The 45,867-nt window shown below is 68.0% G+C and carries 57 protein-coding genes (1 of these 57 running past the window's edge); 42 read left to right on the top strand and 15 right to left on the bottom strand.

Going from position 1 to position 45,867, the window contains the following annotated elements; translation table 11 throughout:
• The 12 genes from ACYVF3_RS00860 to ACYVF3_RS00805 form a co-directional block, all read left to right on the top strand.
• The coding region (locus tag ACYVF3_RS00860; RefSeq protein WP_461152365.1) for a hypothetical protein at positions 1-282 on the top strand (282 nt) is incomplete at its 5' end.
• A 549-nt stretch (positions 283-831) separates the two neighbouring features.
• Complete coding sequence (locus ACYVF3_RS00855; protein WP_461152364.1) at positions 832-1,263, top strand: hypothetical protein; 432 nt, start codon at positions 832-834, stop codon at positions 1,261-1,263.
• Positions 1,263-1,772 carry a hypothetical protein gene (locus tag ACYVF3_RS00850; protein ID WP_461152363.1) on the top strand — a complete coding sequence of 170 codons (510 nt, stop codon included), beginning with the start codon at positions 1,263-1,265 and terminating at the stop codon, positions 1,770-1,772. Before ACYVF3_RS00855 ends, ACYVF3_RS00850 begins: the two co-directional genes overlap by 1 nt.
• Positions 1,772-3,547, top strand: a complete 1,776-nt coding sequence (locus ACYVF3_RS00845; RefSeq protein ID WP_461152362.1) for a DNA cytosine methyltransferase — start codon at positions 1,772-1,774, stop codon at positions 3,545-3,547. Before ACYVF3_RS00850 ends, ACYVF3_RS00845 begins: the two co-directional genes overlap by 1 nt.
• Positions 3,547-3,816 (top strand): hypothetical protein, encoded by a 270-nt coding sequence (locus ACYVF3_RS00840; RefSeq protein ID WP_461152361.1) that lies wholly within the window; start codon positions 3,547-3,549, stop codon positions 3,814-3,816. The genes ACYVF3_RS00845 and ACYVF3_RS00840 overlap by 1 nt, the downstream gene beginning before the upstream one ends.
• Entirely contained in the window at positions 3,813-4,226 is a 414-nt protein-coding gene (locus tag ACYVF3_RS00835) for a hypothetical protein (protein WP_461152360.1), read from the top strand. The genes ACYVF3_RS00840 and ACYVF3_RS00835 overlap by 4 nt, the downstream gene beginning before the upstream one ends.
• The gene (locus ACYVF3_RS00830; protein ID WP_461152359.1) at positions 4,223-4,483 is read left to right on the top strand and encodes a WhiB family transcriptional regulator; all 261 of its coding nucleotides are present in this window, start codon (positions 4,223-4,225) and stop codon (positions 4,481-4,483) included. The genes ACYVF3_RS00835 and ACYVF3_RS00830 overlap by 4 nt, the downstream gene beginning before the upstream one ends.
• A gap of 29 nt (positions 4,484-4,512) precedes the next feature.
• Entirely contained in the window at positions 4,513-4,953 is a 441-nt protein-coding gene (locus ACYVF3_RS00825; RefSeq protein ID WP_461152358.1) for a hypothetical protein, read from the top strand.
• Positions 4,946-5,170 (top strand): hypothetical protein, encoded by a 225-nt coding sequence (locus ACYVF3_RS00820; protein WP_461152357.1) that lies wholly within the window; start codon positions 4,946-4,948, stop codon positions 5,168-5,170. Before ACYVF3_RS00825 ends, ACYVF3_RS00820 begins: the two co-directional genes overlap by 8 nt.
• 1,054 nt (positions 5,171-6,224) lie before the next feature.
• The gene (locus ACYVF3_RS00815; RefSeq protein ID WP_461152356.1) at positions 6,225-6,563 is read left to right on the top strand and encodes an HNH endonuclease; all 339 of its coding nucleotides are present in this window, start codon (positions 6,225-6,227) and stop codon (positions 6,561-6,563) included.
• Positions 6,564-6,599: 36 nt separating this feature from the next.
• Positions 6,600-6,869 (top strand): hypothetical protein, encoded by a 270-nt coding sequence (locus tag ACYVF3_RS00810; RefSeq protein ID WP_461152355.1) that lies wholly within the window; start codon positions 6,600-6,602, stop codon positions 6,867-6,869.
• 148 nt (positions 6,870-7,017) lie between these two features.
• Complete coding sequence (locus ACYVF3_RS00805) at positions 7,018-7,365, top strand: hypothetical protein (RefSeq protein ID WP_461152354.1); 348 nt, start codon at positions 7,018-7,020, stop codon at positions 7,363-7,365.
• Positions 7,366-7,437: 72 nt separating this feature from the next.
• Here ACYVF3_RS00805 and ACYVF3_RS00800 read toward each other — a convergent pair whose 3' ends face one another.
• Positions 7,438-7,908, bottom strand: a complete 471-nt coding sequence (locus tag ACYVF3_RS00800; RefSeq protein WP_461152353.1) for a hypothetical protein — start codon at positions 7,906-7,908, stop codon at positions 7,438-7,440.
• Positions 7,905-8,102: a type II toxin-antitoxin system HicA family toxin gene (locus ACYVF3_RS00795; RefSeq protein ID WP_461152615.1), complete on the bottom strand. Its 198-nt coding sequence runs from the start codon at positions 8,100-8,102 to the stop codon at positions 7,905-7,907. Before ACYVF3_RS00795 ends, ACYVF3_RS00800 begins: the two co-directional genes overlap by 4 nt.
• 148 nt (positions 8,103-8,250) lie before the next feature.
• Between ACYVF3_RS00795 and ACYVF3_RS00790 the strand changes: the two genes are divergently transcribed.
• Positions 8,251-8,550 carry a hypothetical protein gene (locus tag ACYVF3_RS00790; RefSeq protein WP_461152352.1) on the top strand — a complete coding sequence of 100 codons (300 nt, stop codon included), beginning with the start codon at positions 8,251-8,253 and terminating at the stop codon, positions 8,548-8,550.
• Between the two features lie 661 nt (positions 8,551-9,211).
• Here ACYVF3_RS00790 and ACYVF3_RS00785 read toward each other — a convergent pair.
• On the bottom strand, positions 9,212-10,717 hold the full coding sequence (locus tag ACYVF3_RS00785) for an exonuclease domain-containing protein (protein WP_461152351.1): 1,506 nt from the start codon (positions 10,715-10,717) through the stop codon (positions 9,212-9,214).
• Positions 10,718-10,989: 272 nt separating this feature from the next.
• Positions 10,990-11,826 carry a metal-dependent hydrolase gene (locus tag ACYVF3_RS00780; protein ID WP_461152350.1) on the bottom strand — a complete coding sequence of 279 codons (837 nt, stop codon included), beginning with the start codon at positions 11,824-11,826 and terminating at the stop codon, positions 10,990-10,992.
• On the opposite strand from ACYVF3_RS00780, the gene ACYVF3_RS00775 reads away from it, so the two are divergent.
• Positions 11,825-12,139: a hypothetical protein gene (locus ACYVF3_RS00775; RefSeq protein ID WP_461152349.1), complete on the top strand. Its 315-nt coding sequence runs from the start codon at positions 11,825-11,827 to the stop codon at positions 12,137-12,139. The two genes, ACYVF3_RS00780 and ACYVF3_RS00775, sit on opposite strands and share 2 nt — an antisense overlap.
• A 1-nt stretch (position 12,140) precedes the next feature.
• On the opposite strand, the gene ACYVF3_RS00770 is transcribed toward ACYVF3_RS00775, so the two are convergent.
• From ACYVF3_RS00770 to ACYVF3_RS00735, 8 genes are all read right to left on the bottom strand, one after another.
• Positions 12,141-13,970, bottom strand: a complete 1,830-nt coding sequence (locus ACYVF3_RS00770; RefSeq protein WP_461152348.1) for a hypothetical protein — start codon at positions 13,968-13,970, stop codon at positions 12,141-12,143.
• A complete protein-coding gene (locus tag ACYVF3_RS00765) occupies positions 13,967-14,164 on the bottom strand; it encodes a hypothetical protein (protein ID WP_461152347.1) in 198 nt (65 codons plus the stop codon). Before ACYVF3_RS00765 ends, ACYVF3_RS00770 begins: the two co-directional genes overlap by 4 nt.
• An 83-nt stretch (positions 14,165-14,247) precedes the next feature.
• The gene (locus ACYVF3_RS00760; protein WP_461152346.1) at positions 14,248-15,672 is read right to left on the bottom strand and encodes a hypothetical protein; all 1,425 of its coding nucleotides are present in this window, start codon (positions 15,670-15,672) and stop codon (positions 14,248-14,250) included.
• Between the two features lie 4 nt (positions 15,673-15,676).
• Positions 15,677-16,096, bottom strand: coding sequence for a hypothetical protein (locus ACYVF3_RS00755; protein ID WP_461152345.1), 420 nt, complete (start codon positions 16,094-16,096; stop codon positions 15,677-15,679).
• A 19-nt stretch (positions 16,097-16,115) separates the two neighbouring features.
• Positions 16,116-16,649 carry a hypothetical protein gene (locus ACYVF3_RS00750; protein ID WP_461152344.1) on the bottom strand — a complete coding sequence of 178 codons (534 nt, stop codon included), beginning with the start codon at positions 16,647-16,649 and terminating at the stop codon, positions 16,116-16,118.
• Complete coding sequence (locus ACYVF3_RS00745; RefSeq protein ID WP_461152343.1) at positions 16,649-17,074, bottom strand: hypothetical protein; 426 nt, start codon at positions 17,072-17,074, stop codon at positions 16,649-16,651. The genes ACYVF3_RS00750 and ACYVF3_RS00745 overlap by 1 nt, the downstream gene beginning before the upstream one ends.
• Entirely contained in the window at positions 17,074-18,345 is a 1,272-nt protein-coding gene (locus ACYVF3_RS00740; protein WP_461152342.1) for a DUF2637 domain-containing protein, read from the bottom strand. Before ACYVF3_RS00740 ends, ACYVF3_RS00745 begins: the two co-directional genes overlap by 1 nt.
• Positions 18,346-18,383: 38 nt before the next feature.
• The gene (locus ACYVF3_RS00735; protein WP_461152341.1) at positions 18,384-18,692 is read right to left on the bottom strand and encodes a hypothetical protein; all 309 of its coding nucleotides are present in this window, start codon (positions 18,690-18,692) and stop codon (positions 18,384-18,386) included.
• 125 nt (positions 18,693-18,817) lie between these two features.
• Between ACYVF3_RS00735 and ACYVF3_RS00730 the strand changes: the two genes are divergently transcribed.
• The 8 genes from ACYVF3_RS00730 to ACYVF3_RS00695 are packed head-to-tail and all read left to right on the top strand — an operon-like array spanning position 18,818 to position 24,936.
• Positions 18,818-19,372 carry a hypothetical protein gene (locus ACYVF3_RS00730; protein WP_461152340.1) on the top strand — a complete coding sequence of 185 codons (555 nt, stop codon included), beginning with the start codon at positions 18,818-18,820 and terminating at the stop codon, positions 19,370-19,372.
• Positions 19,365-19,727: a hypothetical protein gene (locus tag ACYVF3_RS00725; protein ID WP_461152339.1), complete on the top strand. Its 363-nt coding sequence runs from the start codon at positions 19,365-19,367 to the stop codon at positions 19,725-19,727. Before ACYVF3_RS00730 ends, ACYVF3_RS00725 begins: the two co-directional genes overlap by 8 nt.
• Before the next feature lie 8 nt (positions 19,728-19,735).
• Complete coding sequence (locus ACYVF3_RS00720; RefSeq protein ID WP_461152338.1) at positions 19,736-20,494, top strand: hypothetical protein; 759 nt, start codon at positions 19,736-19,738, stop codon at positions 20,492-20,494.
• Positions 20,491-20,772 carry a hypothetical protein gene (locus ACYVF3_RS00715; protein WP_461152337.1) on the top strand — a complete coding sequence of 94 codons (282 nt, stop codon included), beginning with the start codon at positions 20,491-20,493 and terminating at the stop codon, positions 20,770-20,772. Before ACYVF3_RS00720 ends, ACYVF3_RS00715 begins: the two co-directional genes overlap by 4 nt.
• Entirely contained in the window at positions 20,762-21,739 is a 978-nt protein-coding gene (locus ACYVF3_RS00710) for a phage terminase large subunit family protein (protein WP_461152336.1), read from the top strand. Before ACYVF3_RS00715 ends, ACYVF3_RS00710 begins: the two co-directional genes overlap by 11 nt.
• 8 nt (positions 21,740-21,747) lie before the next feature.
• Positions 21,748-23,334 carry a hypothetical protein gene (locus ACYVF3_RS00705; RefSeq protein WP_461152335.1) on the top strand — a complete coding sequence of 529 codons (1,587 nt, stop codon included), beginning with the start codon at positions 21,748-21,750 and terminating at the stop codon, positions 23,332-23,334.
• Complete coding sequence (locus ACYVF3_RS00700; RefSeq protein WP_461152334.1) at positions 23,331-24,011, top strand: hypothetical protein; 681 nt, start codon at positions 23,331-23,333, stop codon at positions 24,009-24,011. Before ACYVF3_RS00705 ends, ACYVF3_RS00700 begins: the two co-directional genes overlap by 4 nt.
• Positions 24,012-24,027: 16 nt before the next feature.
• Positions 24,028-24,936 carry a hypothetical protein gene (locus ACYVF3_RS00695; RefSeq protein ID WP_461152333.1) on the top strand — a complete coding sequence of 303 codons (909 nt, stop codon included), beginning with the start codon at positions 24,028-24,030 and terminating at the stop codon, positions 24,934-24,936.
• 134 nt (positions 24,937-25,070) lie between these two features.
• On the opposite strand, the gene ACYVF3_RS00690 is transcribed toward ACYVF3_RS00695, so the two are convergent.
• Both ACYVF3_RS00690 and ACYVF3_RS00685 read right to left on the bottom strand, forming a co-directional pair.
• Positions 25,071-25,493, bottom strand: coding sequence for a helix-turn-helix domain-containing protein (locus ACYVF3_RS00690; protein ID WP_461152332.1), 423 nt, complete (start codon positions 25,491-25,493; stop codon positions 25,071-25,073).
• Positions 25,490-25,744, bottom strand: coding sequence for a hypothetical protein (locus tag ACYVF3_RS00685; protein WP_461152331.1), 255 nt, complete (start codon positions 25,742-25,744; stop codon positions 25,490-25,492). Before ACYVF3_RS00685 ends, ACYVF3_RS00690 begins: the two co-directional genes overlap by 4 nt.
• A gap of 203 nt (positions 25,745-25,947) precedes the next feature.
• On the opposite strand from ACYVF3_RS00685, the gene ACYVF3_RS00680 reads away from it, so the two are divergent.
• From ACYVF3_RS00680 to ACYVF3_RS00650, 7 genes are all read left to right on the top strand, one after another.
• The gene (locus ACYVF3_RS00680; RefSeq protein WP_461152330.1) at positions 25,948-26,670 is read left to right on the top strand and encodes a hypothetical protein; all 723 of its coding nucleotides are present in this window, start codon (positions 25,948-25,950) and stop codon (positions 26,668-26,670) included.
• Between the two features lie 18 nt (positions 26,671-26,688).
• Positions 26,689-27,081 carry a hypothetical protein gene (locus ACYVF3_RS00675; protein WP_461152329.1) on the top strand — a complete coding sequence of 131 codons (393 nt, stop codon included), beginning with the start codon at positions 26,689-26,691 and terminating at the stop codon, positions 27,079-27,081.
• 12 nt (positions 27,082-27,093) lie between these two features.
• Positions 27,094-28,200 carry a major capsid protein gene (locus ACYVF3_RS00670; protein WP_461152328.1) on the top strand — a complete coding sequence of 369 codons (1,107 nt, stop codon included), beginning with the start codon at positions 27,094-27,096 and terminating at the stop codon, positions 28,198-28,200.
• A 58-nt stretch (positions 28,201-28,258) separates the two neighbouring features.
• Entirely contained in the window at positions 28,259-28,648 is a 390-nt protein-coding gene (locus ACYVF3_RS00665) for a hypothetical protein (protein ID WP_461152327.1), read from the top strand.
• A 4-nt stretch (positions 28,649-28,652) separates the two neighbouring features.
• On the top strand, positions 28,653-29,018 hold the full coding sequence (locus tag ACYVF3_RS00660) for a hypothetical protein (protein WP_461152326.1): 366 nt from the start codon (positions 28,653-28,655) through the stop codon (positions 29,016-29,018).
• Positions 29,015-29,527, top strand: a complete 513-nt coding sequence (locus ACYVF3_RS00655) for a hypothetical protein (RefSeq protein ID WP_461152325.1) — start codon at positions 29,015-29,017, stop codon at positions 29,525-29,527. Before ACYVF3_RS00660 ends, ACYVF3_RS00655 begins: the two co-directional genes overlap by 4 nt.
• Positions 29,528-29,727: 200 nt before the next feature.
• A complete protein-coding gene (locus ACYVF3_RS00650) occupies positions 29,728-30,828 on the top strand; it encodes a glycosyltransferase family 4 protein (RefSeq protein ID WP_461152324.1) in 1,101 nt (366 codons plus the stop codon).
• 185 nt (positions 30,829-31,013) lie between these two features.
• On the opposite strand, the gene ACYVF3_RS00645 is transcribed toward ACYVF3_RS00650, so the two are convergent.
• Positions 31,014-31,778 carry a PASTA domain-containing protein gene (locus tag ACYVF3_RS00645; RefSeq protein ID WP_461152323.1) on the bottom strand — a complete coding sequence of 255 codons (765 nt, stop codon included), beginning with the start codon at positions 31,776-31,778 and terminating at the stop codon, positions 31,014-31,016.
• Positions 31,779-32,090: 312 nt separating this feature from the next.
• Between ACYVF3_RS00645 and ACYVF3_RS00640 the strand changes: the two genes are divergently transcribed.
• The 13 genes from ACYVF3_RS00640 to ACYVF3_RS00580 all read left to right on the top strand — a co-directional run.
• A complete protein-coding gene (locus ACYVF3_RS00640; RefSeq protein WP_461152322.1) occupies positions 32,091-32,714 on the top strand; it encodes a hypothetical protein in 624 nt (207 codons plus the stop codon).
• A complete protein-coding gene (locus tag ACYVF3_RS00635) occupies positions 32,714-33,190 on the top strand; it encodes a hypothetical protein (protein WP_461152321.1) in 477 nt (158 codons plus the stop codon). The genes ACYVF3_RS00640 and ACYVF3_RS00635 overlap by 1 nt, the downstream gene beginning before the upstream one ends.
• 101 nt (positions 33,191-33,291) lie before the next feature.
• Complete coding sequence (locus tag ACYVF3_RS00630) at positions 33,292-33,582, top strand: hypothetical protein (protein ID WP_461152320.1); 291 nt, start codon at positions 33,292-33,294, stop codon at positions 33,580-33,582.
• A complete protein-coding gene (locus tag ACYVF3_RS00625) occupies positions 33,575-37,018 on the top strand; it encodes a hypothetical protein (RefSeq protein ID WP_461152319.1) in 3,444 nt (1,147 codons plus the stop codon). Before ACYVF3_RS00630 ends, ACYVF3_RS00625 begins: the two co-directional genes overlap by 8 nt.
• Positions 37,018-37,842 (top strand): hypothetical protein, encoded by an 825-nt coding sequence (locus ACYVF3_RS00620; RefSeq protein ID WP_461152318.1) that lies wholly within the window; start codon positions 37,018-37,020, stop codon positions 37,840-37,842. The genes ACYVF3_RS00625 and ACYVF3_RS00620 overlap by 1 nt, the downstream gene beginning before the upstream one ends.
• The gene (locus tag ACYVF3_RS00615) at positions 37,839-42,005 is read left to right on the top strand and encodes a phage tail protein (RefSeq protein ID WP_461152317.1); all 4,167 of its coding nucleotides are present in this window, start codon (positions 37,839-37,841) and stop codon (positions 42,003-42,005) included. Before ACYVF3_RS00620 ends, ACYVF3_RS00615 begins: the two co-directional genes overlap by 4 nt.
• Positions 42,006-42,237: 232 nt before the next feature.
• Entirely contained in the window at positions 42,238-42,438 is a 201-nt protein-coding gene (locus ACYVF3_RS00610; RefSeq protein WP_461152316.1) for a hypothetical protein, read from the top strand.
• A gap of 739 nt (positions 42,439-43,177) precedes the next feature.
• Entirely contained in the window at positions 43,178-43,756 is a 579-nt protein-coding gene (locus ACYVF3_RS00605) for an HNH endonuclease signature motif containing protein (RefSeq protein ID WP_461152315.1), read from the top strand.
• A gap of 54 nt (positions 43,757-43,810) precedes the next feature.
• Positions 43,811-44,266, top strand: a complete 456-nt coding sequence (locus tag ACYVF3_RS00600) for a hypothetical protein (protein ID WP_461152314.1) — start codon at positions 43,811-43,813, stop codon at positions 44,264-44,266.
• A complete protein-coding gene (locus ACYVF3_RS00595) occupies positions 44,251-44,520 on the top strand; it encodes a hypothetical protein (protein WP_461152313.1) in 270 nt (89 codons plus the stop codon). The genes ACYVF3_RS00600 and ACYVF3_RS00595 overlap by 16 nt, the downstream gene beginning before the upstream one ends.
• Positions 44,521-44,533: 13 nt before the next feature.
• Entirely contained in the window at positions 44,534-45,538 is a 1,005-nt protein-coding gene (locus ACYVF3_RS00590) for an N-acetylmuramoyl-L-alanine amidase (RefSeq protein ID WP_461152312.1), read from the top strand.
• Positions 45,535-45,744, top strand: coding sequence for a hypothetical protein (locus ACYVF3_RS00585; protein WP_461152311.1), 210 nt, complete (start codon positions 45,535-45,537; stop codon positions 45,742-45,744). Before ACYVF3_RS00590 ends, ACYVF3_RS00585 begins: the two co-directional genes overlap by 4 nt.
• Before the next feature lie 2 nt (positions 45,745-45,746).
• Positions 45,747-45,867, top strand: the 5' end (the start) of a protein-coding gene (locus ACYVF3_RS00580) for a hypothetical protein (protein WP_461152310.1). Its footprint extends 458 nt past the window's final position; the window shows 121 of its 579 coding nt (coding positions 1-121); it begins with the start codon at positions 45,747-45,749; its stop codon lies off the right edge, out of view.

The raw sequence follows: 45,867 nt of genomic DNA, 5'->3' as shown, positions 1-45,867 counted from the left end.
GAATCCGAATTCGAGCGCTACGCCCACGCCCGACTGCTGGTCATCGACGACCTCGGTGCGGCCAAGGGCAGCGAGTGGAACGAGGAAGTGAACTACCGGCTGATCAACTACCGGTACGACCACGAACTGCCCACCCTGATCACCACCAACCTGATCGGCGACACCCTCGTACCCGTCCTCGGCGACCGAGTCGCCTCCCGCCTGTACGCCATGTCACCGAAACCCGCTTTCCTCGCCGGAACCGACCGGCGCCGGAGCCGACTGCAGGCGGTGAGCCAGTGAACCGCGAAGACTGGGGCGAACCGCCGTCGGCGAGCTACCCACACGCAACCGTCGGGCGAGCCCGTCAAGTGCACATCGACCGCGTCACGGACTGGATCAGCGACCGCCTGGACGCCCACCAGGCGAGCCGGAACACGCACGAGGACCGCAAGCAGGCGTTCGGGATCGCATGCCCCTACTGCGGCGCGCACCGCCAGAAACCGTGCTGGCAGACGTGGAGAGGCACGCCGCTAGCGAGCGGGAAGGTCATGACCGAGCCCCACCCGCATCGGATCGCCGCGTCCCACCCAGCGACCGCAGGTTCCGTGGAATCACTTCCCCACTCCGCCTAGAAACTGGGCAGTAGTGGGTATAAACTACCTCTCACTTGCTCCATGCTTCTTTGTCACCAGCACAAACACGCAAAGAGGTCTCTGGGGCGGTCGCTGCCCACTGGGCACCACCCACTGGGGCAAACACCTACGGCCCACCCCAAAAACCGCCACACGGCCCACACAGCCCCCGCAAACACGCACCGACGCGAACTCAACAACCCAGAAGGACACCACCGTGAACCTCACCGCCGCACTCACCGCACTAGCCGGCCACTACGCCAACCACCCCGAACTCCCCGGCTGGCACTCCATCGACAACAACCTCGATGACACGATCCGGGTGCACATCGCCCTCGGGATCAACGAACGCCGCCCCGCCTCCCGCGCCCTCATCGACTGGGCGAACACCCTCATCAACCCGACCGCGCACCTCAAACGCTTCATCGCCGGGTGGGCCGGAGAAACCCACGACCAGATCCACGTGCACGGCCACTACTCCGACGGGCAAGCGATCAACGTGCACCACACCGTCACCGGCTTCGGCGACTACATCGGTGCCCCCGCGATCACCACCGTCGGCGAGACCGTCGACATCCCCATCGACCTCGACCAGCTCCGCGCCTTCGCCAACGAGCGTCGCGACATCGAGTTCGAGGTGGCCGCGTGATGACTGACTTCGACCACTACCGCGAAGCCGAACGGCTGCTCCGCCGCGCCGATGCAGCATCGCCGAGCGATGACACCAGCCCGACGATCGCCCGCGCCCAGGTGCACGCCACCCTTTCGCTCGCCGAGACCAACACCAAGGCGACCACGACGGCCGCGCAGCCGAGATCCCTGCCCGATTGGCAGATCGAGCTGGTGACCGGATTGCGGGCACTGGTGGAGATGTTCGAGGCCAACCCGCAGATCATTGAGACCAACCGGTACACGTTCCGAAGCATCAACGTGCCGCTCAACACCTCCGCCGATCCCCGTGCGGACCTGCAGGCGACGGTGACCGCCGCACTCGCCCACGGCGCGACCCCCGAACGGTTCGACTCGGGCGAGTACGTCGGCGTCAAGTTGAGCTGGGGCAGCCAGGTGAAGCTGTACCTCTACGACCGGCCCGAGAAGCTGGGTGACGTCGCCTCACTCCTGCCCGGTGGCACGGACGTCGAGGCGGTGGATGCGTGATGCCCACCTGCCGCAAGGGCCGCACCACGACCCGCACCGCCGAACACCGGCCCGCTGTGAAGCCGCGCCGATTCCGGCACGACGACCTCGTTGCCGTCGACCTGTTCTCCGGGTTCGGCGGGCTCACCCAGGGAATCAAGGATGCCGGGTTCACGACGATCATGGCCGCGAACCACAACACCTACAAGGTCGAGGTTCACGAGGCGAACCACTCCTACGCCGAGCACTGGATCGCCAACCTCGTCGACCCCGACGCCGCGGACTACCACTCGGCCCGGGACCTACCCGAAGCCGATCTGCTCGTCGCCGGAGTGTCCTGCGTGAACCACTCGCAGGCCAACACCCAGCGCGCCTACGCGCAGGGCCTGTCGCTGTTCGACCTCGATGATCCCGAGTTCGAGGAGCGAGTCACCCGCAGCGAGCGGGACCGGGCGACGGCGAACTGCGTCCTGCACTACGCCCAGAAGAACCACCCCCGGATGATCCTGGTCGAGTGCACCACCGAGCTCACCTCATGGGGCCCGTCGCTGCCCGGCCGCCCGAAGGTCGGCGACGGTTCGAGCTACCGGTGGTGGCTCAAGCGGTTCAAGCCGCTCGGCTACAAGCACAAGGTGCTGTACCTGAACGCCCAGTTCTTCGGCGTCCCACAGTCCCGCGACCGGCTGTTCATCGTGTTCTGGGACAAGGCGATCCCGGACCCCGACCTGGAGCACCGGCCCGAAACCTGGTGCGGGTCCTGCGACCAGACCGTCGAGGCCGTGTGGTCGTGGCGCACCGGCATCCCCGCAACCGGTTCGGTGCGCTACGGCCGCCAGTACGACTACCGGTGCCCGCGCTGCCGGAACGAGGTTGTCCCGCCGATGACCCCGTCGCTGCTCGCGCTCGACCTGAGCAACCTCGGGACCCGCATCGGCGACCGGCCACTGAAGGAGTTCAAGGACCCGAAGACCGGCGGAACCGTGCGGTTGCCGCTCGCGCCGGCCACCCTGGCGCGTGCCGAGCGCTGCCGCCAGAAGTTCGCGCAGTTCCCCGCGCTGCTGATGCCCGCGAAGGCCAACCACGGCACCGAACGACACCCGTTCCAGCCGCTGGCCACGCAGACCTCGCAGCAGGAAACCGCGCTGCTCACCACCGGCTCGGTGTTCGCGGCGCACCGGCACAACGGCGATGGCAAGCACATCAGCCGACCGATGGACACCGTCACCTCGACGCACGAGCTCGCCGTGATGCTCGCGGTCAACAACTACCAGGGGGTTCCGCGCTCGGCGGCCGAGCCGCTGCCGACGCAGGCGGGTTCGGAGACGCTGAGCCTGCTCACCGCGGCCGGTGTCGTGCCGTTCCGGCAGAACACCATCCCCGCGGTCCACGCCGAGCCGATGTCCACCGTCACCTCCGACCAGATCCCAGGCCTACTCACCGCCCAGGTGCCACAGCCCCAGGCTGGTCAGTCGGGGGCGGTGAACTCCGCCGCTGCAGGGCAAGGCCAGCTGTTCACCGGTTGGCACAAGCAGGACAACGGCATGCTCGTCGCCGAGTGGTCGCAAGCCCTCGCGGACGTGCCGCTGGAGGACTGCCACTTTCGGATGCTCGGACCCGATGAGGTCGGTGTGGGCTGCGGTTTCGACGCCGGGCTCGGCGGCCGGAAGGGCAGCTTCATCGTCTGGGGCTCGGCTCGCAATCAGGTCGACGGGTACGGCAACGCGGTTCCGCCGGCGATGGGCACCTGGATCGGCCGCCGGATGCGCGCCGTGCTCCACGCCGAGGCGGCTGCGTGATGGCCGAGCCGAAGAACCGCCATGACGAGGGCTGCGAGGTGTGGACCGGCGACGGCTCCTGCACCTGCCACTTCGTCGTCGGCGATCGGGTGCGTGTTCGCGATCGCTCCGACTCGGGTCGGTACCGCGGCAAGAGCGGCGAGGTACTGGAGATCTGGGCCTCCTGGTCCGAGTACCGGGCGATCGTCGCTCTCGGCGAGCTCACCGACACCGACATGCCAGAACGCATCTTTTCGCAGAACGACCTGGAGAAGGACGAGACGGTATGACCAGCCCCCGCAAGCGCTCCCGCCGCTCCGCGAAATCCGCCGGCGCCCGCTTCGAACGCAGCATCGCCGACTACCTCGCCGAACACATCGACGACCGCATCGACCGCCGCCCCAAGACCGGAGCAAAGGACCGCGGCGACATCGGCGGAATCCGCCTCTCCCCCGCCCTTCGCGGCGGCCGGATCGTCGCCGAGTGCAAGGACACCACCCGCACCGAACTCGGTGCCTGGTCGGCCGAGGCCGAAACCGAACGCGGCAACGACGACGCCATCGCCGGGCTCGTCGTCCACAAGCGCCACGGCGTCGCCGATCCCAGCCAGCAGTGGGTGACCTGCACCCTCGCCGACCTGGTCGCTCTACTCACCGGCCAACGCCCGCAGACCGACGATCCCGAGGAGATGAGCGCATGACCACCACAGACACCAGCACCCGGCCCGCCTGCAGCGATGCCCCCGACCCCGATGCGTTCTTCCCCCGCAACGGCGAAGTCCACGGCCAGAAACCACCAGCACGCGCCCTGCACCTCACCCGCACCTACTGCGCGTTCTGCCCTATCCGGCCGGCTTGCGAACTCGAAGGCGACACCGCCAAGCGGCCCGGCTTGTGGGGCGGGTACTGGCGGCGGAAGTCGCACACCTACGGCTACGTGAAAACCCTCGCCGTCTGACCTACCAGCCCGCTACGGAAGGCCCCAGCATGTCCGACACCGCACAGACCGCGCTTGGGAACCCGAACACGTTCCACGAGTACGACGACGACGGCACCGCCCACGACCCGATGGTGGTCTGGGACCTGTCGATCGGCTGCACAGCGACGGTCGGTTTCCAGGGTGATCACCTGGTCGTGCTCGTGAGCACCTCGGATCAGGACAAGCGGGCCGGCATCACCCGCCGTGCCGTGACCCGCCAGCAGGTCGCCGACTACGCCTGCCAGCTGCTTACGCTCGTCGGGGATTCGCTGCCGATGGCCGGCGCCGAGCACACCAAGCACGACATCAAGCGTGTTGCTCGGGCCCTGATGCGGGTGCAGCACTCCGGATGCCTCGTGTGGGAAGAGGAGTCGGACGAACTGCGTGGGCACCTCATGGACCAGGCCCGCGCCGCCATCGCAGCGCTGAAAGGTGGCGGCGATGCCTAACCTCGACGCCCAGATTCGGGCCTGGTTCATGGACAACGACCGCGACGACGATGAGTCGGCCCGGAACCTCGCTAAGACGTGCGACGCCCTCAGCACCGTGCTGGACCTGTGTTTCACCATGGACGGACAGGTGACAGGGGAAGGCGACGCCGAGCACCCCGTCGCGAAGCTGGTCCGCGAGCGGATCGCCAGCAAGTTGGGGGTGCCCGATGCTTGACCTTGCCGAGCTCGAAACCCCGGTCTGTGACTGCGGTCAGCCCTGCGAACCCGATCAAGACGCCTGCTGGCAATGCCTCTCCGAGTGTGGTCAAGACACTCCGGTCGCACGAGAGAACGCGTCCAGCGCCAACGTCTGACGCCCGAACACGACGACGGGCCCCGCACCATCGGTGTGGGGCCCGATTCATGCGCAGCACGGGCGGCCACGGCCACTAAGATCCGCTCATGCCCGACAGCAGCGGCAACTACCCGCGTTGGTTGCCCTCCCCGTCCCTCCGCGACCGGGAAACACACCTCGCCTACTCCCCACTCCAAAGCGCCTGCGGGGCACAGGTGATGTGGGCCCAGCCCGGGCATCCCGCTACCCAACGCCCCCACTGCAGCAGTTGCGAGCGAGTGCTGGCGGCCGGCAAGTGAAGGTCCGTGCCTGCGACGACTGCGGAATCGACGTACCACGGACGCGACCAACAGGCGCAATCCAACGGCGCTGCGATGACTGCCGTCGAGAACACCGCAACCGGCTCAACGCGGCCTGGCGCGAACGCAACCCGGATGCCAAGCCCCACTACCACCGCGGGCGGCGAACCGCACCCACCGTTTCGACCACGGCACAGCAGGCCCGCCCTTGTGATGACTGCGGCACGGAGGTTCCCCGCACCAGCCCGAAGGGTCAAATCCCGAAACGTTGTCCGGACTGCGCCCGAGCGAAACGAAACGGGCAAGCTGCCGCCTGGCGGGAACGCAACGCCAACGCCTCGAAACGCTACAGCCGTGAACGAACCAAGCGACGCCAACAACAGCGCGGAACCCGCACCTGTCCGGCCTGCCGTGAGAAGTTCACGCCGAGGCGCGTCGACTCCACCTACTGCAGCCGGTTCTGCGAATGCGCCGCCCGCGACACCGATGACCTCGATGCCGCCCGTGAACTGCTGACCCGCCGGCGGGAAGCGCGTGACGCCGCGATCATCGACCCGCTCTGCGAGTGGTGCGCGGACAAGCCCAAGCGCAACTCGCAGGGTGCCCGCCCATCCCGCTTCTGCTCCAAACGCTGCATGCGCGCCTGGCACAGCGCTGCGCGCCGCGACACACCCAGTAGCCGCCACGGGCACGGGAACTACGCACACAAGCAGCGCACACTGGAGCTGGGCGTGGAAAGCCCCGGCGTCACGTGGACCCAGTGGCGACCGATCCTCGACTTCTACGGCCACCGCTGCGCCTACTGCGGCAGCCCCGACGACATCGAGATCGACCACGTCATCCCGGTCACCCGCGGAGGCTTGCACGAGCCGGGAAACGTGATCCCGGCATGTCGGCCGTGCAACCGGGACAAGGGCAACCAGCTACTCCACGAGTGGCGGCCGGACCTCGTCCTTGACCGGCCCGCGCTGTAGGCGCTGTCCGTCTTGTGAAAGGAGGGCTGACCGGTGGTGACTGACCGGCAGTGGGAGCGACGCCGTGCCGACCAGGCCCGGATCGAAACCGTCGCGGACGCCCTGCGGAAGGCGTCTCGGCAGCAGCAGGCCGACTCCATCGCCGGCCACGCACCGGTCATCCCCACCGAGCGGTGGATCGTGCTCCGGCACCTCGACGCGCTCGGACTCGCGGCCGGCCGCGGCGAGCTCACCGACAGCGTCCGCCGCAGCGCCCTCGAACTGTGCGAGGCCATCAGTAGGGAACTCGACGGCGAAACCAGGTGACGAACCGTCCCGGTGCTGGTCAAGGCATACCGGCGGGGCAGCCATGCACAGGTTATGCACAACTCTGTCCACATCTTGAGTTGCGTCGTGCGCGGACTTACCAGTGAATACCCACTGCAATCCGCAAATCCTTGGGAAAGGCCGCGCAATGCCTGCTGACAACTCGACCACAAACCGCTATCTGGAGGTGCTACTCGCGTTCCGGCGCGACGCTCTATCGGCTACCGAAGCGGTCGAGCGCATCCGACTGATCGGCCGTACCTCCGGGCCGGATCTCGCCCCTGTCGACCTGAACCTCTATCTCGATCGCATCGATGCCGGTATGCGACTTGGCCACCTGAACACCTATAAGGACGGTCGGCCGTCGCTGCACGCAATCGAGCGGTGGTTGCGCACTTATGGGCGGATGCGGTCCGTTCTCGCGAAAGAGCTCGGACGCGTGTACTGGTCCGAACGCATGGGGTTAGACCTTTCGACGGGGTGGCGTGACGAGTAGTCGGCGATCGGAGTTCCCTGCCGCGACTGACTCGGCCCCGTACCCGTTCGTTGGGTACGGGGCCGGTTGGCGCTACACGCTGGTGCGGTTGTTCCCACGGATTGTCAGGCCGCGCTGCTTGGCACGCGCAATCAGCGAGTTCCGCTGCTTGCGGGGCTCTTCTGGGCTGAGCTTCGCCAACTGCGACACCCGCTGCGGCGCGATACCCAGCACGGCGGCGATGTCGTTGCCGGAGAGCCCGTCGGTCTTCAACTCAGAGACGACCCTGCGGTAGTTGATCGCCGCCTCGGACTTCGCCAGCTCGGCCTCCAGGTTGGCCTCCAGCGCCTCCTGCACCTTCGCGCCCAGCCTGCCACCGACCCTGAACTCCACCGACACATCGACGTCTGTGATCGGCACGTCGAGCATCGCGGCGGCGAGGTCGTTGGCCATGTGGCGGGCCTCGGCGACGCTGCGGCCCTGGGTCATGCCGAGTTCGCCGACGTCAACGACCCACCACCGACCTTCCCGCGTAGCGGTGGCCGTGTACTCGTGCTTCGTCACTTGATCCACCCCCTGGGTAGGCAAGCCAGTTGCTTCTCGACGCTTTGGACCACAACTGGGCTGATCTTGCTGTGGCGTGGTACCGGGGCTTGGTGTTGCCCGCAGGGGCAGCCGAAGACTTCGTGATTGCCGCGGTTGCGGATCGTGCGGCAACCGTGGTGTTCGAGCAGTCTGACCAGGGCGGTCCGCTTCATCTCTTTGAACACCACGAGGATAACTCTACCCACCCTTGATACGTCCATCAAGGGTGGGTAGATGGTTACCGGAGCGGGTGTGTGACGTGCCCGCACGCCAGCACTCCCATACTCGCTCGCCACACCCCCGCCGCCACATCCTGCCGCCATGACAACCAGCAGCAACAACGCCGATACCAGCACCGGTAGCAGGGCGACGAGCGGCCGCACCAGGTCGACCAAGGCCACCGCCACCTCCACCGGCAGCGAGGCCGCCACCAACGCCACCTCCAGCAGCGGCGACAGCGGCAACGTCATGTTCACCGCCGAGGGCACCGACACCAGCCACGGCGTCCCGAAGGTCGCCAGCGCCTCGGACTACCCCGACTCGCGGCAGGTCACCGACGGCGACTGGAACCCCGAGACCCACGGCGAACCGCCGGACACGAAACCCGCACGGAACTTCTGAGGTGGCGTTACTGATGGCCAAGGGCAAGCCGAGCCGGGGCACGCCGGCGGACAAGCGGTTGAAGCCGAACATGCGACGTCGGGGCCGCCGTGGCAAGTGAGCGTCGACAGGCGTGAGCTAGACCATCCACCATGTCCACCATGTCCACTGTTTTCGCAGGTCAGCGGCTTATGTGGAATACTGTGGGTCGTGAACACACCATCGGTCCGCGTCATCTTGGAACTGGATTCAGCTAGCCCTCTGATCGAGATGATTGCCGAGCACGTCAGCCATGAACTTGCCCGCCGGTCATCGCCCGACACGCCACAGCGAGCGGATCGTCGTTCCGTGACGGTCGACAAGCTGGTTCGGCACTTCCGAAACCTTGGGTGCAGGACCTTCACCCCACGCGAAGGCGCCGAAGCCCTTGGTCTCATCCAGCCCGGCGACGATGAAGACGATGTACGGGATGCCTGCGCACAGGTGCGCGACGTCGTCTACGAAGCCACTGGGTTACGCGCTGAACAGAACCGCGACTCTCGATATGGCGGTCCACGTCCCCGGTGTTTCCACGTACGCGCTCTAGAAAGGGCTGCACTGCTAACCGACTAGCCGAGCGACACGAACGTCCCGGACCCATCACTGGGTGCGGGAGCGAACACCGATGTTCGGGGAAGGAACGTTAGCGATAGCTCGGCAGGGTGATCGGCCTCGCCGACTCTTCCCATCCCCAAAACGGCGGATCCTCCCGCCGGCGCCACCTGTGCTGGAAGTAGGCGGCCCGCTCTGCGCGCTCCTGCTCTCTGCGCTGCTTCCACTGCCTCTGTTCCTCGAATAGTGCGCGGATCCGCGTTTCCTCGGCGTCGACAGCTTTCCGAACGCTTCGCGTCCCCTTGTCCAGTGACACGATGGTCAGCCCTAGCTCGCGTGCCTTGCGCAGTTGCGGGGTATCAGCTTTGGGGTCAGCCGCGGCAACGAACCGCACGGTGTCCGTGAGTCGCTTCGCGACATTGCCACCGTGAGTGGTAACGAAGGCCGTGAGCTCCGCGATCGCGTCTTCCGGTCCGTCGATGCCGATCCGCCAATTTCGCAAATGTCTGTTGGTTGCCGGTTTCTCGATGGCTTCGACGACCAGGTGCTTCCCAAGGTCGCGGTGCCCAAGGTCGTGCGCGAGCTGGGCAAGTTGGTTGCGACGAAACGATGTCATCGACTCTGGCGAGTCGAGCGGCTCGGATGCAGTAGACCGTTCCCAGGCTTGTTGGTGCAGCTGAACCAGCCGCTGCTGGCTAAACCCACCCTGGCGAGCGAGTTGTTCCATGCGCCAGCCTTCGTCCTCGACGATCCGTTTGTCGGCGATGATCTCGTTGAGTGCTTCGACGTAGGCCCGTTCGGCAGTAGGGCTCACGGGGTGTTGGAGTCCGGTACGGGGAAAGCGATGCGCGAGCGCCCCCAGGTAGCCGCGATCCCGGTTGGCCAGTTGGACAGCGCGAGGATGAATGCGTGCAACCGGGCCGGCGGGGTTGCTGCGCTGTGGCTCGGGGCCAACATAGTTCAGCGGAGTCGGGGCGGTCTCAAGCAACCAAACCATCAGTTTTGCCAATGCACGGCTATCTCCGAGAGCCGTATGGGCGTCCTCGATCCACTCGTCCGTAGCGGTCTTGTACAGCGTCTTCAGGCTGTAGAAGGGTCCGTCGAGTTGTGCGCGACTGGTCACAAAGCTGCACAGACCCACCAGCTTGGGACGCTCGTGGCCTACACGTTCAACCTCGGCCTTAAGGAACTTGTCCTCGAACTCCAGGTTGTGCGCGACGACAACCGTGCCGGACAGCAACTGCAGGATGTCGGGAAGAGCTTCAGCAAACGTAGGTGCACCTGCGACATCTTCGTCGCTGATTCCGTGGATCTCTGTGCTCTTCCCGATCTTCCGTTGTGGGTTGATCAGTGAGGAGTACTCGTCAAGGACCGTGCCGTCTCCTCGGAAGCGGACGATGGCGACTTCGCAGATCCGCTGACGGCGCGGATCCAACCCTGTTGTCTCCACGTCGATGGCCGAATAGAGCATGTCTCGTGCGGGTGTGCCCGGAGCTGAGCGAGATAGGTAGACCGGTTCAAACAGGCGCAGCGGGTGCCGGCCCTTCGGGGCAGTAATCCTGCCCTGGGGTTGTTTCACTCGTCCGTTGTGCTTCACGTTCCTGGCTGATGGTGAGGCACGGGGGGCGGTTCGTTTGGCAGATGGCTGTTGCGCTTCCGCCTTCTGCTTGATCCGTTCGATGAGATTTCGGAGCCACCCCATTGACTGTGTCCTCCATCGGCGCTACTTGCTTGTAGCGGCGAGTAGATCACTTGGCCCGAGCAGTGATCTAGCCATCAGAACGGTGACACACCTGCCGAGAATCCGGCACGAGACACAAGAGCCCGCCCCGGGCGGTGCCAGGGCGGGCTTCCCCTCGATCGGACTGGCTACGTCGGCAGCGTCGACATGGCGGCCAGGTCCGGCAGCAGCAACAGGCCCACCAGCACCAGGCACGCAACCTCGATCACCCGCTCGATGCGCTTCCCGGACTTCGAACCGACTCGCCACCGCAGCGCCTCCGGCAGCACGTGGCTACGCCGCCACCGCGAACCCGAGCACACCACCGGGGGGACGCACTTCTCGCACCGCCGACGGAACGGCCAACACCACGGGATCCCGCTTCGCGTCGCCGAGTCCCCCGCCGAATGCACGACCATCCCGACCGTGATGCTCGCCCCGGCCCACCAGCCGAGGTCCTCGATCGCCCCCGTGACCATCAGCGCCGCGGTGATGAACACCGCGGCCCCGAGCGCCTGCATGTCCCGGTGGGTCCGGAGGCGGCGGCGAACCCACGCCGGGCCGGACCGCGACAGCGCGCCGATCCCCGGTGTGAGCACGACCACGAGCGTGGCGATGGTGACCCACGGGGTGATCAGTGCACCGAGCGCCACGAGCAACCCGAGAACGCCGGCGAAAATCGGGGTGTGCACCAGGCCGCGATGCTCCCCATCACCAGGTGGATCGCACGGTAATCGCGTCGACCGGTAGGCCACCCGCGCCATCCACTGAAACGACTCCCCCAGCACCCACGTCACCGGACCACCGGACCGGTACGCCGTCGCACCATCAGCGTCCAAGTCCGGAAGCAGGGCGGCGCCGGCACCCAACAGCGCGCCGACCGCGGTACACGCGACCCCGAGCTCGGCGCCGGTCAAACCACCGACCACCGAGCTCGTCAACGCTCCCGCCAACGCTCCCGTCGCCGCGTGACCACCATTCATCATGACGCTGCTCCTCTACAGTGCGGATGTGTCTCTGAATCACGATGTGCAGAACCTCGCCGGCGTGAACGACGACGAGATGGACAAACTCATCGGGCTACGTGCCGCAATCGCGGTTGCCGGTGCGCACGACAAGCCCGTGGTCGACAGCCTGATGCGGCAGTTCGTGCCGTGGCTTCAGAACTCCGGCAACGCGTCCGACAAGGTGAAACGCCGCTACACGCTGCTCACGATTTGCGAAGCGCAGCCGCAGGGAATGCCGACCGACCCCACGAAACTGCGGAAACTCGTGGAATCCCTGTACAGCCTGGCCTGAATCAGAACGCCTTCAGCGCGTCCCGCGCCTGCTTCATCGACAGCCCGGTTGCCTGCATGACGGCGACCGGGTTTTTCGCGCACCCGTCCCCCAGTGCCTGCGCCACCAGGTCATCCGCCGACGCCGTGGTGCTACCGGGCTGCGTCTCTGGCGTCTCTTCCGGTTCGTCCACGACACCCATGCGCGGCAACGGGATATCCGCGGCCTCGGGCTCGTGCTCGACCTCGACCACCGGCCAGTCCTTCGGGTTCTCCAGCAGCAGAGCCCGCGCCCGGATCTTCCGCGAGGTCATCATGTAGCCGAGACCGTGCGTCGCCGCGCCGTTCGGGAACTCCGACGGTAGGTCACGCAGCGCCTCGGGCATCGGATCCCCGGTGGAGATCATGCCCTCGTTGCCCTTCTCCATCGTCCGCAAACCGACGATCGTCCCGGACTTCACCTGATCCCGAAGGACCGTGGAGTTGCCCAGCTGCTTCGCCGTCGGCGCCTGGGTAGCGAGGATCAGGCACACGCCGAACTTCGCGCCCTCCTGCCCGATTCGCTCGCACATCCGCACGATGTCGCGGTTGTCGACCTCGTCGTCACTCATCAGCCGCTTGTGGGCCTCGTCGATGATCACGGGGATCAACGGCATGCCCGGTGTGGGCTCCAGCGAGCCACCACCCTGTCGTTCCAGGATCGGGCGGCGGGCATCCATGCGGTCCAGGGCGTACCGCAGCACCTTCTTCGCATCCGCCCGGGTCTTGGCGAACATCTTCACTCGCCCGATCCACTGCGGCAGCGACGCACCACCGCCACCGTCGATAACCAGCGGCTCGACACGGTCCGACATGCTGCACTCGGTGAGGATCAGGTCCAGCACCTTGGTCTTGCCAGAACGCGTGATGCCGGAAACGAGCCCGTGCTTGGCACCCGCGCCCGGGTCCCACAGCTTCCAGAACAGGGTCTCGGCGTCCGCGGTGACCATCAGCTTGAACTTGCCCGTCGCCGAGTCCAGCCCGGGTCCGGTCCAGCGGGTCGTTGCCTGCAGCGGATCCGATGTCAGCACTGTCATCCGCGCCTGGCGGACGCTGACACCGGGGATCGACTCGATGAACACCCGCTTGTCAGGCAAGTCGTACACCGAGTGGATCAATTTCCGCTCCTGGAACACGTCCTCCCAGTGCCCGCCGATCGGCTGCTGGACCGTTGCCTTCCACCCGTAGGCGAAGTCGCTGAGCTCGTTGATCGACGAGCCTTGGGTCTTGCCATTGGCGCCGATGTAGGTCTTCCACACCACCTGCCGCGGGTCGAGCTCGACGGGACTCGACGGGGCCTCGTCGGTCGAACCAGCGTCGGAGGCGCGTGCTGCGGCAGTGTCGGAAGGCGCGTGGAACTCAGCGGTGACGTCCGGGTCCTTCTCGCTGTGTCGTACCCACCACGGGAGCGAAATCAGGCATCCCACGCCGTACATGAGGGCTGCGGCCACCGACTTCCCGCCCGCGACACCAATGCCTGCCTGGAACATGGCCGACGCGACAGCAGCGATACCCACGTACACGCGACCCTGCCAGCCGGTGTGGCCATGCGCGTAGGCGTAGGCACCGCCGGCACCACCCCACCCGGCAAGGATCGGCAGTAGCGCTTCGGGCCCGTCGAGCTCGGCAGCGGCGGCACCGGCAGCGTGTGTGGCGGCCATGCCCACCAGCGGGACGGCCTGCATGCGCCACCGCTTCGCCAGCCGCATCGTTTCCTGACGCAGCTCCTGCAGCGACTGGTCGTGTTCTGGCTCTGAGGTGCTGCGGCCAGCGGTGCTGGTTTTCGAGGTTTCCGCCTGCTTGGTCGCGGTCATGCCGTCTCCTTGCCCCGCCGGTAGACCTCGACGCCGTTGCTGCGCAGCAGGTCGAGTCCTTCCTCCGTGATCGCGCCAACGAACTCGCCGAGCGACTCGCGGTCGTAGACCTCCCACGAGCCTTCGATGCCTCGGGCGACACCGATCGAGTCGAGGTTTTCCAGCACGTAATCAATCGTGTCCTGGAATTCCATGACGGTTCCCCTCTCCAGCCCCGGCCTGTCCGGGTCTGCACCCCACCCCGACCGAAGTCGGGGCAGGACACACACCGGGCAGGTCAGTACTCGTCGTACCAGGACTTCGTGGCCACGTTCTGCGAACCGCCAGCGTCAGCGGTCGCCTGGGCCAGCGGCGCGTGACGGCTCTCCACGTGCCGGTGCAGACCGCCGACCTGATCCGCCAGCGACTCGATGTCGTCGGTGATGTCCGAGAGCTGGTTGAGGGTTTCGGTGTCGAGGCTGTTGGCGGTCAGACCCTCGTTGAGTTCGGTGACGCACTCGTGGACCTTGTCCATCAGCGTCTTGAGCTGGGCGATGGCCACGACGCTGCTGGTGTAGCCCTCGCCCGCGGTGTCGAGGGTCCCGGTGCGGGCGGGTTCGATAGCGCTCATGGTGTTCGTGATCTCCTTCGGTTCGGGTTCTTCCTGCTCGTCCACGCGTTCCGCGTCGACGTAGATCCGAGACGGTTTCTCGTCCTTGTCCCGCTGTGCCCGGTACTGGGCGGCGCAGACGTTGCATCGCGTACCGGCCTCGTCAGTCCGGCGCCCGCATTCGCAACGGGCACCGCGGGGCTTCTCCCTCGCTGCGCCGGGCCGCCGGGAGCCCCCGGAGCCCTGGCAGCGGCGGCACGGAATGTGCTTGTGCACCCCGCCGAAACCAGTGATCAGCTCGCCAAGCCCGGCGCAGTCCGGGCACAACCCGCGGGCTTCCGCCTCGTCCGGGCCTAGGTCCGAGTTCCGGCAGTTCTTGTGCCGCTCGGCTTCCTCCTGCGCAGCCCGCTCCTGTGCGCGTTCTCGCCGGTTCATCGCCTCGATCTGGCACATGGCGCAGAACTCTGAGCCGCTCGCGGCGAGCATTCCGCACCGGTTCGCGCACCTCGGCGGCAACGGCCGCTCCTCGGTGATGTCTCGGTCGTGCACCACCGTCGACTCGAACCAAGGGTCCTCGGTCGTCTCATCAGCCGGGCGGGAGGTTTCTGCAGGCACGCAGTCCGGGCACACGCGGCCGTACCGGAGGTCGTCGACGAGCAGGTTGTCGGTGATCCAGCCGCCGCAGCGCCCGCAGACCCCGAGCACGATCGGATCGCTCGTGCCGCGGTTGGCTTTCCGCCAGGCCCGGAACGTGTCGCTGTACCTACGCCCGGCCTTTCCCGCCTCAATCCCCAGGTAGTAGCCGGAACGCCCGCCGGCCACCGCGCCCGAGTACGCGCCGACCACGCCAGCGCCAACAGCTGCGATGGCGCCGCCGGCGATGTATCCGGCCGCGTAGCCCCACCACAGCACATGCCGTGGGCCGCGGGAGATCGCCGAGTCGAACCGCGCTTCCCATTGGTCGGCGCGTTCCTGGCGCTGTCGTTCCCGCTGGGCGCCGCGTTCCTCGGCGCGAGCCTTTGCGTCGGCCCAACGGGCGGCGGATCGGGTCTTTCCTTGATCCCATGCGTGGGTGATGGCCGCAGCCGCCACCATCGCCAATATCAGCAGCATGCGATCAGCCCCCGATCAACGGGCCGACGACGGAGACAACCGCACCACCTGCGTTTCCGCTGAACGCCGCCATGGCATCGGGAAAGACTCCCGCCCCGCCGTAGCAAATCAGCGGCCACAGAATCAGGCCGGTGCTGGTCGCCTTCACATCCATGTTCCCGTCCTTCAAATCAGCGCCGATGAAAAACGCCAGGACGAGGGCGATCGCGGCGAAAACAACCGACCACGCGTAACCGAACCCGGTAATCAGATTTCCGAACCACGGGCCGATGAAGGTCGAAACCAACAGCGCACCGGTGCAGAACGCGAGGATGGGAACGAGCAAGCCGGGCTTCTTCTTCATCTTTTTGGTGCGGCGCATCATGAGGAAGAAGACGACGGTGAGTGCGAGACCAACGATGTTGGCGGTGATGAGAGCGAACACGGTGGGACTCCCTGGGAATTCAGATCGCCAGAACGACGATCACGACGGCGATAGCGAGGAAGACGTAGAAGCGGAGCGGGGCGCATAGCCACGCGACCGCTTGGAGGGTGATGTAGGCGATCAGGGGCGGGATGCTGGCGGCCTGCCCGAACTTCCGCAGACCGTCCATGTCACCGGCCCACGTGGCGCGGCGGACCCGCGTCACCCGGTCCCGGATCGACGGCGGGCGGGACCGGTAGACGGTGCCGTCGAACGCCTCGACGGCGGTGCTTTTCGCGTCCGAGAGCCACACCTTCGAGGCGTCGCGGACCTTGACCAGCGGGCCGGGTGCCGTGCGGGCCACGATCTCCGCGCCCGGGGCGCCGTCACCGTCGGTGTCGGTCGCGGCGCGGCGGGGGAACTGCACGAGGTTGTCGTCGATGGCGGCGTTGGACTCGGCCGTGTAATCTCCCGCGCCCGCGTGCGCGTCCGCACGCGCACGCTCCCAATTGGGGGCTGATTTAGCCGCCCCAGAGGACGTCTCGGCGGTGTCCCATGCTTCGGGGATCGGCATCACTGACCCCCTCCTCTCGACTCAAACCGCCGGGCCTCGGCGGAAAAATGCTGGCTGTAGTGGACGAACATCCGGTCACGCTCGGTGTCCGGTAGCCCGTGGATCACGCCCTGCAGCACCGCGAGAACCTCACCGAGTCCGCGGGCGTCGTGGCCGGCCTCCGACAGGCGGGTCAGCTGGGACTCCCGGCGGCGCCCGGTCATCCAGACCCGGTCGATGCCCTTGCGGGCGTGTCCGGCGACCTCGTCGCGGAGGTTGCGCACCTCGCGTCGGGTGCCGTGGTGCCGTAGAGCGCTGACCAGCGCGTCTGCGGCGGCCCGGTACTGCTCGATCGGTGTGGTGGCGCGCTGCATGCGGTCGGTGTGGAACGCGGCGGCGCGGCGGTCGCGCCGGATCCGGCGGGGCACTCGTTGGCGGGTGGCCATCACGCCTCCCCAGGCTTGTCGGGGTCGAAGCCCTCCTCGGCCCAGCGGTACCCGCGGGACACCGCCGAGGGGCTGATGCCGAGATCGCGGGCGATCTCCACACCGGGCTTGCGGCGCGGGTTCTCTCCGGCCTTCATGCAGTCGTGCCAGTAGCGGGCCGCGACGTGTTCCTGGCGCTCGGCCTTGGCTTGTACGACGCGCTTGCTGCGGGGCTTGCGCGGGGTGGACTTGCGGGGCGTTGCAAGCGGCTCGTCGTCTTGCACGGTGTCGTCGTGCACGGCCTCGTCGGGCTTGTTGTGCAAGCCGTCGTCGGCTTGCTGTGCAAGACCGGTGTTCTTGCACTCGGGGTCTTGCACGGGCTTGTTGTGCAAGGTCTCGCCGTCTTGTTCTGCAAGCCCGTTGGTCTTGCACTCGTCGTCTTGCACGGTGTCGTCGTGCAAGCCGTTCGGGTCGTGCTGTGCAAGCTCGTTGTTGCTGGACTCCTGGCTTGCACGGTCTTCTTGTACGGCGTCGTGCAAGCCCCACACGGCGAGCATGTCGCCCGGGTTCTGCAAGGCTTGCAAGTCCTCGATCAGCGGGTCCTTGCACGGCGGGAACAACGACTCACCAAGGTCTTGCTCGATCGCCTTGTCGTCGGCCTTGCGCGACGCGTCCAGTGCGGGCTTGTTCGCGCCCGGCAGGGACTGCTCGAACTGCTCCCGCAGCAAGCCCTTCACGGTCTTGTACTGGCCGAGCAGAGCGATGCGGTAGGCGGTGTTCCAGCCGCAGTCGAGGTTGGTGGCGATGGACACGGTGCGCCACGCGTAGATCGGGTGCCGGGTGACCTGCGCGGTGCGGCGTGCAACGCGAACGGTGCGGTCGATCGCGGCTCGCCGGATCTCCTCGGCGGTGCGGTCGGCCTGCACCTCCCGGTCCCACCGCAGCACCATGTGCACGATCAGCGGACCGGCGATCGACATGCCGCCGAGCACGATTCCGGTGAGCACGTCGCCGCGGAGCATGTTGTGCCACGCGTTGACGCCCGCGTTGATGCAGGAGAACAGCCACATCAACCGCTCGTAGCGGCCGGACGGCCGGTTGTTGATGACGGCGAAGGCGGTGAACACCGTGAACACCCACGCGACGCCCTCTACTGCAATGGGGGTGAGAAAGGCGAGGTTGAGCCACGGCAACGCATCGACGGGCGTGGAATCACTGAGGCTGTCCCGGTAGAAACCCACCTGCGTCAGCACGATGACGACGCCGAGAAGAGTGGCCGCGCAAAGGGCCACCGTCCAAACGATGCGGCGCCCGCGCTTGGGGTGCGTGGTCATTTCGGGTTCTCCGACTCCCCCGGCGAATCGTTGATGTGGTCGTTGGTGAGGAAGGGCTTGGCCCAGCGGTGGAGCGTGTTGCGGGGAATTCCGGTCAGTTCCGCCAACCGTCTGTAGTCCCATCCGTCTCGGCGCACGGTTTCAGCGATCAGCCACCCGGCGGTCAGTTTCCAGTTGTTGCGCGCCGCGTGGGTGTGCTGAATGAGCTGCACCAGCTCCTCCGGTGTCTTGGTCGAGAGGTCAACTGGTGGGAGGTGTTTGACCAGTTGGCGGAGGGTTTCCGCGTCGAGGTTTCCGGGTTGCATGGGGCGACGGTAGCAGCGTTGTCCCAAAAATGGGACAGGCTGTGTGACGCGATCACTGGGCACTAGATGGCATGATCGTGGGCAACCAGCGGAAACATCGGAAAGAAAAGTTCCAATCACTGAAGGTGACCACTCGATATGACCAGCCCAAGGTGGTGACCACGATGGCGAACCCGGCCAGCTCCCCCGCATCCCCACAGAACGTCGCCAACACCCAACGCCGCGAACGCGCCCTGCAGCTACGACTCAGCGGCGCCACGTTCCAGCAGATCGCCGACGAACTCGGCTACACCGACAAGACCGCGGCCTACAAGTCCATCCGCCACGCCCTCGACCGGATCGGTAGGGAAGAAGCGCAGGAACTGTTCGACCTCGACCTCGCCCGCCTCGACCGGCTCCTCATGGCCGTATGGCCGCAGGCGATGAAGGGTGACCTGTTCGCGGTGGACCGGGCGCTGAAGATCATGGAGCGGCGGGCACGGATGGTCGGCTACGACGGGGTGCAGCTCACCATCACGAGCAGCAGCGGGGATGCACCCGTGGCCAACGGACTCCCCAGCCTCGCCGACATCCTCGGCACCGAGACCGGCGAAGTGGAGCAGCGCATGGCGCGGGTCCTGCACGACGCCCTGCCCGCCGTGGTCGACCAGCCGAGCAACGACGGTGATCAACGTGGGTAAGCAGCCGGGCGCGACGATGGTGAACATCCGCATGCGCGAAACTCTCATCAGCAAGGTCGATCAAGCAGCGGAAACCGCCAGCTTGCAGCGGTCCGCGTGGTGCCGGGAGCTCATCACCGCCGCGATCGAGTCCGGCCTGTCCCTGCACGAGCTCTGCCAGCTCATCGGCGCGGCACCATCCGCACCACCCACCCTCTTCCCACTCCTGCCCGGCCCCGCCAGCGAACCACCGAAGCGAGAACTGGGGCGACGCCGCATCCTCACCGGCGGCTGCCTCCACCCCGTGCACCAGGTGCGCCGCTACCCGACCGTGGACGTGTGCGCGGGATGCGACACGGTCCTGCGGCAACGGTGACCGCAGGTGTGGACACCACGAAACTCGCCGAGCTGCCCGCCGACCAGGTCGAGGAACTCGCCTGCGCCGCACACCTCGGCGTGTGGACCCAACGGCGCCTCGGCCTGCACATGTCCACGCTGCACTGGGAATGGGCGGACCTGGCGATGAACCATCGGCGCCTGGCGCTCGTCGCGCCCCGCGAACACGGCAAGTCGGAGTCCCTGTCGGTCAACGCGACCGCGTGGCGGTCGATCTACACCCCGGGCATCTACACGTACCTGTTCGCCCTCACCGGCGACCTCGCCGAGGAACTGCTGGCCCGCACCCGCACCGTCATCGACAGCGTCCGCCCCGACCTGGTCGCCACCGCCCAGCGCGACAACTCCACAGACCTGATCCTCGGAAATGGGGCCCGCATCCGGGCCGCCGGCGCCGGGAAACGCACCCGCGGTGGCCACCCCGACGTCATCATCGGCGACGACGTCCTCGACGACGAGAACGCGGGCACGAGCACACAGCGCCGCAAGATCCATCGTTGGTGGTTCGGATCCGTCGTACCGATGGCACATCCTGGGACAATGCGCCGAATCCAGCACGCCGATGGCACCAGCCGGCAGGTCGAGCTCCCGGCCACGCGGGTGCATCTGGTCGGTACTCCGTTCCACGCCGCGGACCTCCTCATGTCGATGCGCGACAACCCGCTGTGGTCGTTTCGCCGGTACGCCGCCGAGTTCCACCCCCGGCAGCTCGTCGGCGACACGTTTGCCGTGGAGGCGCGGCGATGACTACACCCGAACATCACCCTTACGTCGGCTGCCGCCTCGAACTCCCGTCGCTGCGCGGTGAGGTGACCGTCATCGCCACACACCTACGCGACTCCGGTGACCTCACGTGGCGGGAACAGGCTGCGGCGTGGATCTGCGCCACCCTGGACGAAACCGCGCACGTCGTCGACGCGCTCGTCGACAGCACCCCGGAACAGCGCGCCCGCCTCGTCGAGGAACTGCAGGCCGCCTCGGAGGCGCTGGAGGCCATCGAAGTTGGTGATGACGATGGCGGATAGCAAGCTCGGTCGCCGCGTCGTCGGCGCGAACACCGGCGGCACGCGGGAGGGTTCGGTCGTGGTGCCGTCCGTGTCGCCGGTGGTGACCCGCACTTCGCTGTGGCCGGAACGGTGGCCCGCGATCGCCCTGCAGTCGTGCATCGACACCGTCGAGGCCGCACCGGTGGAGCAGCAGTCGGAGGTGCGGCGGAACCTGCCGTGCGACACCTGTCCCGAGAACGCCCGGTGCTTGAACGCCAAGCGCAAGGAGATCGGGCCGCTGCTGTTCGACCGCGAGATCCAGACCGCGCCGCGGGCCGCCGAATCGTCCCTGTTCCCCCGGGACCTCATGGCCCCGATGCTCGATGCGGACGCCGAATGCCTGCCGCACTACCGAAAACCGTTCGGGGTCGAGGACCGGTACGTGGTCGTGTCCGGCTGGGACTTGGCCTGGTCGGAGAAGGTCGGCGGCGACTACCTCGTGCGGGTCACCGCCCTGGCCGATCGGCGCACCGGGCACATGCGGCTGCTGGACCTGCACCGCGAACGCGGACTGCGCTACACCCAACAGTGCGAGCTCATCGCCGCCGACCACTACCGCTACTCGACGGACCTGGTGGTCATCGAGGGCGACGCGGCGCAGACGATCTGGCGGCAGAACCTCGAAGAGACCACGTCGGTCCCGGTCATCTCCCACCACGTGGTCGGCAGCAAGAAAGACCTGCACGTCGGCGTGCCCGGCATGCTCATCGACTTCTCCAACCGGCGCTGGACCCTGCCGCACCGGACCGGGGGACGCGGCTACGACGCCGTGGAGACGCTGCTGGATGAGTTCGAGGCGTTCGGCTGGCAGGACGACAAGCTCGAAGGTTCCGGTGAGCACGACGACACCGTCATGGCGTTCTGGCACTGCTGGTGGGGCCTGCGACTCATGCTCGGCGGCGCCGGCAGCGAAACGTATCGGGGCATCCAAACCGGGCGAGCCTAGGAGGGGCGATGAGCGCACCAACCGCACAGCGACGTGAACAGACCTGGCCCACCCGCGAGGACTACCTCGCCGACCAGGAACATCAGCGGGCCGAGGCGGTGGCCGAACGGCGCCGCTACTACGAGGGCATCCAGTACGACGACGACAACGACGACTGCGCCCGCCAGCTCGCCCAAGCGGATACCAGTGGTGAGAAGTCGCTGGTGCGGCTGCTGTTCGACACGTTCCAACTACCCGAGCACCTGCGGAAACACGCCTACTCCACCCAGTTGCGGGAGTGCGTCGACTTCATCGCCGACCGCCTTGCTCAGGGCTTCGCGGTTGAAGCCGAACCGCACGAGGTGTCGGAGGTGATCACCGCGTGCCTGGACGCCACACCCGAGCTGTCGTCGTCGGATGACGACGAGCAGCGGTCGGTGACCACCGTGTTGCGGGAGGCGTGCAAGACCGGGGACGTGCCGGTGCTGATCCGGTGGGATGCCGCGGACGGTGCGTGCTGGCTTGAGTTCTGGGACTCCGAGCAGGTCGAGGCCCGGTTCGCCGAGGGGCGGCCGGACCGGTTGGAGAAGGTGATCGTCCGGCAACGCGACTGGCGGCAGGTCGACGGCGAAACCCGGCAGGTCACGCTGCGCCGGGAGTGGACCCTCGACGGCGATCCGGGTGCACAGCAGGCCGTGGAGCGGGTGTACGTCGAATCGGACGACGACACCACCGAAACCGTGGTGGAACTCCACGAGTGGGGTGTGCCGGTGCTGCCGTGGTGGATCGTGCGCGGCTACACCGACGGTCTGCGGTCCACCCGCGGCACGAGCCTGATCTCCGAGCAGGCGATGCGCACGGCCGACCGCTACAACGCCGTCGAGCAGGTGTCGTGGCTGATCGCCCGCTACAACTCCCACGGCAACCTCGTGGTCACCGGGGATGCGGCGATGGTGCAGCAGGACACCAAGCCCATCCACAAGGACGTCGCCGACGTCCTCACCTTCCCCGGCGGCACCTCAGCGGATGTGATCACGCTGCCGACGGATCCGGCGATGATCGAGCACCAGCGCGGTGTGCTGCTCGAAGCGCTCTACGGCAGCTTTGGGTTGACCCGGGTGGATCAGGAGACCGTGTCGAACCTCGGCGCGATCTCCGGGTACGCGCTGGAGATCCTCAACCAGCGCTCCGAGGTCACGTTCTCCCGCACCCGATCGCAGCTGGTGAAGGACATCAAAGCCCTGTTTATGCGCGTCGTGGACTGCCACCAGGCGTGGAGTAGCGACGACGACGGGGATGAGGCGCCACCTGTCGAAGACCCCACCGGGCAGCGGCGCATCACCGTGCACCTGGGCACCGGCTACGTCGTCGACAAGGCCCTGATCCGCGACGACTACCTCGCCGGCCTGATCTCCCAGCGCGAGGCGCTGCGGCAACGCGGATGGACCGATGAGCAGATCGACGACATGCTCAACGAGCAGGCCGAAGAACAGCAGGCCCGAACCCCCGAGGTAGCGGCCGAAACCAGCCTGTTCGGTACCTCCACCCAGGCCGGTCGTCTCCTCGGTGACGCCGACCGCGTGGAACCGGCCCGCAACGGGGGTGGTGTGCGGTGACCGCAACAACCCGCTCGGCCAGCAAAGACCTGGTCATCGCCTCGCAGCGCCTCATGGACGGCCTGCTGGATGTGGAGGAGTCCGCGTTCCGGGTCCTCGATGCCGGCGTGCAGCAGGTGGCGGATGCGACTCGCGAGAACATCGTTGCCGCCGAGCGCCTCTCCCCGGCCAAGCTCGACCGCGCCGACCTCGTGCCCGACGACCAGTGGCTCGCCGCCGTTCTGCTGCCCCCGGTGGCCCAGTTGATCGCCGCGGCGCGGGAACGTGCCCTGGCGGTGGCGAAACGGCAGATGCAGTTGCTGTCGGCGCAGGTTGGCCCGCACGCCGCCGGGGCTGCGCTCGGGGGTGAGCAGGCCGCGTTGCGTGCCGCCGACGAGGTCGAGCGACTCACCTACCGGCAGGCCACCGACGGCCTGCTGGCCGCGGTCGTTCCGGTGCGTGGTGACGTGGTGGAGCAGCGCCGGTTGTGGAAGGCGCGGCACGAGCCCCGCGAGGCGCTCATCGCCCGCTGCTGCACCCAAGACCGGGTCGGCCTACCGGGTGCGACCCGGGGTGTGGTGTGGGCGCTGCGGCCCCGCATGCACAGCATCGCCCGCGCCGCGTCGGTCGACACCTGCAACGCACTGTTGATGGCCTCCATGCGGGGGTGGAACACCCATGCCACCGACACCCCGTAGACCCCGCATCCCGCGGGTGCGGAAACAGCTGCTCGCCGTGGTCGATTCGCGGACGACGATGGTGTGCCTCGATGCGGCCGGGCAGATCCGGGAGGCCGACGAGCCGTTCGACACGTTGATGGGCGAGCTCGCCGCGCCACCGTTCCACATTCACTGCCGCAGCACGGTGGTTCCGTGGATCGCGGGCCGGATCAGCGAACAACGCGATGCGGCGAACGCCGAGATCCAGGCACGGCCGATCACGGAGAAACGCAAGAGCCCCGAGGGCTACATGGGGTCGTTGCCGCCCCCGGCACCCGCGTCGGCGGCAGTGCAGATCATGCGCGGCCGACCGGCCGATGTACCGGCGGCCCCGGGTGCGCGGATCCCCTCGCGGTTCCGCAACGACATCACCGAGTGGTCCTCGACACTGGCCCGCCTCACCCGCACCGAGCGGGCCCGCACCGACGATCTGCGTGACCCGGTGCTCGACACCATCGCGCACACCCAGGGTTTCACGGCACGTCCGAGGGTCGTGTCCGACGGGCAGTTGTCGCGCCTGATCAGCAAGGGTTTCCGTGAGGTGTGGCGCGGCGACACCGCAGATCACGCCGAAGACCTCCGCACCGGGGCGTACGTGGCGACCGCCGGGATCTACGCGGCCGGCCTGCAGTTCCACACCGCCCCGGAGGCCGCAGGCGTGTTCGCGGCTCCGGTGGTGCTACGCGCCGCGCTGGTTCCCGAGGCCCGCACGATCACGTGGGACGACCTCACCGCCCTTATCAAGGACGTGGAGGATCGGCTCACCGCCAGCCAGCGGCGCCGCTACCGGATCCTGCTCTCCGACCCTGGCCGGTTCGCTGCCGCGCTCGGCTACGACGCGATTCTGCTGCCCGATGGCGGCGTGATAGTCCTCAACCGCACGGCGCTGGTGGTGGCCCGGTGAACCCCGAGGTGATGCGTGAGGTGACCCGGCGGGTGCGGCGGATCCGTGATCTGCCACCAGCGGATCGGCGGATCATCGCCGAACATGCTCACCGGGCCACGTCGTTCGACGCGCTGCCGGGGTGGTTGCGGTCGCTACTCGCCCGGGGATAGTCCCGCTGCCTCGTCCCGTTCTCGGATCCAGGCGTCCAGGGTGGGGCGGGAGATCCCGAATTTCGCTGCCACGGATTTCTTGTCCATCACCCCGGAGTCGAACCACCGGAGCGCCTCCTCGTGCAGCTCGTCGCGCACGGTGACCAGATAGTGCTCGGCCAGGAACCGCTCGCGGCACCATGCGTCAGCGCGGGCGCTTTCGTCGCGGATCAGGCGCACCACGTTGATACCGGAAACGCCTGCAGTCGCCGCGATTTGGTCGTGCCGGGTTCCTGCGCATACTGCGCGGGTCACGAGGTCTGCGGCGTCTTGCTCGACGCATTCCAGTGATCCGTTGCCGGTGTCGTGGACGTGGTGCAGGTGGCGGACGGCGTCGGCGGCTGCCTGCAGTGGCGCGTCGGTCATGGCCTGAGCTGCTCGATCATGCGAGCGCCGGGCATGCGGGCGTCGGGCTTGGCGTTCGGGGTGACGGCGAAGTCATCGGTCTCGGTCAACACGGCCCGCTTACGGCCTCCGTCGTTGTTGATCCGGAAGTAGCTGCCGTCCGGGAACTTGATGATCCAGCCGTAGTGGTCGCGGGTGGGCATGGGGATGTCGTTGCTCCAGGGCGTGGAGGCCCAGAGCGCGTCGAGTTCGTCGTTGGTGTGGGTGTTCATGGCTCCCTCTCGCTGTGTGTAAACCACTTTACACGAGTTGGGGATGGGCGTGTGACACCAAACCGCCCGCACCCACCGCCATGTGCACCCTCGCCGTATCCGCACTGATGATCGCTGCCAGTAGGGGCACCCCAAGCACCGAACACTCCAGGTGGTGGGCGGGACACACGGGTGGACCACAGCGACATCAAGGAGCAACGGCGATGGCAGGCACCGACACCACCGAACAGCAGGCAGATTCGACCACCAGCCCCGCCCTCGACGGCGCTGGTGACGACACGGCCACGCTGCTCGGCGACATCACCACCACAGAGCAGGGGCAGGAAACCCAGTCGGACAGCGGCAGCGAGCAGGACCGGCCGATCACCCTTGCCGACCTGCGCGACGAAGCCCAGCGCATCGCCGACCGGCAGGTCACCGCGCTGATGAAGGAAGTGCGCGGCACCCACAACGGGCGACGTCGCACCACCAACAACGCGGACAGCGACCAGCAGACCGACAGCAACAAGGACCGCGAACAGGCCGCCGAGGACCGCTACAACACCCGCGAGGCGCGCATGGCGTTCCGCGAGTACCTCGGCGACTCGCACCGGTTCCTCGATGGCACCGAACGCGAACTGGCCAACCAGCTCGGCACGTCACTGCTGTCCACCGAGCTCGCCGAGCACGGTGACCCGGACCGTGCCGGGCGTAGCGCGGCGCAGTCGGTGGCCTCGCAGCTGTCGGCGTTCCGGAAGGCCGTGGAGCAGTCAACAGTCACTCGACTCCGGAACCGGGGTGCGCTCGTGACCGAGCCCGCTCGCGGCGGTGACTCCCCCGCCGGCGGCATGGGCCCCACACCGTCCACCACGGGCGACCTGCGGGTCTCAGCGCGGTCGCTGGCCGAGGAGTTCAACCGAGAGCAGGGCTACCCCGCGGCGGGGTAGCAACCAGAGGAGGAAGTCATGGCGGGTGGCGGTTTCACCGCGGGCCTGACCACGAACCGCGACCCCCTGTCGGGGTCAGTGGAGTTCCTGGCCAGCCAGCACTACATGGTCAAGCGGGGCGGGATCACCCTCGACGCATCGGCGTTCACCGCCGACGAGAACGGCGACAAGATCGTCAAGGGTGGCACGGTGCTCTACCTCAACTCGTCGACCGGCAAGTACTCGGCGACCGCCGGCACCACCGGAGACGACGCGAAGGCCAAGGGCCTGCTGTTCGCCGGAGACCTCAACGTGCGCGACGGCGACACCGTCGCCGGGCTGCTGATCCACGGATCCGTGCTCGAAGCCCGCTGCACCGGGGTCACCGACACCGTCAAGACCGACCTCGGCGACCGGATCATCTTCCAGTAAGGAGGCAACATCATGGCTGGTGCCCAGCTGTGGCAGATGGAAGAGTTCGCGCCGCCGGTCTTCCTCGACTTCGTGCGCAACCTGCTTCCCCCGCCCGCCTACCAGGGCGCGACGTGGTTGCCGAACCAGACGATCGACGACATCGAGTACGAGTACATCAAGGGGCAGAACGACGCCCCGGTGATGGCGCACATCATCGGCTGGGACTCCGAGGCCCCCATCGCCGGTCGGCCGGCGCTCGGTGAGCGGGTCCGCGGTGAACTGCCGCCGATCAAGCGCAAGACCCGCATCTCGGAGAAGGAGATCCTGCGGTTCCTCAACCCCCGGCGGGGAACCGCGGACCAGCAGAGCGCGCTGCGGGCCGTGTACAACGACACCTCCCGCCTCGTGGCCTCTATCCAGGCGCGGATGGAGTGGCTGCGGATGCAGGCCCTCTCGGAGGACACGGTCCGCTACAACGAGGGCGGCGTGATCATCGAGTTCGACTTCGGTGTGCCCGACGCGCAGCAGATCGTGCTCGGCTCGGCTGCCGGTGCCGCGACCGACGACACCGGCGCGACCCAGGGCGCTTACGGGCCGGTGTGGTCCGACGTGGCCAACGCGACGCCGCTGACCGACCTGATCACGATGTCCGATCAGATCGAGCAGGCCACGGGTGAGCGGCCTTCGACGATGGTGATGTCCCGCAAGGCCCACAACAACCTGCTGGTCAACGGCCAGATCAAGGGCTGGACGTATGCGCAGTACGCGCCGGACCGTCCGATGCAGCCGGAGGAGGTCAACCAGACCCTCGACCGGTACGGGCTGCCGCGGCCGGTGATCTACGACGTGAAGGTCGGCTCGGAGAACGCCGACGGCACCTCGACGCAGGTGCGCACGATGCGGGAGAACCAGGTGGTGCTGTTGCCGGCGCAGCCGGTGGGCCGCACCCTGTGGGGACCGACGGCCGAGTCGATCCGGACGCTCAACGGCACCCAGTATTCGGCGCAGGCACCGGGTATCTGGGCCTCGACCTACTACCAGGACGAGCCGCCGTCGGAGTGGACGAAGGCGGTGGCGGCGGCGTTCCCGTCGCTGCCGAACGTCGACCGGCTCGGCCAGTTGCAGGTCATGGCGTAGCCGAATGCGGGTTCGGCTGCGTCAGGACGGGGCACCCCACACACGGGCTGCGTGTGGGGTGCCCCCTTCCCATGTCACGGTCGCTCTCGACGACGACTCCACCGGCTGCGGCTGCGGATGCGCCGGCGACGACGGTGTGCCGGTCGGCGAGGTGTTCACAATCCGCGCCCGCGGCCGGGACCACTTCGACGCCGACGGGAACCCGCACTTCACCTGGACCTTGCTCGGTACCGGCGCGGGGATCGAGCGCACGGTGCGCACCGAAACCGACGACACCACCGGGCACACAACCATCACCGGGCAGATCACGATGGCCTGGAGTGGCCAACCACCGGATGAGACCGCGGTCGTCGATGGTCCCGGCGGCCTCCGCTGGCACATCACCGCCGTCGCCGCCCTGCCCGGTGCGCTGCGGCTCACCGTGGGGAGGGTCAGCGATGCCGGATAGGAACGTGCACGTCACCGGCATCGACGGCTGGATTGACGGTCTCGACCGGCTTTCCCGTGGTGTGGGTGAGCATCAGGTCGCCGAATGGCGGTACGCCACGGAGCGGTTCTACGACCACACCCAGCGGTTCGCGCACGTGCTCTCAGGTGACATGAAGGCGTCCGGGCGGTTCGCGCTGGATCCGCAGGGCCAGCAGATCGAGGGCAGCGTTACCTACGGCGGCACCCCCGACTGCGACTATGCGGTGTACGAGATGCTCGGCCGCGGTGGGGAACACAACGCGCTGCAGCGCGGCTATCTCGCCAACATCGACGCCTTCGAGCAGGCCCTGGTCGACGGGATCGCTGCCGAAATCGACGGGTGGGGGTGACGAACGCGGTGGAGCTCGCACCGGCCGCCAGGCGGCATCTCCAGGAGGATGTGACCATCCGCGGCTACGTGTCCGGCCGCGTGTACGTGCACACCCTGCACGATCACGTGTCGCCGCACGGGCACCGTGCCGTGGTGGTGCGGCCCTCGGGGGGCTGGTCGCAGCCCGAACGCCGCTCCGGCGCCGAGTTTCCGCTGCTATATGTCGATTGCTGGGCCGATGTGACCCGCAACCCGGACGGCACCCGGTCGGCCGACGACAACGTCCCCAACGCGTGGGCCGTGTACCGGGCCGTCGACCGGCTGCTGCAGGGTGTGCGGGACCAGCGGTGGGGCACGATCGGTTCGCAGGCGGGGTTGACGATCGTGTCCTGTGAGCGCTGGTCGGAGCCGATCCCGCAGGTCGCCGGCACCGGCCACGCCGGGCCCTCGACGCCGCTGCCGTACCCGGTGCCGCTCGACGAGGCGGCCGTGGTCACCGCGGTCTACGCCATCCACACCTTCCACTAACTCCCGGAGGTGAGCGACGTGGGCAGGTTCAGGTCCAAGGCGCAGTGGCGGGCGATGCATGCCCGGCACGGTCACCGAGGCTGGGTGAAACGCTGGGCGAAGAAGGGGCGGGGCCGGTACCGGTCGTTGCCCCGCTACGTGGTGGGCTCGAAGTACCGTGGCACGGGCCGGATGCGGCGACGCGGCGGGAGGCGCAGGAAGTGAGGATCCTCCTTCGAGGCCCGGTTGATCCGTGGTCGGGGTACGGGCGTGACGTCCTCGGCCTCACGACCGCGATGCTGGACATGGGCGTGGATGTGTCGCTGTGGCCGCTGTCAGTCGCGCCCGGACTCCCCGAGCAGATCGCTCGCCTGCTGAGCCGCCCGGTGGAGCCGCCCTACGACTGCCTGCTGTGGTACGCGCCGCCGGATCAGATCGTGCCGTGGAGCATGTACGGCTGGGCCACCACACAGCTCGGCTGGACGATGTGGGAGCGCGCCCCGTTCACCTCGGCGAACCTGCCGTGGTGGGACGACGACGATCCGGACCTGCAGCGCGGGCGCGTGTGGTCGCAGCGGTATCGGGACCGGGACGCCCCCGCCGCTGGTTGGCTGGATGCGCTCGTGGTGACCTGCCCGATGAACGTGGCCGCGTTCGAGCACGTGGAGCGGCATCTGCCGATCGAGGTCATCCCGCCCGGTGTGGACTTCGAGAACTACCCGCTGGCCACCCGTCCCGATCGGGGGCCGGTGCGCTACGGGTGGGTGGGGGTGCCCTCGCAGCGCAAGAACCTGCCCGCGCTGCTGGACGCCTGGACCCGGTTCCGGGAGGAACACCCGGTTTTCGACGCCCACCTGGAGATCAAAACCACGGGTCTCGGCGCGGGAGTGGTGGAGGCAAGCCGGATTCCGGACGTGACCGTGTACCGGGACACATGGCCGACGGCGAAGCTCCGCGAGTGGTATTCGAGCCTCGATGCGCTGGTGTCGGTGTCGCGGGGCGAGGGGATGAACAAGCCTGCGGTGGAGGCGATGGCCACCGGGGCGCCGGTGATCGCGCCGTCGTGGGGTGGGCACGAGAACTGGCTGCACCCCGACCTGGGCTACCCGGTCGACTACCGGCTCACCGAGTCACCGTTCGAGGCGGGCACGTACGACTGCGAGCCCGACCCGGAGGATCTGCTGCGCGCTCTGGTCGCCGCGGCCGACGATCCGGAGCGGCGGCGCCGGAAAGGCCACGCCGCCGCGAACTTCGTGCGTTCGGCCCTGACCTGGACCGGTGCGGCCGAGCGTGTGCTGCAGCTCGCCGCCCGCCACCTGTAGAAAACCAACAGGCCAGGACCGCAGTGGTCCTGGCCTTGCGTTCTTGTTGTAGTGGGTCGGGCAGCACCCCCGAGGGGGATGGGGGTGCTGTCCGGCCGAGCGGTGTCGCATCCCGACACGCGACCCGCCCTCCTCTGCCCGTCTCCCGTCCCCTCGGCGGGACCGCGGGCGAGGACGATCGTGGTTCAGCTGACCTTCTCGAACGGCTGGCAACCCTGGATTTCCAGCAGTTCACCGGTCTTCACCGTCACCCGCGACGGGCCGTCGTTGAGGTGGTTGGTAATGATGTTGGAGAACTCCGAGGAGCCGTTCTTATACCGCGCCCAGTAACAGGGACGGCCGTCGCCACCAGCGGACTTGTAGGTACCGGGCTCGATGTCGTCGCCGACGTGGTACGAGCCGTCCGCGATGCCGCTTGTCTGCGGGCCCGCGTTTTCTACCGGAGCAACGGGGTTCGCGGCGGACGCCCCACGCTTGGTCATCGTCACGATGACCGTCGAGTTGGACTTCACGACGGTTCCCGCAGCGGGTTCGAGCTTGGTGACGGTCCAGTTCGCGGGCAGCAGCACCATCGCGTCGTTACGGTCCTGACTCGCCGGGGTCACGGCGGTCAGCCCGAGGGCCTGCAGCTCGTCGACAGCGATCTGGCCGTTCTTACCGGCGACCTCCGGCAGCGTCACGTCAACCACCGGAGCCGGGGCCGGGGTGCTGTAGCTGGGCAGGGCCGCCGGAGTCGCAGGCGCGGTGGTGTTCGAGGAGTTCCCCGAGTTGACCATCCCGATCACCATGAGGACCGCGACACCGCCGACGATCCACGGCCACTTCTTGGCCTTCTTCTTCGGAGCGGGCTGCTGCGGAGCCATCCCGTAGTAGGGCTGCTGCGGAGCCATCCCGTAGTAGGGCTGCTGCGGCGGAGTAGCCGGCGGCTGGGTGTTGAACGGCTGAGTCATGTCCATTTTCTCATTTCCGCCCGGTCGGGCGCCCTCTGCTCGTCTAAGCGGTGCGAGCTTCAACTACTCATTCGGACGATCACCGAGAGTCGTTACCGGTTCGCGAACAAAAGTTTTCGCAGGTCATGAGCAGCACATGGCGGTAACGCAGCGCGTTCATCGAGCGATTGATATGTCCCCCACGCCGGGGAGGTGTGTGACACCACCAGTCCCGCGACGGCACCCGATCGCGCTCCCGTAGGCACGCGCACGACCCTTGGCGCGACCAGCAGTGAGACCCCGGTGGGGTTCAGCAGCGAAGGGTGGTGCGCGGTGTCCTCTCCCGCCCCAACACAGTCCGCGATCTTCGAGGGCTTCTCCGTCTCCCACGCGCAGATCCTCAACGGCTCGGAGACGTTCCTCGAAGCACTCGCCCGCACCGACATCGAGGGCTGGGACGTCTACGGCGTCAACGAAGCCTCGATGGAGCCCGACACCGACAACTACGACAACGAGGGCGACGACGCCGTGTTGTCGAAGTGGAACTGGCTCAACTTCGTCGAGCTGTCGGTGCAGGCCGGCTACGTGTCGTTCCCCCTGATCTCGAACATGACCGGTGCCCCGATCACCTCCACCGCGGGCGCGGGCACCACCAACTACAGCATCGACCTGTGGTCGGAGACGATGTTCAACATCCAGGCCCGGCCGATGCTGATCCGCATGCCCTCCCGCGACAAGACCGGTAAGCCGTGTTCCCTGGTCGCCGGCCTGTACCGCGTGAACTTCGCGCCGATCACCTTCGACGGGCCCTCATACAAGGAGGGTTTGAAGGTCAACTACAACGGTCAGGCCGTCCTGTCGCAGTGGGACGAGACCGGTACCGAGCACACCGACAAGGACGAGCTCGGGGCGACCATCAAGAAGGTCGGCAAGCTCATCGCGGTGGTGCGCAACTGATGGGCACCAAGACCAAGGCCGCCGAGGATCCCGCCGGCGGCCTCGACACCATCGCCCCCACCGAGGCGCCCGTCACCGTCGGCGACATCCCGTGCCGGGTGAAGCGACTCCGGATGCGGGAGCTGATGAAGCTCGTGCGGGTCCTGACCACCGGGCTCGGAGACGGTCTCGCCCGCCTGGACTTCAACGCCGAAGCCGAGGAGTTCGGGCAGCAGCTGTTCGGAATGGCCATCGTCGGGATCCCGGAGGCCGAGGACGAGTTCGTCGAGCTGGTGCAGGCCCTCGTGGAGCCGGTCGACCCACGGCATTCCGGGCCGGTGCGCGAGGCACTGGACAACCCCGAGGCCGACACCGTCATCGACGTGCTCGGTGTGGTGATCGAGCAGGAGCGGGAGTCGTTCGGGCTGCTGCTGGGAAAACTCCGGACCCTGGTCGGGGCGGCGAGCACGCTGCAGAACAAGACGGCGGCGAGCTAGACGACTGGGACCGGCAGTGGAAACGGCGGCCGTGGGCGGCCACGTTCGACCTTCTCTCGGCCGAATACGGCTGGACCGACGCCCAGATCCTCGATCTGACGTTGCCGCGCATCCACCAGGCCCGCGAGGTGCTCCTGGCGCGCAGAGCGCGGGAGAACGCCGATCAGGCCCGGTTGTTCGAGGTCGCCACCAAACACGTGGTGGCGACGGTGGCGAATTCGGCGCTCGGGGCGAGGAAGGGTGCGGGTGAGAAGGCGGCACGCAACGTCCGGTTCGTGCGGAACCAGCAGGGGCCGCGTGAGGTGACGGTCGGGCAGGGCGCGGCCCTGTTCGGTGCCGAACCGCTGGTGCCGGAGGGGATGACGGCAGCGGAGGTGATCGCGCATGGCTGACGCCGGTTCCGCCACGTTCCGCGCCATCGCGGACTTCTCGCGGCTGAGGAAGGAGTCGCGGGCCGCGGCGCGGGAACTGCGCGGGGTGAAGGATTCCGCCAGGGATGCCGATCGGTCGTTGGCCGAGGCGCAGCAGCGCAGCGAGGACGCGGCGAAAGCGCTCCGGTCGTCACAGCAGCAGGTGCGGCGCTCGTCGGAGGCGTTGGAGGCCGCTCGCCGGCGGGAGGCCGACGCTGCGGGGCGGGTGCGGATCGCCGAACAGCAACTCGCTGACGTGCGCGCCAAGAGCGGCGGGAACACGGCGCGCCGGGTGGCCGCGGAGGAGCGGCTCGCGAAGACGATGCGGGATTTGGACGCGGCGCAGCGCAACACGGTCAAGCGGTCCGGGGAGCTCGACGCGGCGCAGGAACGGCTCGTGGTGTCCACCCGTGAGGTGGAGCAGGCGCAGGCCCGGTTGCGGGGCAGCACCGAACGCTCGACGAGCGTGTGGGGCCGGTTGCGGCAGGCGGTGCGTGGGGCGTCCGATGATCACGATCGGTTCGGGAACGTCGTCTCGGGAATCGGGAAACGTCTGCCGCGTGTCATTGGCCTGATCACGAAACTCACTGCCGTGCTTGGGGCCGCGGCGCTGGCCTCCGGTGCCCTGCACGCGGGGGCGGCAGGGGTGATGTCGCTGGTGGGTGCGATCGGTGCTCTCTCCGGCGCGGTCGGGGTGCTTCCCGCCGTGTTCGCCGCCGCCGGAGCCGGGATCGCCACCCTGAAGATCGGGCTGTCGGGTTTCGGTGACGTGATGAAGGCCGTCGCCGAGGGCGACGCCGAGGCGTTCGAGGAATCCCTGAAGGGGCTGACGCCGGCCGCGCAGGGCGTGGCGCGGGCCCTGTGGGAGTTGCGCCCGGCGTTCCAGGCCATCAAGGACACGGTGCAGGAACGATTGTTCTCGGGCCTGGCCGACCAGGTCCGCGAGCTCGGCCGCATCTACCTGCCGATCCTGCAGAACGTGCTCGGTGACGTCGCCACCTCCATGAACCGAGCGGCACGCGAGGTCGCGGGTTTCATGCGGGAATCGCGGGCGGTGGACGCCACCCGCCGGATCTTCGACCGCATCGGCAACGCGTTCGACCGCCTGGTGCCCTCGGCCCGCAACCTCGTCGAGGCGTTCCTCGACATCGCCGATGTCGGCTCGGAGTTCCTCGCGCCGATCGCCGACGGGATTACCGACGCCACACGCCGGTTCCGGGAGTTCATCGCGCAGGCCCGCGAGTCGGGGCAGTTGCGGGAGTGGATCGGCACCGGCATCGACGCGGTGAAACGCCTCGGGTCCACAGTCGGCAACGTCGGCTCGATCATCATGGGCGTGTTCCGGGCCGCCGAGAGCACGGGCCGGAACTTCCTGGTCACCCTGGATGAGGGTACGGAGAAGATCGCCGCGTGGGTCAACTCCACGAAGGGGCAGACCGCGCTCGCCGACTTCTTCCGCGCCGCATCGGATGCGGCGGCCACCTTGATCCCGATCCTGGTGGCGGTGGCCGACGTGGTCGGCACGCAGGTCGCGCCGCTGCTAGCGCGGCTGGCGAACCAGATCGGCCCCGGGGTGGAGTCGGTGGTTCGCGGCCTGGGGACGGCGTTCGAGGTCGCGGGCCCGCACCTGGAGGACTTCTTCGCCGCGGTCGGTGACCTCCTCGACGCCATGGGCGGTGCCGGGCCGCTCGTCGGCGCGCTCGCGGGCGGTTTGGCTGACGTTCTCACTCCGGCGGTGCAGGCGTTGACGTGGGCGCTGGAGGCGCTCACTGGCTGGTTCAACTCGTTGCCGCAGCCGATGCAGGAGCTGGTCGGTGGCCTCGGTGGGGTCGCGCTCGCCGCCGGTGTTGCGGTGTTCGCGCTCGGTCGCATCATCGCGATCGGCAGGAGCGTGGTCGGCACGTTCGGGGCGATCAAGGCTGCTGCCGCCGCGGTCGGCCTGATCAAGATGCCTGATCTCGACGTCGCCGACGCAGACCGCAAGGGCGCGGCGGCGGGGAAGGTGGCGCGGGGCGGGTTCCTGCGGGCCCTCGGGGACGGGCTGGCTACGGCGGCGGGCGCGGTGTTCTCCGGGTCGTTCTGGGCCAAGGCCGGTGCGCTGCTGGGCCGTGTGGGGCCGAAACTGCTGCAGCTCGGCCGTTTCCTCGGACCGTGGGGCTTGGCGATCACGACGGCGATCACCGCCGCGTGGGCCCTGTGGGACAACTGGGATCAGGTGTCCACGTTCGTCTCGGACGCGGCGACCGCGGTGGGCGACAAGTTCGCCGAGTGGGGACCGAAGATCGGCGAGGCCCTCGCGTCGGCGGGACTCGCGGTGCTCACCTGGTTCGCCGAACTACCAGGCAAGATCGGCGAGTGGCTGGCCGCACTCCCCCAGCAGCTCTGGGATCTGTTCGTCGCCGCCCTGACCTACGCGGCCGAAGGCGTCGGTTACGGCATCGGCCTGATCCTCGCCGCGGTGGTCGGGATCCCGGTGCTGATCAGCACCGCCCTGTGGGAGCTCGGCCAAATCCTGTGGCAGCTGTTCACCGACGCTTGGCAGCGCGCCAAGCAGGCCACGATCGACGCGGGTACGGCGATCTACGACTGGGCCCTCGGGTTGCCCGGGCGGATCCGCGATGCGGTGGCCTCGCTCGGCGAGACCTTGTCCCGGTGGGCCTCGGATGCGTGGTCCTGGGCGGATCGCACCGCCCGCGACATCACCAACGGCACCGTCGACTGGCTCACCCGCCTACCGGGCCGCATCGGCGACGCGGTCTCCGCGCTACCGGGGCAGATCGACCGGTGGGCCCGCGACACGTGGGATCGGGCGTCACGGGCCTTCGGTGACGGGGTGCGCGCCCTGGAGGACTGGGCGCGGGGCTTGCCCGGCCGGATCGCCAACGCGGTCGGCAACGTCGGCCAAACCCTCTACAACGCCGGTGCCTCGATCATCGAGGGCTTCGGTCGCGGCATCAAGAACGCGGTTCAGGACGTCTACAACTTCGTCTCCGGCATCGCCGGTCGGATCGCGGCGTTGAAGGGCCCGATCACCTACGACCGGGTGCTGCTGGTCGAGCACGGCCGGTCGATCATCGACGGCCTCAACCGCGGGTTGCAGTCCCAGTTCCCGCAGGTCGAGAAGACGCTGCGGTCGATGACCGACGCGATCCCCGACCTCACCATGCCGGTGCGCACCACCGGGTTGGAGGCGCTGCGCAACGCTGCCGCCCTGTCCTCGGGTATCGGGGTGAACGTGGCACCCACCCTGACGCCGCGACTGGGGGATCCGACGTGGACGGGGGCGGGTGTGTCGGTGTCGGTGACCCAGAACATCTACAACCCCGCCCCGGAGACGCCGAGCGAGAGCCTGACACGGCGGATGCGGCGGGTCTCGGAGCTCGGGCTGCGTGAAGCCCTGGACAGGAGGGCCGGTTGATGCCGATCACCGTGGATGGGGTGTCGCTGCAGCACTTCGGGTGGAACATCACCACCACCGGTTCCCGGTTGCGGGCCGCGGCACGCCGGGGCAGCAACATCGAGGTCGCTGGCGCGGACGGCGCGGTGTGGCAGCCACACAAGCCCCTCGACGAGCTGCAGTTCGAGTTGTCGATGTGGATCCTCGGCGCCGACGCGGACGGTGGGATGCCGGAGGACGGGATCGGCCGGGTGCGGGTCCGGCAGCGCGTCGATGAGCTGCTGGCGTTGCTGTGGCGCACCGATCGGTTGGTGGAGGTCACCGACACCGACCGCGGGCGACGGTGTTTCGCCGAGGTGCTGCAGCCGTTCGACCCGACCACGATGGCCCACGCGAGCCGGGCGGAGTTCGCGGTCGAGTGCAACGTCCCGGCCGGCTGCTGGGAGGACATCACCGTGGTCGACACCGGGCCCGTGCCGCTCACCAACTCCCAGGCCACGACCCTCACCGGGTTCGGCGGCGGGAACCTTCCGCCGGGGCAGCTCACGGTTCACCTGGACGGGCCCGGCCGCAACATCCGGCTGACCACCGCCGACGGCGCATGGCTGGCCTTCAACGGTGACCTCCCGACCGCAGGGGTGGTCATCGACACCGCGCTCCCGGCCGCGTACCCGGCCGACAACCCGACGGTGTCGCTGATGACGCAGGTGCGGTGGGCACCGCACGCCGCGATGCTGCCGCTGGGCTACTCCCCCACCGACCCAGTCTTGGGCATCACCGCGGAGGCCACGACCACCGACTCCCGCATCCAAATCACCGGCCGGCGGAGGTGGCGCAGCGCATGACCACCAGCATCCCCGTGCTGCGGCTCATCGAGGACGGACAGCCCGGACGGGTTTTGCCGCAGTGGACGAACATCGAGCTCGGCACCGACGACGGCACTGCCTCCACGCTCGTCCTCCACTACACCGCCGAGCACCCCACCGCCGCGCTGCTAGTCGACCAGGCCGAGGTCGTGGTGATGCTCGACGGCCAGGAGCTTGCCGACGGCCGGTTCGTCCTCGACGAGTCCGCCTCCGACGAGGTCATCGACGAAGCGCTCGTGTCGTGGAAGGGCGTGTCCACGCTCGGCGAGCTGCGCTATGCCCGGGTGTACCCGCAGTCGTGGCCGTCGCTGGACGAACCGAACCAGCCGTTGGACAACGTCACCCCCGGGTTCGCGTTGCGGCTGCTGATGGAGAAGGCCCAGGACCGTGGGGCACTGGCCGGGATCACGTGGGACTTCACCGACACCTACGACTCGGCGGGCCAACCGTGGCCGCGAACGGTGACCGAGGTGGTGGAGGCCGGGAAAACCTACCTGGAGGTGGTCGAGGCGTGGCATGACCGCAACCTCGCGACCGCCCGCATGACCGGCGGGGTGCTGCAGCTGTTCGCCTACGGCAACCACGGCACCGACCGCACCGCCGACGTGCAGTTGCTGCGAGGGCGGGATCTGCTCAACGGGCCGGTCGACACCTCCAGTCGCGACACGGTGTCGACCATGCTTGCCCTGTCGGGCTCGGTTGGGGTGGAGCGCGCCAACAACACCGCCCTGGCCCGGTACGGCCGCCGCGAGGGTTTCCTGTCGCAGGCCCAGGCTCCGGACGAGGCAACGTTGGCGAGCATCGCCGACGGCACCATGTCGCTGATGGCGCGGTCGCGGGAGTCCTACTCCTACGACCTCGCGCTGCACGGATTCCGGCCGTTCACCGACTTCGACCGCGGCGACGTGGTGGAGGTGCGGGTGAAGGGCCGTGACCGGGTGATGCGCGTCCGGCAGCTTGCCGTGGAGTGGAACGCCGACGGCACCGCTACCGGCAGCGTCGCGTTCGGCGATCGCTACGCCGACGCGGCCACCACCGCCCAGCAGCGCCTGGAGCAGCTGACCAGCGGCAGCATGGACACCGGCGCCTACGGATCCCCCATGATCAACGCTGGGACGTACCCGACCGGCGATGTGCCGGGCACACCCGGGGAGGTTGGGCGGGACACCGTCGCCCCCGCCGCACCTACCAACGTGCACGTCACCAACCGTGCCTACCTGGCGCAGCGCGGCCAGTTCGGTGCGGCGGTGACGATCGCGTGGGATCCGGTGGAGCGCAACGTGGATGGCAGCACTGCCGAGGATCTCTCCTACTACTCGGTGCAGCTGTTCCGGCATGAGCCCGAATGGCTGCTGTACTCGGAGTGGCAGCCGGCGGGCACGATTCCACCGGAAACCACCACCACAACCCTGTACCCGCTGGACCCCAACCGCGAGTACCGGATCCGGGTGCGCGCCACCGACTGGTGGGGCAACAACTCCGGCTGGACCGAGCACACCTTCACGACCGGGCAGGACACGCAGCCCCCGACGAGTCCCCCGGCCGCGCCCGGGGTAGAACCGGCGCTGTTCGGGGCGTTGCGCATCTCCTGGGACGGACTCGACGCCGACGGCCTGCCGGTGGAGGACGACGCCGGACACGTCGAGGTGCACGTGTCCACCACCGCGCAGTTCACGCCGGATGAGACGACGATGCGCTCCACGATCCCGGTGCCCGCGCCGGGCCAGTCGCTGGACACCATCGTCACCGACCTCAACCCCGGCACGACCTACTACGTGCGCCTGGTGCTGGCCGACGTGTGGGGCAACGCTTCCGAGCCGGGACCGCAGGCCAGCGGTATCCCCCGCGAGCTCACTGCGGAACCCGGCGATGTCGGCCCGGAGAACCTCACGTTCGCCGATTACGGCAACCTCGTGCCCGACGGCAGCTTCGAGCGGCCGGAGTACCGGACGCTGCTGGCCGCCGAACGATTCGAGGAATCCGACACCGCCGGCGCGTGGACACCATCCGGCCGGGGCGGGTTCGTGCGCAACACCGGCGACCACGTGCTCCTGGACGCCGACATGACCAGCGCGGCGGCGTGGCGCACCCGTGAAGGGCCGGCCCCGGTGGTCACCGGAGACGGCCTGGCCAAGGACGGCACCGGCCATGCCCGGTGGTCCACCGTCGCCACCATCCCGTTCGACCCGGTGGCGCTGTACAAGGTTTCGGCGCGGGTGCGGGTGGAGCGCACCTCCACCTCCGGTGGCGGCCACTTCTACGGCGCGATCGAGTCGAAAACCGCTGGTGGCGCGTTTATCAACGGCAACGGGGCCGACGCGTGGACGTTCATGCAGGAGGCGGTGGCCTCCGATCGGGCGCAGTCGGCGGTCGGGCAGTGGCGCACCTGGACCGGCTACGTGCGCGGTACCGCCACCACCCCACTCGCCCTGCGGGAGGGCCCCTACAACAGCCCGGCCCCGCTCCCAGCGGGTACGGGGCAGTTCGGGTTCCAGACCACGGTCGACTTCAACGGTGGCAACGGGCGCTGGACCGTCGGCGAGGTCCGCATCGAACGCCCCGCGCCGTCGGTGCACGGCGACTGGGCGTTGCAGATCAACGGGGGTGGCGCGGCCTTCCAGCGCGCCGTCCTCGCCGAGATCGACAACCCGGGCGCCGACATGCAGTACTACGTGCGGTTTTGGGCCCGGCTCACCGGTCCGCGCACGACACAACCGACGGTGTTCGCTGCCGCCGAACTCCTCGACGAGGACGGCGCCTTCATCCCGATCAGCGCGGCCCCGGCGAAATCCGGCGGATGGGACCACGACGGCTGGTACTTGATCGAGGGCAGGTTCCAGCGGGACCCCGACGCGCAGTACGCCCGCGTCAACCGCGCCCGCCTCTACGTCGCTACCGCGGCGCTGGCTGCCGGCCAAACCGTGCAGGTCGACGCGGTGGAGATCCGTCAGGTCGCCACACGAGTCCTGATCGCGGATGCGGCGATCGACGACGCGAAAATCGCGTCGCTGTCCGCATCGAAGATCACCGCAGGAACGATTCAATCGGTCGTGACGATCTCGGGGCGGATCGCCACAGCCGAAACCGGTGCACGAATCGAGCTCGATTCCGCCGGGCTGCGCGGCTACGCCAGCAACGGTTCCCGCACGGTGTCCATCGACACTGCCACCGGGGCGGCGCAGTTCACCGGCTACCTCGGCAGCACCGAGGTCCAGGGCTTCGTGCGGGCGTCGAAGGACGGTGCCCAGATCATCATGTGGCCCGATTCGTCGTTCCAGCGGTGGAACCGGTTGTGGCCCGCGCTGGTGCTCTCCACCGGTATCGCGCCGTGGGAGAAGTCCCCGGCCTACTTCACCTCGACGTGGGACCGCACGATGCGCGAGTTCTACTGCTACTGGCGCGCTCCCGGCATGAAACTGCGCGGCTCGCCGTACCCGTACGGCTGGACCGAGATGGAGCTGACCACCACCGCCAGCGGCCCCAACAACGCCACAACCGGGGAAACCGAGCAGATGGGTGGCCGGTTGAAAATCCGGTTCCCGGCGCCGCTGGCCGAGTTCGACAACGGCAGTCCCGACCGCGGGCTCACGGGCGGCGGTGCCGCCTACATCGACAACCAGTGGCACTACGACTACAACCCGCGCCAAGGCCCGCGCCCCGGCCTCGACATCGCCTTCGTCGGCGAAACCACCCACGGCCACAAGGCGGGGATGGTCATCCACACCGACATCGACGCCCCCAACGCCAAGGACCGCGTCTGGATCGACTTCCGCCGCAACGCCTACTGGACCAGCCCTAACGACGGGTCGGTGTACTACCACGACAACTGGGCCTACGTCGGCCTGCGTGCGGACATGTTCGTCGACATGGAATCCAACGAGCACACCAAGACCGACATCATCGACATGCCGTTCTCCGCGGTCGACGTCGTGCGCTCGAACCCGGCCAAACGGTGGCGCCGGAAGAAGGACGAGAACCGCCGACATCGCTTCGGCCCGATGTCCGACCAGCTACCGGAGGGCATCGCGGTCACCGACGAATCCACCGGCAACCGCGGTATCTCCCTGGACTCGGCCATCGGCCTGCTGTGGAAGGCCATCGAGGAAACCCACGAGCGCCTCGACCGATTGGAGGGCCAGTGACCGAACCCGACCGCGGTGAAGAGACACAGTCGCCGGCGGATCCGGCTCGTCCCGGCGCGGAGGGTGAAGCTCTCCCGCCCCTGCCCGAGCCGCTTCCATACGTGGTGGGGACGCCCCCGGGCTTGCCGCCGCTGGAGGGCTTCCCGGCCTTCGACCTGAATGGCGACGAGATCCCAACCGACCCCGAGGGAGATCAGTGATGCAGACCCCCACGAACGCAGGTGACGCGCAAATGGATGCGCAACCGGTGGTCGACACCTTGGCACACCAGATCGGCCAGCTGCATGTGCAGCTCGCGCTGCGCGACGCTCAGCTCTCGGAGAAGGACCGGCACATCGAGCAGCTCCGCAAGCTCACCGAAGAGCGCACCAACGGCAAACGGGTCGCCCCGGATCCGTCCGAGCAGGTCACGGTCGACGCCAGCCGCGCCTAGGGCTGCTGTCGGTGCAGACGGCTACCTTGATCGAGTGCGCGAATGTGCTGGATGCCGTGTGGTCTTCTCTCCGAAGCGCTCTGATCAGCTGTTTTGCACCCGTTCCTGTAAGCAGCGGGACGGAAGCCGCCGGGCAAAAGCAAGGGCAAAGCAACGGCGACCGGACCGGCCGTGCGAATGGTGCGGCACGTTGATGGTCAACGCACGGCAGCGGTGGAGGTTCTGTCAGGCGGAGTGCCGACGACTGGCCTACGCCGAGCGTGACCGTAAACGCGGCACCGAAGACCTTAATCGGACGTGTACCGAATGCGGTTCACAGTCCGGTCGCCGCAAGTTTTGTTCGACAACCTGCAAGAACCGCAACGGGGAACGAACCCGTGGGGTGAAACGCAGGGCAGCCAGGTTCGGGGGCATGCCGCGTACCTGCCGGTGCGGTGCCTCGATTCCCTATGAAGCGCCAATGGATAGGGTGCACTGCTCGGTGCAATGCAAAGAACGCGGCCGAGCAGCGCAGCGGAAAGCTGAGCGTCATCGCCGCATGTTCGGCTCCGGGCCCCGGCTGTGTGCCTTTTGTGAGTCGCCGTTGCCAGAGGAAAGCACCGGACACCGTAGGTACTGCTCGGACACCTGCGCTCAGCGAGCAATCCGTCAAGGTTGGAGGGCCAATCCCGGGTCGCGGCCGCCCAGCCGGAAGCTAGTCGACTTGCCAAGTCGACCGTGCGAATGGTGTCACGAATCGATGCCCGCACCCTCGCAACTGCAACGCTTCTGCGGCGCGGAATGCCGACGGTTGGTGTACGCACAGCGTGACCAGGCCCGCTACCAGCAACAGCGGGAAGCCGAGTTGAAAGCTCGACCGTGCGAGTGGTGCAACGGTCCGATCGTGAACGTTCAGAAGAAGTCCGCACGCTTCTGCTGCAAAACCTGCCGCGTGGCAGCCAGGTACGAGCGGCGGAAAGACGAACACAAGGCCTATCGCGACAAGGTTCGCAAGCGCCCGGAGTTTCGGGAGATCAACCGTGGGTACGCCTACCGCCGTCGCGCCAAGCAGCGCGGCACGCAGTGCGAGGTGATCACACCTGATCAGGTAGCAGCGCGGCTGTCCATGTTCGGTGGCTGCTGGATCTGCGGCAGCACCGCGAGCGAGGTTGAGCACGTCAAACCCCTCGCTAAAGGGGGACCTCACATCCTGGCGAACCTTCGGCCAGCGTGCGGGCCCTGCAACCGGAGAAAGGGCGCCCGTTGGAACGGCTTACAGGCGATGATGGCATGGCGGGAACGAACGGCACGAGCCCTGACCACGTGTGACACTCAATGACCTGGTGACCTGGGAGCGCGACAGCACCTCACGGTCCCTCGCACGATCCATGCCGTGGTCCCAGAGCGGTCAGGTGCGGATGGTGAGCCTGGCGGTGCGCATCGTGCCGCCAGGCGCACTGGCCTGTCCGGCTACCGCTGGGTCGCCTCGATGGGAGTGCTCATCGCCCTGGCCTCCGCCGCCGTGCACTACCTCGTCGCCCCGCCCACCGGCGGCCCCGACTCGATCGTGCGCTACGTCGACGAACTCGGCCCCGTGTGGCCGGGCCTGTTCGGCGGTGCCGGCCTCGTCCTCGTCGTCGCCCTGCTGACCAGCCGGTTCCGGTACGGCGCGCACGTGCTCGCCGCCGGCTGTCTGTCCGGCTACGCCGTCGCCCTGTGGGGAACCGCGCTGCTGTCCGGGTCGACTCGCGGCGTGGTCACCGCAGGGCTCGCCACCGCCCTGGCGGTGCACGCCCTGCTACTGGCGGCCGTCTACAGCCGAGGGGGTGCGGGATGGACCCAGCGCTGATCGGCTCAATCTTCGCCGGGATCACTGGTGTCTTGACGGTGGTGACCGGCTACCTCCTCAACCGCCGCAAGGTCGAAACCGAGCACGTGGCCGCCGACGTCGGCGAGTTGACCGCCGAGCTGGAGGACCTGCGCGCCCGCATGGATGCCGCGCTCAGCCACATCTACGAGCTCCGTGGCGTGATGAGCGCACGTGACCTACCGGTTCCCGCCATGCCCGACGAACTGACCGCCCGGCGCCGGCGCAGCGCATGAAAGGACCGCTCCCATGATGCTGACGAACCTGGCCGACATCCTGCGCGGCGCAGGACTGCCCGTGCATGAAGTCGCAGGGTGGCGAACCAGGGCACCGCACGGGCAAATGAGCGCGGTACGCGGGGTGCTCTGGCACCACACAGCGACGAGCGCGAAAGCAAGCGGGGACTACCCGAGCCTGCGCATCGTCACCGATGGCCGCAGCGACCTGCCGGGCCCGCTATGCAACGTCGGGTTGGGCCGCAACGGAACCTGGTACATCGTGGCCGCCGGCCTCGCCTACCACGCCGGATCGGGCAGTTACCCCGGCGTGGGGACCAACGGCAACGGCACGCTGATCGGCGTCGAGGCCGAGCACCCTGGAACCGCGGGCACCCCGTGGCCACCTGCTCAGATCGACTCGTACCGGCGCGGTACCGCCGCGCTGCTGCGTGCCTACGGGCTCGGCGCCGATCGCTGCATCGGTCACCGCGAGTGGGCGCCACGTCGGAAGATCGACCCGGTCGGTCTCGACATGAACGCGGAACGACGTTTCGTCGCCGGATACCTGTCCGGTGCCGCCCGCCAATCAGCCCCGTCAGTACCTGAACCGGGAGGGATCGAGAGCATGGCGATGGACACGCCCTGGACCGACACCTACAACAACCGGCAGACCGTCGAAGGGTTCATGCGCGAGACCCAGCGCGACCTCAACGACATTCACGCCGCGATCCTCGGTGCCCAGAAGTCGCGGATTCCTGGCGATAAGAACACCACCAACGCCGCGAACCTGTGGTTCGACGCAGGCAGCTGGACCAACCAGACCCTCGGGCACGTCGTGGCGATCCGGGCCGCGCTCTCGCAGCAGCAGGGAGCCAGTCCGCAGGCCATCGCCGAAGCCCTGCGGCCGGCATTGGCAGACCTCGTCGGGCCCGTGGTGCGAGATGCGGTGACGGCCGCGCTCGGTGCCGACAACCAGGCGCAGGCCGACGCGATTGTCGATCAGATCGCCACCCGGCTCGGGGAGGGACAGGCATGAGCCAGCACAGTCTCGACGCTGGGAACAGCGGCGGCGGGTGGTCGCCGCAGCCGAAGGTCGCGGCCGGTGGGGTTGGCGGCATGGCCGCGATCGTGGTCGTGTGGATCCTTTCCTCGGTGGGGCTTGAGATGCCCGAGGCGGTCGCGACTGCCATCGGCGCGCTGATCACCGCGGGCGTCGCCTACCTGATGCCGCACAAGGGCTAGCTGTGTCGACACCGCTGGCGATCCAGTACGTGACGTTGACCGGCCGGTGGGTGCGGGTCGACGGCAGCCCTGCGTCCGGGCACGTACGTATCGCGTCGTGGCGGACCGTCACGTCGGGTGTCA

It is taken from the genome of Saccharopolyspora tripterygii (genome assembly GCF_054778355.1).
The sequence above is the reverse complement of the archived record's forward strand: the minus strand, read 5'-3'. Positions and strand labels throughout refer to the sequence as shown.

Bases quoted from the DNA above. Each gene is read 5' to 3' on its own strand.
- ACYVF3_RS00850 (WP_461152363.1), top strand. From the start codon at position 1,263: ATGACTGACTTCGACCACTACCGCGAAGCCGAACGGCTGCTCCGCCGC.
- ACYVF3_RS00845 (WP_461152362.1), top strand. From the start codon at position 1,772: ATGCCCACCTGCCGCAAGGGCCGCACCACGACCCGCACCGCCGAACAC.
- ACYVF3_RS00840 (WP_461152361.1), top strand. From the start codon at position 3,547: ATGGCCGAGCCGAAGAACCGCCATGACGAGGGCTGCGAGGTGTGGACC.
- ACYVF3_RS00835 (WP_461152360.1), top strand. From the start codon at position 3,813: ATGACCAGCCCCCGCAAGCGCTCCCGCCGCTCCGCGAAATCCGCCGGC.
- ACYVF3_RS00830 (WP_461152359.1), top strand. From the start codon at position 4,223: ATGACCACCACAGACACCAGCACCCGGCCCGCCTGCAGCGATGCCCCC.
- ACYVF3_RS00825 (WP_461152358.1), top strand. From the start codon at position 4,513: ATGTCCGACACCGCACAGACCGCGCTTGGGAACCCGAACACGTTCCAC.
- ACYVF3_RS00820 (WP_461152357.1), top strand. From the start codon at position 4,946: ATGCCTAACCTCGACGCCCAGATTCGGGCCTGGTTCATGGACAACGAC.
- ACYVF3_RS00815 (WP_461152356.1), top strand. From the start codon at position 6,225: ATGCGCGCCTGGCACAGCGCTGCGCGCCGCGACACACCCAGTAGCCGC.
- ACYVF3_RS00805 (WP_461152354.1), top strand. From the start codon at position 7,018: ATGCCTGCTGACAACTCGACCACAAACCGCTATCTGGAGGTGCTACTC.
- ACYVF3_RS00795 (WP_461152615.1), bottom strand. From the start codon at position 8,102: ATGAAGCGGACCGCCCTGGTCAGACTGCTCGAACACCACGGTTGCCGC.
- ACYVF3_RS00790 (WP_461152352.1), top strand. From the start codon at position 8,251: ATGACAACCAGCAGCAACAACGCCGATACCAGCACCGGTAGCAGGGCG.
- ACYVF3_RS00775 (WP_461152349.1), top strand. From the start codon at position 11,825: ATGACGCTGCTCCTCTACAGTGCGGATGTGTCTCTGAATCACGATGTG.
- ACYVF3_RS00780 (WP_461152350.1), bottom strand. From the start codon at position 11,826: ATGATGAATGGTGGTCACGCGGCGACGGGAGCGTTGGCGGGAGCGTTG.
- ACYVF3_RS00770 (WP_461152348.1), bottom strand. From the start codon at position 13,970: ATGACCGCGACCAAGCAGGCGGAAACCTCGAAAACCAGCACCGCTGGC.
- ACYVF3_RS00765 (WP_461152347.1), bottom strand. From the start codon at position 14,164: ATGGAATTCCAGGACACGATTGATTACGTGCTGGAAAACCTCGACTCG.
- ACYVF3_RS00760 (WP_461152346.1), bottom strand. From the start codon at position 15,672: ATGCTGCTGATATTGGCGATGGTGGCGGCTGCGGCCATCACCCACGCA.
- ACYVF3_RS00750 (WP_461152344.1), bottom strand. From the start codon at position 16,649: ATGCCGATCCCCGAAGCATGGGACACCGCCGAGACGTCCTCTGGGGCG.
- ACYVF3_RS00745 (WP_461152343.1), bottom strand. From the start codon at position 17,074: ATGGCCACCCGCCAACGAGTGCCCCGCCGGATCCGGCGCGACCGCCGC.
- ACYVF3_RS00735 (WP_461152341.1), bottom strand. From the start codon at position 18,692: ATGCAACCCGGAAACCTCGACGCGGAAACCCTCCGCCAACTGGTCAAA.
- ACYVF3_RS00715 (WP_461152337.1), top strand. From the start codon at position 20,491: ATGACTACACCCGAACATCACCCTTACGTCGGCTGCCGCCTCGAACTC.
- ACYVF3_RS00710 (WP_461152336.1), top strand. From the start codon at position 20,762: ATGGCGGATAGCAAGCTCGGTCGCCGCGTCGTCGGCGCGAACACCGGC.
- ACYVF3_RS00705 (WP_461152335.1), top strand. From the start codon at position 21,748: ATGAGCGCACCAACCGCACAGCGACGTGAACAGACCTGGCCCACCCGC.
- ACYVF3_RS00690 (WP_461152332.1), bottom strand. From the start codon at position 25,493: ATGACCGACGCGCCACTGCAGGCAGCCGCCGACGCCGTCCGCCACCTG.
- ACYVF3_RS00685 (WP_461152331.1), bottom strand. From the start codon at position 25,744: ATGAACACCCACACCAACGACGAACTCGACGCGCTCTGGGCCTCCACG.
- ACYVF3_RS00680 (WP_461152330.1), top strand. From the start codon at position 25,948: ATGGCAGGCACCGACACCACCGAACAGCAGGCAGATTCGACCACCAGC.
- ACYVF3_RS00675 (WP_461152329.1), top strand. From the start codon at position 26,689: ATGGCGGGTGGCGGTTTCACCGCGGGCCTGACCACGAACCGCGACCCC.
- ACYVF3_RS00670 (WP_461152328.1), top strand. From the start codon at position 27,094: ATGGCTGGTGCCCAGCTGTGGCAGATGGAAGAGTTCGCGCCGCCGGTC.
- ACYVF3_RS00645 (WP_461152323.1), bottom strand. From the start codon at position 31,778: ATGACTCAGCCGTTCAACACCCAGCCGCCGGCTACTCCGCCGCAGCAG.
- ACYVF3_RS00635 (WP_461152321.1), top strand. From the start codon at position 32,714: ATGGGCACCAAGACCAAGGCCGCCGAGGATCCCGCCGGCGGCCTCGAC.
- ACYVF3_RS00625 (WP_461152319.1), top strand. From the start codon at position 33,575: ATGGCTGACGCCGGTTCCGCCACGTTCCGCGCCATCGCGGACTTCTCG.
- ACYVF3_RS00620 (WP_461152318.1), top strand. From the start codon at position 37,018: ATGCCGATCACCGTGGATGGGGTGTCGCTGCAGCACTTCGGGTGGAAC.
- ACYVF3_RS00615 (WP_461152317.1), top strand. From the start codon at position 37,839: ATGACCACCAGCATCCCCGTGCTGCGGCTCATCGAGGACGGACAGCCC.
- ACYVF3_RS00610 (WP_461152316.1), top strand. From the start codon at position 42,238: ATGGATGCGCAACCGGTGGTCGACACCTTGGCACACCAGATCGGCCAG.
- ACYVF3_RS00605 (WP_461152315.1), top strand. From the start codon at position 43,178: ATGCCCGCACCCTCGCAACTGCAACGCTTCTGCGGCGCGGAATGCCGA.
- ACYVF3_RS00595 (WP_461152313.1), top strand. From the start codon at position 44,251: ATGGACCCAGCGCTGATCGGCTCAATCTTCGCCGGGATCACTGGTGTC.
- ACYVF3_RS00590 (WP_461152312.1), top strand. From the start codon at position 44,534: ATGATGCTGACGAACCTGGCCGACATCCTGCGCGGCGCAGGACTGCCC.
- ACYVF3_RS00585 (WP_461152311.1), top strand. From the start codon at position 45,535: ATGAGCCAGCACAGTCTCGACGCTGGGAACAGCGGCGGCGGGTGGTCG.